General features: G+C 41.9%; 59 protein-coding genes (2 of these 59 only partly in view). 37 read left to right on the top strand and 22 right to left on the bottom strand.

Going from position 1 to position 55,838, the window contains the following annotated elements; genetic code table 11:
• Nucleotides 1-521, bottom strand: the 5' portion of a protein-coding gene (locus EVU92_RS05210; RefSeq protein ID WP_130050292.1) for a hypothetical protein. Its footprint begins 478 nt before the window's first position; the window shows 521 of its 999 coding nt (coding positions 1-521); the start codon lies at nucleotides 519-521; its stop codon lies beyond the left edge, outside the window.
• 200 nt (nucleotides 522-721) lie between these two features.
• Between EVU92_RS05210 and fkpA the strand changes: the two genes are divergently transcribed.
• Nucleotides 722-1,477 carry an FKBP-type peptidyl-prolyl cis-trans isomerase gene (gene fkpA, locus EVU92_RS05215; protein WP_130050293.1) on the top strand — a complete coding sequence of 252 codons (756 nt, stop codon included), beginning with the start codon at nucleotides 722-724 and terminating at the stop codon, nucleotides 1,475-1,477.
• A 54-nt stretch (nucleotides 1,478-1,531) separates the two neighbouring features.
• Here fkpA and EVU92_RS05220 read toward each other — a convergent pair whose 3' ends face one another.
• Entirely contained in the window at nucleotides 1,532-2,578 is a 1,047-nt protein-coding gene (locus EVU92_RS05220) for an LD-carboxypeptidase (RefSeq protein ID WP_205987919.1), read from the bottom strand.
• 143 nt (nucleotides 2,579-2,721) lie between these two features.
• Nucleotides 2,722-3,192, bottom strand: a complete 471-nt coding sequence (gene rsd, locus EVU92_RS05225; RefSeq protein WP_130050294.1) for a sigma D regulator — start codon at nucleotides 3,190-3,192, stop codon at nucleotides 2,722-2,724.
• Nucleotides 3,193-3,807: 615 nt separating this feature from the next.
• Between rsd and hemE the strand changes: the two genes are divergently transcribed.
• Nucleotides 3,808-4,872 carry a uroporphyrinogen decarboxylase gene (gene hemE, locus EVU92_RS05230; protein ID WP_130050295.1) on the top strand — a complete coding sequence of 355 codons (1,065 nt, stop codon included), beginning with the start codon at nucleotides 3,808-3,810 and terminating at the stop codon, nucleotides 4,870-4,872.
• A gap of 45 nt (nucleotides 4,873-4,917) precedes the next feature.
• On the opposite strand, the gene sthA is transcribed toward hemE, so the two are convergent.
• Nucleotides 4,918-6,348, bottom strand: a complete 1,431-nt coding sequence (sthA, locus tag EVU92_RS05235) for a Si-specific NAD(P)(+) transhydrogenase (protein ID WP_062564769.1) — start codon at nucleotides 6,346-6,348, stop codon at nucleotides 4,918-4,920.
• A 13-nt stretch (nucleotides 6,349-6,361) separates the two neighbouring features.
• The gene (locus EVU92_RS05240; protein ID WP_130050296.1) at nucleotides 6,362-7,495 is read right to left on the bottom strand and encodes a fatty acid desaturase; all 1,134 of its coding nucleotides are present in this window, start codon (nucleotides 7,493-7,495) and stop codon (nucleotides 6,362-6,364) included.
• A gap of 117 nt (nucleotides 7,496-7,612) precedes the next feature.
• Here EVU92_RS05240 and fabR point away from each other — a divergent pair, with 117 nt between their 5' ends.
• The 6 genes from fabR to EVU92_RS05270 all read left to right on the top strand — a co-directional run bounded on the left by fabR (nucleotide 7,613) and on the right by EVU92_RS05270 (nucleotide 13,994).
• Nucleotides 7,613-8,242, top strand: coding sequence for an HTH-type transcriptional repressor FabR (gene fabR / locus EVU92_RS05245; protein ID WP_130050297.1), 630 nt, complete (start codon nucleotides 7,613-7,615; stop codon nucleotides 8,240-8,242).
• 357 nt (nucleotides 8,243-8,599) lie between these two features.
• On the top strand, nucleotides 8,600-10,147 hold the full coding sequence (gene leuA, locus EVU92_RS05250) for a 2-isopropylmalate synthase (RefSeq protein WP_062564775.1): 1,548 nt from the start codon (nucleotides 8,600-8,602) through the stop codon (nucleotides 10,145-10,147).
• Nucleotides 10,144-11,220 (top strand): 3-isopropylmalate dehydrogenase, encoded by a 1,077-nt coding sequence (gene leuB / locus EVU92_RS05255; protein ID WP_130050298.1) that lies wholly within the window; start codon nucleotides 10,144-10,146, stop codon nucleotides 11,218-11,220. The genes leuA and leuB overlap by 4 nt, the downstream gene beginning before the upstream one ends.
• A 59-nt stretch (nucleotides 11,221-11,279) precedes the next feature.
• On the top strand, nucleotides 11,280-12,680 hold the full coding sequence (leuC, locus tag EVU92_RS05260) for a 3-isopropylmalate dehydratase large subunit (RefSeq protein WP_130050299.1): 1,401 nt from the start codon (nucleotides 11,280-11,282) through the stop codon (nucleotides 12,678-12,680).
• Complete coding sequence (leuD, locus tag EVU92_RS05265) at nucleotides 12,680-13,279, top strand: 3-isopropylmalate dehydratase small subunit (RefSeq protein ID WP_130050300.1); 600 nt, start codon at nucleotides 12,680-12,682, stop codon at nucleotides 13,277-13,279. The genes leuC and leuD overlap by 1 nt, the downstream gene beginning before the upstream one ends.
• 121 nt (nucleotides 13,280-13,400) lie before the next feature.
• The gene (locus EVU92_RS05270; protein WP_130050301.1) at nucleotides 13,401-13,994 is read left to right on the top strand and encodes a hypothetical protein; all 594 of its coding nucleotides are present in this window, start codon (nucleotides 13,401-13,403) and stop codon (nucleotides 13,992-13,994) included.
• Nucleotides 13,995-13,996: 2 nt separating this feature from the next.
• Here EVU92_RS05270 and EVU92_RS05275 read toward each other — a convergent pair whose 3' ends face one another.
• Nucleotides 13,997-14,362 (bottom strand): hypothetical protein, encoded by a 366-nt coding sequence (locus EVU92_RS05275; protein WP_130050302.1) that lies wholly within the window; start codon nucleotides 14,360-14,362, stop codon nucleotides 13,997-13,999.
• 127 nt (nucleotides 14,363-14,489) lie between these two features.
• On the opposite strand from EVU92_RS05275, the gene EVU92_RS05280 reads away from it, so the two are divergent.
• Nucleotides 14,490-14,936 carry a TerB family tellurite resistance protein gene (locus tag EVU92_RS05280; RefSeq protein ID WP_130050303.1) on the top strand — a complete coding sequence of 149 codons (447 nt, stop codon included), beginning with the start codon at nucleotides 14,490-14,492 and terminating at the stop codon, nucleotides 14,934-14,936.
• A gap of 3 nt (nucleotides 14,937-14,939) precedes the next feature.
• Here the strand turns inward: EVU92_RS05280 and EVU92_RS05285 are convergent, their stop codons facing one another.
• Nucleotides 14,940-15,509 (bottom strand): NAD(P)H-dependent oxidoreductase, encoded by a 570-nt coding sequence (locus tag EVU92_RS05285; protein WP_130050304.1) that lies wholly within the window; start codon nucleotides 15,507-15,509, stop codon nucleotides 14,940-14,942.
• A 133-nt stretch (nucleotides 15,510-15,642) separates the two neighbouring features.
• On the opposite strand from EVU92_RS05285, the gene EVU92_RS05290 reads away from it, so the two are divergent.
• Nucleotides 15,643-16,536: a LysR family transcriptional regulator gene (locus EVU92_RS05290; protein ID WP_130050305.1), complete on the top strand. Its 894-nt coding sequence runs from the start codon at nucleotides 15,643-15,645 to the stop codon at nucleotides 16,534-16,536.
• On the opposite strand, the gene norR is transcribed toward EVU92_RS05290, so the two are convergent.
• Entirely contained in the window at nucleotides 16,533-18,095 is a 1,563-nt protein-coding gene (norR, locus tag EVU92_RS05295) for a nitric oxide reductase transcriptional regulator NorR (protein ID WP_130050306.1), read from the bottom strand. The two genes, EVU92_RS05290 and norR, sit on opposite strands and share 4 nt — an antisense overlap.
• 156 nt (nucleotides 18,096-18,251) lie before the next feature.
• Between norR and EVU92_RS05300 the strand changes: the two genes are divergently transcribed.
• Nucleotides 18,252-19,484, top strand: coding sequence for an NnrS family protein (locus tag EVU92_RS05300; RefSeq protein ID WP_130050307.1), 1,233 nt, complete (start codon nucleotides 18,252-18,254; stop codon nucleotides 19,482-19,484).
• Between the two features lie 20 nt (nucleotides 19,485-19,504).
• On the top strand, nucleotides 19,505-20,668 hold the full coding sequence (gene hmpA / locus EVU92_RS05305) for an NO-inducible flavohemoprotein (RefSeq protein ID WP_130050308.1): 1,164 nt from the start codon (nucleotides 19,505-19,507) through the stop codon (nucleotides 20,666-20,668).
• Nucleotides 20,669-20,701: 33 nt separating this feature from the next.
• Here hmpA and EVU92_RS05310 read toward each other — a convergent pair whose 3' ends face one another.
• The 3 genes from EVU92_RS05310 to EVU92_RS05320 all read right to left on the bottom strand — a co-directional run bounded on the left by EVU92_RS05310 (nucleotide 20,702) and on the right by EVU92_RS05320 (nucleotide 23,453).
• On the bottom strand, nucleotides 20,702-21,076 hold the full coding sequence (locus tag EVU92_RS05310; protein ID WP_130050309.1) for a hypothetical protein: 375 nt from the start codon (nucleotides 21,074-21,076) through the stop codon (nucleotides 20,702-20,704).
• Nucleotides 21,069-22,694: a S41 family peptidase gene (locus tag EVU92_RS05315; protein WP_130050310.1), complete on the bottom strand. Its 1,626-nt coding sequence runs from the start codon at nucleotides 22,692-22,694 to the stop codon at nucleotides 21,069-21,071. The genes EVU92_RS05310 and EVU92_RS05315 overlap by 8 nt, the downstream gene beginning before the upstream one ends.
• 99 nt (nucleotides 22,695-22,793) lie before the next feature.
• Nucleotides 22,794-23,453, bottom strand: coding sequence for an endonuclease (locus tag EVU92_RS05320; RefSeq protein ID WP_130052230.1), 660 nt, complete (start codon nucleotides 23,451-23,453; stop codon nucleotides 22,794-22,796).
• A gap of 108 nt (nucleotides 23,454-23,561) precedes the next feature.
• Here EVU92_RS05320 and EVU92_RS05325 point away from each other — a divergent pair, with 108 nt between their 5' ends.
• On the top strand, nucleotides 23,562-23,915 hold the full coding sequence (locus tag EVU92_RS05325) for a VOC family protein (protein WP_130050311.1): 354 nt from the start codon (nucleotides 23,562-23,564) through the stop codon (nucleotides 23,913-23,915).
• Here EVU92_RS05325 and EVU92_RS05330 read toward each other — a convergent pair.
• A complete protein-coding gene (locus EVU92_RS05330; protein ID WP_130050312.1) occupies nucleotides 23,890-24,615 on the bottom strand; it encodes a hypothetical protein in 726 nt (241 codons plus the stop codon). The two genes, EVU92_RS05325 and EVU92_RS05330, sit on opposite strands and share 26 nt — an antisense overlap.
• Nucleotides 24,616-24,773: 158 nt before the next feature.
• Here EVU92_RS05330 and EVU92_RS05335 point away from each other — a divergent pair, with 158 nt between their 5' ends.
• Nucleotides 24,774-25,154 (top strand): hypothetical protein, encoded by a 381-nt coding sequence (locus EVU92_RS05335; protein ID WP_130050313.1) that lies wholly within the window; start codon nucleotides 24,774-24,776, stop codon nucleotides 25,152-25,154.
• A 7-nt stretch (nucleotides 25,155-25,161) separates the two neighbouring features.
• Here the strand turns inward: EVU92_RS05335 and EVU92_RS05340 are convergent, their stop codons facing one another.
• Entirely contained in the window at nucleotides 25,162-25,599 is a 438-nt protein-coding gene (locus EVU92_RS05340) for a PaaI family thioesterase (RefSeq protein WP_130050314.1), read from the bottom strand.
• A gap of 161 nt (nucleotides 25,600-25,760) precedes the next feature.
• On the opposite strand from EVU92_RS05340, the gene lexA reads away from it, so the two are divergent.
• The 5 genes from lexA (at nucleotide 25,761) to EVU92_RS05365 (ending at nucleotide 30,996) form a co-directional block, all read left to right on the top strand.
• Entirely contained in the window at nucleotides 25,761-26,378 is a 618-nt protein-coding gene (gene lexA / locus EVU92_RS05345) for a transcriptional repressor LexA (protein ID WP_130050315.1), read from the top strand.
• A 437-nt stretch (nucleotides 26,379-26,815) separates the two neighbouring features.
• Complete coding sequence (gene coxB / locus EVU92_RS05350; protein ID WP_130050316.1) at nucleotides 26,816-27,958, top strand: cytochrome c oxidase subunit II; 1,143 nt, start codon at nucleotides 26,816-26,818, stop codon at nucleotides 27,956-27,958.
• A complete protein-coding gene (gene ctaD / locus EVU92_RS05355; protein ID WP_130050317.1) occupies nucleotides 27,958-29,553 on the top strand; it encodes a cytochrome c oxidase subunit I in 1,596 nt (531 codons plus the stop codon). Before coxB ends, ctaD begins: the two co-directional genes overlap by 1 nt.
• Nucleotides 29,553-30,083, top strand: coding sequence for a cytochrome c oxidase assembly protein (locus EVU92_RS05360; protein WP_054554454.1), 531 nt, complete (start codon nucleotides 29,553-29,555; stop codon nucleotides 30,081-30,083). Before ctaD ends, EVU92_RS05360 begins: the two co-directional genes overlap by 1 nt.
• A 37-nt stretch (nucleotides 30,084-30,120) precedes the next feature.
• Complete coding sequence (locus tag EVU92_RS05365) at nucleotides 30,121-30,996, top strand: cytochrome c oxidase subunit 3 (RefSeq protein WP_130050318.1); 876 nt, start codon at nucleotides 30,121-30,123, stop codon at nucleotides 30,994-30,996.
• Here EVU92_RS05365 and EVU92_RS21880 read toward each other — a convergent pair.
• Nucleotides 30,896-31,207, bottom strand: a complete 312-nt coding sequence (locus EVU92_RS21880; RefSeq protein ID WP_130050319.1) for a DUF2909 domain-containing protein — start codon at nucleotides 31,205-31,207, stop codon at nucleotides 30,896-30,898. The genes EVU92_RS05365 and EVU92_RS21880 overlap by 101 nt on opposite strands.
• 14 nt (nucleotides 31,208-31,221) lie before the next feature.
• Here EVU92_RS21880 and EVU92_RS05375 point away from each other — a divergent pair, with 14 nt between their 5' ends.
• The 13 genes from EVU92_RS05375 (at nucleotide 31,222) to EVU92_RS05435 (ending at nucleotide 43,279) form a co-directional block, all read left to right on the top strand.
• The gene (locus tag EVU92_RS05375; RefSeq protein WP_130050320.1) at nucleotides 31,222-31,971 is read left to right on the top strand and encodes an SURF1 family protein; all 750 of its coding nucleotides are present in this window, start codon (nucleotides 31,222-31,224) and stop codon (nucleotides 31,969-31,971) included.
• Nucleotides 31,952-32,446 (top strand): transmembrane cytochrome oxidase associated protein, encoded by a 495-nt coding sequence (locus tag EVU92_RS05380; protein ID WP_130050321.1) that lies wholly within the window; start codon nucleotides 31,952-31,954, stop codon nucleotides 32,444-32,446. Before EVU92_RS05375 ends, EVU92_RS05380 begins: the two co-directional genes overlap by 20 nt.
• A 20-nt stretch (nucleotides 32,447-32,466) precedes the next feature.
• Nucleotides 32,467-33,456 (top strand): COX15/CtaA family protein, encoded by a 990-nt coding sequence (locus EVU92_RS05385; protein WP_130050322.1) that lies wholly within the window; start codon nucleotides 32,467-32,469, stop codon nucleotides 33,454-33,456.
• A 9-nt stretch (nucleotides 33,457-33,465) separates the two neighbouring features.
• Nucleotides 33,466-34,374, top strand: coding sequence for a heme o synthase (gene cyoE / locus EVU92_RS05390; protein WP_130050323.1), 909 nt, complete (start codon nucleotides 33,466-33,468; stop codon nucleotides 34,372-34,374).
• On the top strand, nucleotides 34,371-34,988 hold the full coding sequence (locus EVU92_RS05395; RefSeq protein ID WP_233786766.1) for an SCO family protein: 618 nt from the start codon (nucleotides 34,371-34,373) through the stop codon (nucleotides 34,986-34,988). Before cyoE ends, EVU92_RS05395 begins: the two co-directional genes overlap by 4 nt.
• A gap of 169 nt (nucleotides 34,989-35,157) precedes the next feature.
• A complete protein-coding gene (locus tag EVU92_RS05400) occupies nucleotides 35,158-35,430 on the top strand; it encodes an STAS domain-containing protein (protein ID WP_130050325.1) in 273 nt (90 codons plus the stop codon).
• Between the two features lie 9 nt (nucleotides 35,431-35,439).
• Entirely contained in the window at nucleotides 35,440-35,802 is a 363-nt protein-coding gene (locus tag EVU92_RS05405; RefSeq protein ID WP_054562870.1) for a response regulator, read from the top strand.
• 15 nt (nucleotides 35,803-35,817) lie between these two features.
• Nucleotides 35,818-37,899 (top strand): chemotaxis protein CheA, encoded by a 2,082-nt coding sequence (locus EVU92_RS05410; RefSeq protein ID WP_130050326.1) that lies wholly within the window; start codon nucleotides 35,818-35,820, stop codon nucleotides 37,897-37,899.
• Nucleotides 37,896-38,381, top strand: coding sequence for a chemotaxis protein CheW (locus EVU92_RS05415; protein ID WP_130050327.1), 486 nt, complete (start codon nucleotides 37,896-37,898; stop codon nucleotides 38,379-38,381). The genes EVU92_RS05410 and EVU92_RS05415 overlap by 4 nt, the downstream gene beginning before the upstream one ends.
• 29 nt (nucleotides 38,382-38,410) lie before the next feature.
• A complete protein-coding gene (locus EVU92_RS05420; protein ID WP_130050328.1) occupies nucleotides 38,411-40,738 on the top strand; it encodes a methyl-accepting chemotaxis protein in 2,328 nt (775 codons plus the stop codon).
• A 65-nt stretch (nucleotides 40,739-40,803) separates the two neighbouring features.
• Complete coding sequence (locus EVU92_RS05425) at nucleotides 40,804-41,622, top strand: protein-glutamate O-methyltransferase CheR (RefSeq protein ID WP_130050329.1); 819 nt, start codon at nucleotides 40,804-40,806, stop codon at nucleotides 41,620-41,622.
• A complete protein-coding gene (cheD, locus tag EVU92_RS05430) occupies nucleotides 41,619-42,236 on the top strand; it encodes a chemoreceptor glutamine deamidase CheD (RefSeq protein WP_130050330.1) in 618 nt (205 codons plus the stop codon). The genes EVU92_RS05425 and cheD overlap by 4 nt, the downstream gene beginning before the upstream one ends.
• A gap of 8 nt (nucleotides 42,237-42,244) precedes the next feature.
• Nucleotides 42,245-43,279 (top strand): chemotaxis response regulator protein-glutamate methylesterase, encoded by a 1,035-nt coding sequence (locus EVU92_RS05435; RefSeq protein ID WP_130050331.1) that lies wholly within the window; start codon nucleotides 42,245-42,247, stop codon nucleotides 43,277-43,279.
• On the opposite strand, the gene EVU92_RS05440 is transcribed toward EVU92_RS05435, so the two are convergent.
• Nucleotides 43,266-44,297, bottom strand: coding sequence for a polysaccharide deacetylase family protein (locus tag EVU92_RS05440; protein ID WP_233786765.1), 1,032 nt, complete (start codon nucleotides 44,295-44,297; stop codon nucleotides 43,266-43,268). The genes EVU92_RS05435 and EVU92_RS05440 overlap by 14 nt on opposite strands.
• Between EVU92_RS05440 and dinF the strand changes: the two genes are divergently transcribed.
• Nucleotides 44,274-45,608 carry an MATE family efflux transporter DinF gene (gene dinF / locus EVU92_RS05445; RefSeq protein WP_130050332.1) on the top strand — a complete coding sequence of 445 codons (1,335 nt, stop codon included), beginning with the start codon at nucleotides 44,274-44,276 and terminating at the stop codon, nucleotides 45,606-45,608. The two genes, EVU92_RS05440 and dinF, sit on opposite strands and share 24 nt — an antisense overlap.
• 1 nt (nucleotide 45,609) lies before the next feature.
• On the opposite strand, the gene EVU92_RS05450 is transcribed toward dinF, so the two are convergent.
• A complete protein-coding gene (locus EVU92_RS05450) occupies nucleotides 45,610-45,879 on the bottom strand; it encodes a hypothetical protein (RefSeq protein ID WP_130050333.1) in 270 nt (89 codons plus the stop codon).
• A 14-nt stretch (nucleotides 45,880-45,893) separates the two neighbouring features.
• A complete protein-coding gene (nfuA, locus tag EVU92_RS05455; RefSeq protein WP_054554437.1) occupies nucleotides 45,894-46,469 on the bottom strand; it encodes a Fe-S biogenesis protein NfuA in 576 nt (191 codons plus the stop codon).
• A 144-nt stretch (nucleotides 46,470-46,613) separates the two neighbouring features.
• Here nfuA and EVU92_RS05460 point away from each other — a divergent pair, with 144 nt between their 5' ends.
• Nucleotides 46,614-49,166: a M14 metallopeptidase family protein gene (locus EVU92_RS05460; protein WP_130050334.1), complete on the top strand. Its 2,553-nt coding sequence runs from the start codon at nucleotides 46,614-46,616 to the stop codon at nucleotides 49,164-49,166.
• Nucleotides 49,167-49,178: 12 nt separating this feature from the next.
• On the opposite strand, the gene EVU92_RS05465 is transcribed toward EVU92_RS05460, so the two are convergent.
• The gene (locus EVU92_RS05465; RefSeq protein WP_130050335.1) at nucleotides 49,179-49,889 is read right to left on the bottom strand and encodes a phosphoribosyltransferase family protein; all 711 of its coding nucleotides are present in this window, start codon (nucleotides 49,887-49,889) and stop codon (nucleotides 49,179-49,181) included.
• Between the two features lie 58 nt (nucleotides 49,890-49,947).
• On the opposite strand from EVU92_RS05465, the gene bioH reads away from it, so the two are divergent.
• The 3 genes from bioH (at nucleotide 49,948) to EVU92_RS05480 (ending at nucleotide 51,967) form a co-directional block, all read left to right on the top strand.
• Nucleotides 49,948-50,685, top strand: a complete 738-nt coding sequence (gene bioH / locus EVU92_RS05470; RefSeq protein WP_130050336.1) for a pimeloyl-ACP methyl ester esterase BioH — start codon at nucleotides 49,948-49,950, stop codon at nucleotides 50,683-50,685.
• A 101-nt stretch (nucleotides 50,686-50,786) separates the two neighbouring features.
• On the top strand, nucleotides 50,787-51,095 hold the full coding sequence (locus EVU92_RS05475) for a hypothetical protein (protein WP_130050337.1): 309 nt from the start codon (nucleotides 50,787-50,789) through the stop codon (nucleotides 51,093-51,095).
• A 5-nt stretch (nucleotides 51,096-51,100) separates the two neighbouring features.
• On the top strand, nucleotides 51,101-51,967 hold the full coding sequence (locus EVU92_RS05480; protein ID WP_130050338.1) for a putative metalloprotease CJM1_0395 family protein: 867 nt from the start codon (nucleotides 51,101-51,103) through the stop codon (nucleotides 51,965-51,967).
• An 85-nt stretch (nucleotides 51,968-52,052) separates the two neighbouring features.
• Here EVU92_RS05480 and EVU92_RS05485 read toward each other — a convergent pair whose 3' ends face one another.
• The 4 genes from EVU92_RS05485 to greB all read right to left on the bottom strand — a co-directional run.
• Complete coding sequence (locus tag EVU92_RS05485; RefSeq protein WP_130050339.1) at nucleotides 52,053-54,368, bottom strand: Tex family protein; 2,316 nt, start codon at nucleotides 54,366-54,368, stop codon at nucleotides 52,053-52,055.
• 136 nt (nucleotides 54,369-54,504) lie between these two features.
• A complete protein-coding gene (locus tag EVU92_RS05490; protein ID WP_130050340.1) occupies nucleotides 54,505-55,086 on the bottom strand; it encodes a hypothetical protein in 582 nt (193 codons plus the stop codon).
• 45 nt (nucleotides 55,087-55,131) lie between these two features.
• Nucleotides 55,132-55,440 carry a hypothetical protein gene (locus EVU92_RS05495; RefSeq protein ID WP_130050341.1) on the bottom strand — a complete coding sequence of 103 codons (309 nt, stop codon included), beginning with the start codon at nucleotides 55,438-55,440 and terminating at the stop codon, nucleotides 55,132-55,134.
• Nucleotides 55,441-55,554: 114 nt separating this feature from the next.
• Nucleotides 55,555-55,838, bottom strand: partial view of a transcription elongation factor GreB gene (gene greB, locus EVU92_RS05500; RefSeq protein ID WP_130050342.1) — the 3' portion only. 199 nt of this gene lie beyond the right edge of the window; 284 of the gene's 483 nt are visible here — the last part of the coding sequence; the start codon falls outside the window, past its right edge — the gene reads right to left on this strand; its stop codon occupies nucleotides 55,555-55,557.

Here is a 55,838-nt window from a genome sequence, read left to right on the forward strand (position 1 = left end):
TGGCCGTTAGGTGATAGGTCAACAACATTAACTTTTTCTTGATGACCAAGGAACTCTATGCGCCTTCCACTCTCTAAGTCGAGGTAAACGACTACACCGTCGGCGCGGCCGTATAATACGCTGCGCCCTTGGTTACTTATCGCGATATCCCTAATGGTTGAGGCGTGAATTTTGTAATAACCTGTGTTGTTTCCCGTAGCAATGTCCCACACTGCGAATGTGGACTTCTCGGCGGTAACAGCATGGCTATTGTCGTAAGAAAGAGCTACGGTGTGAACGAGGCTATCTTGAGCTTGTTGTTGGAACCATTGGTATTTTAACACTTGCTGTTGATTATCCCACAGTGCAACCCCATGGTGTATTGATGAGATTAGGCTGTATTTGCCATCGTGCGAAAGCGCGGAAGCAAATGCTCCTCTAGCCGCATGCTCATAGCGTGCAGTAGATTGCTCATGTTGCTCAGAGCAGCCTGCAACTAAGCAAAGGCTGAGCAGATACAAAAAAGTACGAAATATCGACATATTACGAGTATTTCCCCTTAACTCTTAGTGATTGAGAGGTTAGACTAGGTCTCGTTGAAGGCCTAGGTTGTTAGTCTAATCGCTGATCATGCAATTGCATGACGTTAGTTATTAGACAAGCAGCCTACCATGTAGGTCGTTAATCTTTAACTAGTAATAATACAATAATTGACAACTGCAAAGTGTGTCGGAGATATAAAATGAGAAAGACGATTAAATTGTCATTGATTGCAGCGTCAGTTTTAGCGCTAACAGCTTGTAATCAGGAAGCAAAAAAAGAACAGCAAGTTGAAGTTAAACTAGAGACTGAAGCTCAACAACAAGCATACGGTATTGGTGCGTCGGTTGGTAACTTCCTAAACCAAGATCTTGCAGATAAAAAAGCACTGGGTGTTGAATTAGACGAAGCACTTCTTAAGCGTGGTTTTGAAGACGCACTAGCAGGTAACGCTAAACTTGATGACGAAAAAATTCGTGAAGTATTAACGGCGCTTGATCAAAGCATTCGTACCAAGCAAGAAGAAAAAGCGAAAGTAGAAGCTGAAAAGAGCAAAGCTGAAGGCGAGAAATTCCTAGCTGAAAACGCGAAGAAAGAAGGCGTTACTGTAACTGAGTCTGGCTTACAGTACGAAGTAATCACTGAAGGTGAAGGCGAAAAGCCAGTAGCAACTGACGTTGTTAAAGTACATTATAAAGGTACTTTAATTGACGGTACTGAATTTGATAGCTCTTACTCACGTAACGAACCAACAACGTTCCCACTTAACCGTGTGATCCCTGGTTGGACTGAAGGTTTACAATTAATGCCAGTTGGCTCTAAGTACAAGTTCACGATTCCATCTGATCTTGCATACGGTGAGCGTGATCTTGGTAAGATCCCAGCAAACTCAACGCTTGTTTTCGAAGTAGAATTACTTGAAATCCAAAGCGATGATAAAGCTGTTCCAGCTGAGTAATATTTAACTCACTAGAAAAGGGCCTATAGGCCCTTTTTTTACGCGTGAAGTTTATTAACTAAATGCCGCTTCTTTCATTTTTAATGTGCCATTATTTGCATCAAGCTCAACCAAAGTGCCAACAGGTAAAATAAATTGGCGTTTAATATGGCCAATCATGGCTCCACGATAAGCAGGAATTCCCAGCGGTTTTATATGATCTGCAAAAATATCGTCAAGGGTTAATGAGCCATAACCTCGGCCAGGCCTACAGTCATTACAATCACCAAATACAAAGCCTGCAATCTTATCAAGTGCGCCCATGAGTTTTAGTGTACTCATCATTCTGTCAATTCGATACGGCGCTTCATCGATATCTTCTAAAAATAAAATTGCGCCATTAAAGTCAGGTAAATAGTCCGAACCTGCAAGGGCAGTCAGCACCGTTAAGTTGCCACCTATTAATTGTCCAGTAGCTTTACCTGGAGTAATCGTTTGGGTCAAATATTGTGTGTTAACTAACTCATCATCGGCTTTTGGTAAGTTTTGGAAATACATCAGCTTACGCGCTTCGAACATGTTCTTAAATTGCGCTACGTGAAAAGGGTTCCAGTCACTTGATGCATTTGGGCCATGAAAGCTGATTAATCCAGCTTGAGAGAGTAACGCGTTGTGCAGAGCAGTAATATCCGAATATCCCATCAGTGGTTTTGGATTGTTACGGATCATCGCGTAGTCAAGCAAAGGTAAAATACGGGCGGCCCCTGAACCTCCACGTAAGCACAAAATGGCATCAACTTCTTTATCACTGAATAAGCTATTCAAATCGCCAGCTCGCATTGCATCTGTGCCAGCTAAGTGCCCTCGTCTTGCCAGAATGTTTGGTGCAAGCTTAGCCTTGTAGCCTAATGCTTCTATAACGCCCTTTGCTAGTACGATATCAGCCTGCTGCGCGGTGGCTGCTGATGGACTGCACACACCTATAGTGCCTCCCTTTGCCAGTATTTTTGGCTTTATTAATGTTTGGGTACTGCTATTTTGTGCAGCCATTAAGGGAGTTGATGTTAGACTTGCGCCTGCTGCAAGGATTGAGAGTGACTTTAAAAATGACCGTTTATTCATAGCGAGCCTCATGTTTTTATAGTATGAGTATCGCATTGAAAAAAATATTTCAAATATTTGTTACGAAATGGAATAGATGATTCTTTTGGAGATGGCAAAAAGAAACTTTCAGCAGAGAGTATTTCTCTGCTGTGTAACTGATGTTAGCTGGTGTGATTTGAATATAAGTTGTCGATTAACTCATCTTCTAATTCAAAGCGTAATTCAAGGGCTTCACCTAACGTTGATAAGTCTTTATCAAACTCATCAAGCAGGTCGTCTTGCTCTACTTCTGCGTATTTGTCGTTAAAATCGAGTGCTACATCTGTGGTTTCAGAAATGCGAGGATATAAGGTATTAGCCAACTTTTGGCTATCAGGGCCTTTTTCTTCACACGCTTTGGCAATGTCGTCGTAAATTTCGAAATGGCCAGCAGAAAGGTAATCCATCAGAATTTGGCAAAAGTTTTGAATTTGCAGTTGATCAGGAAGGGCGTGATCTTTCTTTTCATACGGTGAAAAGCCTGCAATACGGCAGAACAACACAAGCAGCTCTTGACGTTCTGTAAGCCATTTGTCGATTACAGAGTGACTACCGCCCCACTTTTGTTGAGCTTTTTCCAAACGCGTCAGCATATTTCATCTCCTCGCTGAGTAGGTTTTCCTTTGTATATATAAAAAGGAAATATGACACAAAGATCAACTAAATTCTTAGTGTCTAATTGCAACAGATTGTAAAAGTCATCCTAAAGGCATATTTTTTAGCATTGAATAGGCTAAGAAGCACCCTTGTTTTTTAGAGTGGACTTTTTTTTCTCTAATTGCAGTGTATGGGAATTGATTCAAAACTACTAGTATTAATTTTGCAATTTTTATCTAAGGAATGGGTGTGTAAGTTACTGATTTAGAAAAGAAAAAACCACCAAAATTGGTGGTTTAATTCTTTTTCTAAGACTTGTTAAACAAGCGTTCTTATTATTATGGGAAGATTGTTGTTCTTATTGTTGTTATAAGATTTTTATTATTGTTTTTGTTAACGCGGGGTAAGTTATACCAAGCTTTTTTGGATGTTGCAAATTTATTAATGAAAAGTTTTAAATTTATTTTGTTTTTGTGCAAAAAACGCACGGTAGGCTAAGTCTGGTCTGAAAAACATGATCTATATCTAGCCTTGATTATCTATCCATAGTGAGACGCGCAATATGGTGATACAATCTGTTCAATTTCATTCAGTTCTAGGATTCTATACGCATGAGCGAATTAAAAAACGATCGTTATTTACGTGCACTACAAAAGCAACCTGTTGATGTCACACCGGTATGGATGATGCGCCAAGCTGGCCGTTATTTACCTGAATACCGTGCTACACGTGCCCAAGCAGGCGACTTTATGAGTTTATGTAAGAACGCTGAACTTGCTTGTGAAGTAACGTTACAGCCATTACGTCGTTATCCGCTTGATGCTGCAATTTTATTTAGTGATATTTTAACTATTCCTGATGCTATGGGCTTAGGTCTTTACTTTGAAACAGGTGAAGGTCCGAAATTTGAACGTCCGATTTCTTCATTAGCAGATGTTAAAAAAATCCCAAATATCGATCCAACTGATGAGCTTGGTTATGTGATGAATGCGGTAAGTACGATTCGCCGCGAATTAAAAGGTGAAGTGCCGTTAATTGGTTTCTCTGGTTCACCTTGGACACTTGCAACTTACATGGTTGAAGGTGGTAGCAGCAAAACATTCGGTAAAATCAAGAAAATGGCTTTTGCAGAGCCGCAAACCCTGCACCTATTACTTGATAAATTAGCTGACTCAGTGATTGACTACTTAAACGCGCAAGTTAAAGCGGGTGCGCAATCGTTAATGGTATTTGACTCATGGGGCGGTGTATTAAGCCCACGTGACTACAATGAGTTTTCATTACAATACATGCACAAGATTGTTGATGGCTTAATTCGTGAATACGATGGCCGTAAAGTGCCAGTGACGTTATTTACTAAAAATGGCGGTCAGTGGATTGAAGCAATTGCAGCAACTGGCTGTGATGCAGTAGGCCTAGACTGGACAATTAACATCGGTGATGCAAAACGTCGTGTTGGCGATAAAGTAGCGCTACAAGGTAACATGGACCCAGCCATGCTGCATGGCACGCCTGAGCGAATTCGCCAAGAAGTTGCGACTATCCTAGAAGACTTTGGTACAGGCTCTGGCCATGTATTTAACCTAGGTCATGGCATTACACCAGATGTAGACCCAGAAAACGCAGGTGTATTTATCAACGCCGTTCATGAATTCAGTGGTAAATACCACAAATAAGCAAAAGCTAGTCATAAAAAAGCCCGCATTAAGCGGGCTTTTTCGTTACTTAAACAAACGATTTAAACCATTTAATGCGGCTACACGATAGGCTTCTGCCATGGTCGGGTAGTTGAACGTGGTATTTACAAAGTAATCAATGTTATTACCGCCGTTCTTTTGTTCCATAATTGCTTGGCCGATGTGAACGATTTCAGAGGCACGCTCACCGAAGCAGTGCACGCCAAGTACTTCTTTGGTATCAACATGGAATAAAATCTTTAAGCTACCTACCTCAGTGCCCGCAATTTGCGCACGCGCTAAATGCTTGAATTGAGCACGACCTACCTCGTAAGGGACTTTTGCTGCTGTTAACTCTTGCTCTGTTTTACCGACTGAGCTCATTTCAGGAATTGTATAAATACCTGCTGGAATATCAATGATCAGCTTCTCATCACAGTTACCACATGCAATTGCATCGGCTGCAATACGGCCTTGGTCAAATGCTGCACTGGCAAGACTTGGGTAACCAATTACATCACCGACAGCATAAATGTTGTCGACTTCTGTTTGGTATGTTTCATTCACTCTAAGCTGGCCACGACCATCCGCTTTTAGGCCAACAGCTTCAAGATTGAGTGTGTCTGTGTTACCAGTACGACCATTGGCAAATAAAATACAGTCAGCTTTTACGCGCTTACCTGATTTTAAGTGCATTACCACACAATCATCGCGAGTTTCTACGCGATCAAACTCTTCATTATGACGAATAACAATACCGCTATTCCAAAAGTGATAGCTTAGAGCATCTGAAATTTCTGCATCCATAAAGGCCAGTAGGCGGTCGCGGGTATTCACCAGGTCAACCTTGGCACCTAAGCCTTTAAAAATAGAGGCGTATTCACAACCAATCACACCGGCACCATAAATCAGCACACGATGAGGGTCATCTTCAAGGCCTAAAATCGTATCGCTGTCGTATATACGTGGGTGTTTAAAGTCTACACCCGGTGGACGGTAAGGGCGCGAGCCAGTAGCAATAACAATCGTTTGTGCAGTAAGAGTTTCAAACGAACCGTCTAGGTGCGTCACTTTGATAGTGTGTTTATCAATAAACTCAGCATCACCTTGATACATATGAATGCGGTTTCGCTCATAAAAGCTGCTACGTAAATTAGATTGCTTTGAAATGACGTTACTTGCGTGGCGCAAAATATCTGGGAAAGTTAAGCGGTTAGGGCGCTCACTAATATTAAAAAGCGGGTTTGCTTTATATTCAATATAACGGCTCACAGAATGACGTAATGCTTTTGACGGGATAGTACCCCAGTGAACACAACCGCCGCCTACTGCTTCTTGACGCTCAATAACAGCGACTTTTTTGTTGCTTTTAGATAGGTTCATGGCGGTACCTTCACCGCCAGGACCTGTACCTATGATGATCGCATCATATTGATAAGATGGAGTATCTTTTTGCTTTACTTGTTGTTTGGCCACAGCCGCTCCTATGTTAACTAAAAGAGGCTTTTAACAACCTCGCATTTAGTGCAAGCCAAGCCTGCTTTTGGTTTTCCCAAGCGGCTTCAAGCTCATGATATTGTGTCATTAATGCTGATTTTTCGCACTGCTTCATCATTTTATTTCGTTTGATTTCTAACACGCGTTTTTGCAGGGCACAGAAGTGTTGCAGTCTTTTCAGCAGTAAATCGTACTCAGATTGTAATAATGTAAGCTTATCTTGCGCTAAAGGCAATTTTGCGAGGCGACCTTGGGTCTTATTCATCAAGGTTTCTGCTTTGGCTTTTTCAATTCGCTCAATAGGTGTGCGCTTTAATTTTGAAGCAAGGCCAATTGCAGCTAAAGAGCGGATCATCCACTTCGTTGGATCATAGTGATACCACTTAATGCCGTTACGGTAGTCGCTTGCAAAAATGTGGTGGAAGTTATGATAGCCTTCACCGTAAGTGAATAGCGCTAAAAAACCATTATCACGCGCCGTGTTCTTTTCTGTATAAGGACGTGAGCCCCAGATGTGTGCAAGTGAGTTGATAAAAAACGTAAAATGCTGGCTTAATACTAAGCGCAGTAAACCAACCAGTAATAACATCCCCCATACATCACCAAGCATTAAACCTAGCAATAAAGGAATACCAAAATTAGTCGCGACGACTAATTTCATATAATGGCGGTGTTGCCACATAACAACTTTATTTTTTTGTAAGTCGCGACAGTTACTATAGTTCCCGTATTGCTCGCCTTGATAATCACGTAACATCCAACCTATGTGGCTATACCAAAAACCATTTGTGGCGGCATATGGGTCTTTAATTGGATCATCGACTTGACCATGATGAATACGGTGATCGCTACTCCAGTGCAACGCACTATTTTGCAGAGCAAAAGCACCGCCTAAAGCAAAAAATACTTCAATAACAGGGTGCACATCATAGGCTTTGTGTGCCCATAAACGGTGATAACCAGCAGTAATAGAAAGTCCGGCGTAGAACATACAGCCAACGAAGGCTATCCACTGTGTACTGGTGTATCCGTAGCTAAAGCCATACCAAGGAACAAGGGTGATCGCGGCCAAAAATGTAAGGCTAAAAAATAGCACATTGGTCCAAATAATCGGTGGTTTTTTCATCTGAATAAATCTCGGCGTACAGTTGTACGCTAAAATAGTGTTTCATTCTCTCCGCGTCAAGTATTAGACTGTCTCATTAACCGAAAAAATTATTAAAAGTTCACTCTGGGAGTTTCCATGTCGGGTGTTAGAGCGCAACAGAAACAAAAAACACGACAAGCACTGATCGAAGCAGCATTCAATCAATTGAGTGCTGATCATAGTTTTTCTAATTTAAGCTTGCGTGAAGTTGCCCGTGAAGCAGGGATTGCACCAACTTCTTTTTACCGTCACTTTAAAGACATGAATGAGCTCGGATTGACCATGGTTGATGAAGCTGGTTTAACACTTCGCCAACTTATGCGCCAAGCTCGCCGTCGTATTGAGAGTGGCGGCAGTGTGATCACCACATCAATCGTTACCTTTATGGAATTTATAGATAACTCGAGCAACCAATTTAGATTGTTATTGCGAGAGCGCTCAGGGACTTCAAAAGCATTTCGTGCCGCGGTTGCTCGTGAGATTAAACATTTCATTTTAGAACTCGCACATTATCTTGAAAGCGAAACACCATGCGATCCAACTCATGCATATATCCAAGCTGAAGCTATGGTGACTTTGGTATTTAACGCCGGTGCCGAGGCCCTCGATATTGAAGGGGCGCAGCGCGAAGAGCTGGTTGAACGCCTGATCTGGCAATTACGTTACATTGCGCGCGGTGCCACTTTATATGTACGTGATAGTAATCAATCTCAAAAGTTAATCTAAGCAATAGAAGCTTTACCGTCCGAAATTTTAAACGTTCAATACATTTAAGTTGGGTTAATTAACCTGTTAATTGCCTTATTGTGGATTTTTATTTCTAAAATTGGGATTTGAAAATCGATTTTGTGGAAAAATTATGCTTGCAAGCTGGTTTTTTGAATGTTAAAAATACAGCCACTGAACACACATTTAGTAAATTAAGATGCAAATTACACATTCAATTACATTAAAACTAAACCTCTTACTGATTAAATCAGTGAGCGGGGCTTAGTGTATTTGCATTTGTAGAACATTAAAAAACCCCGCAACCGCGGGGTTTTTTTTATCTCGCTAATGGGTCATTGGGAACGAGGACAGTTTATGAAAGATAAGGTTTGGATTTTTGACACAACGTTACGTGATGGTGAGCAAGCATTAAAAGCAAGCCTAACCGAAGACGACAAAATTCAACTTGCGCATACCATTAGCCGCTTAAATGTGGATGTAATGGAAGTAGGTTTTCCGGTATCTAGCCCGGCAGATTTTCGCTCTGTACAGCGAATTGCGACTGAAGTGAAAGGGCCAATTATCTGTGGCTTAGCACGTGCAGTAGCAAAAGATATTGAAGCATGTGGTGAAGCACTTCGCCCGGCAGAGCAGGGCCGTATTCATACTTTTATCGCAACCAGCCCATTACATCTTGAGCACAAATTACGTATGAGTTTAGACGATGCAACGGCAATGGCTGTTAAGTCGATTAAACTTGCTCGTAACTACACGGATGACGTTGAATTTTCATGTGAAGATGCTGGCCGCACGCCACACTGGGATTTATGCCGCATCGTTGAGAGTGCCATTGATGCGGGTGCATCAACCATCAACTTACCTGATACCGTAGGCTATGTAACACCTGACGAATATGCAGCGATGATTCATCACTTAATGAACAATGTACCAAACATCGACAAGGCGCGTTTAAGTGTGCATTGCCATAATGATTTAGGTTTAGCGGTTGCTAACTCAATTGCTGCGGTACAAGCCGGTGCGCGTCAAATCGAATGTACTATTAATGGTATTGGTGAACGTGCAGGTAACTGTTCGCTTGAAGAAGTGGCGATGATCATGAAGATGCGTGAAGACCACTTAAAAGTGCATACCGATATTCGCAGTGAAGAAATTTATCGTGCTTCGCGCCAAGTCGCGAAGATTTGTAATATGCCTGTGCAACCAAACAAAGCAATTGTTGGCGAAAATGCCTTTGCACACAGTTCAGGAATTCACCAAGACGGCGTATTAAAAGCGCAAAACACGTACGAAATTATGTCGCCAGAAAGTGTCGGTGTACCTAATAACCAATTAAACATGACTTCGCGTTCAGGTCGTCATGTTATTGAGCATCGTTTAGAAGAGTTAGGCTATCAAAAATCTGATTACGATATGGATAGCTTATACACTAGCTTCTTAGCATTAGCAGACCAAAAAGGCACTGTGTATGACTACGACTTAGAAGCTATGATTTACTTCAATCAAATCAAAGATAAAGACGAGAAGTATCAACTTGAATTTGTTAACTCTACGTCTAACTCACAATCAGTAGCGAGCTCAACAATCGGTATGACAATTGATGGCGAGTCTAAGCAAGAGGCGGCAACAGGTAATGGCCCTGTTGAAGCATCATTCTTAGCAATTGAGCGCTTAACGGGTATGTCGGTCGAAATGATTGAATACAACCTAGAAGCAACAGGCCAAGGCGCCAGCTCGCTTGGGCAAGTGAACATTATTGCTAAATACGATGGTCGCCCTTATCACGGTGCGGGCATTGCAGCGGATGTGGTTGAAGCGTCAGTACGCGCCATGATCCGTGTTTATAACTTAATTTATCGTGCACAAAAAGTGTCTGATTTAAAACAACAGAGGAAAGCAGGATGAGTCAATCGAATTACAGTATCGCAGTATTAGCAGGCGACGGGATTGGTCCAGAAGTTATGGCTGCAGCAGAAACCGTCTTGGATGCTGTAAGCGAAAAATTTGGTTTTACTTTGACTCGTCATCACCACGCGATTGGTGGTGCTGCCATCGATGAGTTTGGTCAGGCACTGCCGCAAAGCACATTGAGCGCATGCGAAAATGCTGATGCGATTTTATTTGGTTCGGTAGGCGGCCCTAAGTGGGAAAACTTACCACCGAACGAGCAACCAGAGCGCGCGTCACTGCTGCCACTGCGTAAGCATTTTGGTTTGTTCTGTAATTTACGCCCAGCACAATTATTACCAGCACTAAGTGCTGCGTCACCGCTCCGTGCAGATATCAGTGCACAAGGCTTTGATATCTTATGTGTGCGTGAGTTAACCGGCGGTATTTATTTCGGTGAAAAAGGCCGTAGTGGCGAAGGTGATCAAGAAGCAGCTTTCGATACCCAAACCTATTCACGTAAAGAAATTGAGCGCATCGCACGCTTTGCATTTGAAGCTGCAAAGCTGCGTAGTAATCACGTTACTTCAGTTGATAAAGCGAATGTATTAGCGACCAGCGTACTTTGGCGTGAAGTGGTCTCTGAAGTGAGCAAAGACTACCCAGAAGTAAGCTTAGACTACATTTATGTTGATAACGCGGCAATGCAGTTAGTGAAACAGCCAAGCCAGTTTGATGTACTACTTTGCGATAACCTATTTGGTGACATTTTGTCTGATGAGTGCGCGATGATCACAGGCTCTATGGGGTTATTACCATCAGCGAGTTTAAATCAGTCTGGCTTTGGTTTGTATGAACCTGCTGGTGGCTCAGCACCAGATATCGCGGGTAAAGGGGTGGCAAACCCAATCGCACAAATTTTAAGTGCTGCGCTTATGCTGCGCTATTCATTAGGCCAAGATGAAGCGGCCCGTACGATTGAAAAAGCGGTAGCAGAGGCGGTTGAAGCCGGTGTCGGTACGCCAGATATCTATCCAAATGCAGGGTACACCACCAGTGATGTTGCTGCGGCAATTGTGGCACGTATTTAATTAAAAAAGTGTTTGCGCTGAGCTCGTCACTCAGCGTAACTAAAATGAGGGAATAGCAAGTGGCCCAAACCTTATACGATAAAATTTGGCAAGCTCATGTAGTCGCCAGTATTAATGATCAAACCGATTTACTTTATATCGACCGTCACCTAGTTCATGAAGTTACTTCGCCGCAAGCCTTTGCTGGTTTACGTGAGAAAAACCGCAAAGTACGTTGCCCAGAAAAGACCTTTGCAACCATGGACCATAACGTTTCAACAAAAAGCCGCTCATTAGATGCAGCCAGTGAAGTGTCGAAAAACCAATTAATGGCACTGGATGCAAACTGTAAAGAGTTTGGTATTCAACTTTATGATTTAAATTCTATTAACCAAGGTATTGTGCATGTAATGGGGCCTGAGCAAGGCATAACTTTACCTGGCACAACCATTGTTTGTGGTGACAGCCATACCTCTACCCATGGTGCATTTGGTGCACTAGCGCACGGTATTGGTACTTCAGAAGTTGAGCATGTACTAGCCACTCAAACGCTACAGCAGAAAAAAGCCAAGTCGTTAAAAATTCAAATTAATGGTCGCCTTCGTCCAACCGTTACTGCAAAAGATTTAATCATGGCAGTGATCGGTAAATTAGGAACTGCTGGTGGTACTGGCTATGTTGCCGAATTTTGTGGTGAAGGAATCGAAGCGCTGTCTATGGAAGCCCGTATGACGCTTTGTAATATGAGTATTGAAATGGGCGCAAAAGCGGGTTTAATCGCACCAGATCAAACAACTTATGATTATTTAAAAGGACGCCCATTTGCACCAAAAGGTGCTGACTTTGATAGTGCTGTTGCCTACTGGCAAACGCTAAAAACAGATGAAGGCGCACAATTTGACCATGTTGTTGAATTGGAAGCTGCTGATATTCAACCGCAAATTACTTGGGGTACCAGCCCTGAGCAAGTCATTGGCGTAGATGAATTCATTCCTGATCCTGAGCAAGAGCCAGATCTAATTAAAGCCGATGCAATTCGCAGCGCACTAAAATATATGGGTTTAAAAGCTGGCGATAAATTGTCTTCAGCAACTGTTGATACCGTATTTATTGGCTCATGTACGAATAGCCGTATTGAAGATTTACGTGCTGCTGCGCAAATTGTAGAAGGTAAGCAAGTTGCAGCGGGTGTTGAAGCACTGATTGTTCCAGGCTCTGGCCTTGTAAAAAAACAAGCTGAAGACGAAGGTCTTGCAGATATCTTCAAAGCAGCTGGCTTTGAATGGCGTGAGCCTGGTTGTTCAATGTGCTTAGCAATGAATGACGACAGATTAGAAGCCGGTAAACGCTGTGCTTCTACATCAAATCGTAACTTTGAAGGACGCCAAGGTCGCGGTGGACGCACTCACTTAGTGAGCCCAGCAATGGCAGCGGCAGCGGCAATTCACGGTCGTTTTGTTGATATCAGAGGAGAAGCCTAATGAGCGTATTTTTTAGTGGCTTAATGGCCCCGTTAGATAAAAACAATGTTGATACTGACCAAATTATTCCAAAGCAGTTTTTAACGTCGACCAGCCGTGATGGTTTTGATGCGGCGCTTTTTTACGATTGGCGTTATTTAGATAACGGCGAGCCAAACCCTGAGTTTATTTTGAACCGCCCTTGTTACCAAGGTGCGCAAATTCTTTTAACTCGCGACAATTTTGGTTGTGGTTCATCGCGTGAGCACGCGCCATGGGCATTAAAGCAATATGGTTTTGAAGTTATCTTAGCGGAAAGTTTTGCCGATATTTTCTTTAATAACTGCGGCAATAACCAAATGCTTGCTATCGCATTACCTGCAGAAACACTTGAGCAATTATTTGTGCTGAGTGAACAGCATGATGATATTCATATCGAAGTTGATTTAGAAAACCAACAACTTCGTAGCGATAAGTTTGACACTATTCACTTTGATATTCGCCATGACATTAAAGAGCGTTTATTAAGTGGCTTAGATTTTATCGGTGTGACTGAAACACTTAACAGCCAAATTGGTGCTTTTGAGAAGCAACTAGCAGCAGAGCGCCCTTGGCAATAACCTGTTTTTCCATGTGAACCTAAACGCGGCCAAGGCCGCGTTTTTTGTTATTTATCGTAATTGTTTTCTTTCTAAGCTTTAAACCATTAGCCTAAGCAAAATTTTATTTAGGGAACACACCATGAAATACTTAGTGGCATCGATGCTCGTGGCAGCATCATCAGTAGCGGCTGCACGACCTGCGCCGTTAGTGTCAATTCCAAGCCATGATGGCTTTTTTGACAACATTGCAGCCCATTGCGGTAAAGCTTACGAAGGTAAAGTGAGCGTTGATAACGTGGCTGGTCCAAGCTCGTTTGCGGGCAAAAAGTTAGTAATGCATGTACGTCGTTGTAACGAGCGTGAGTTACAAGTGCCATTTCATGTGGGTGATGATGCATCTCGTACTTGGATCATCACAAAAACTGGCAGTGGTTTGAGTTTAAAGCATGACCATCGCCATAAAGATGGCAGCGATGATAAATCAACCATGTATGGTGGTCATACCCTTGATGCTGGCTTTGCTAACGCGCAGTCGTTCCCGGCTGATCAATATTCAAAAGAGTTGTTTGTTAGCCAAGGTATTCCCCAATCAATGGGTAACACGTGGCAAATGTATATTTATCCTAAGCAATTTACTTATCGCTTAGTACGTGAAGGACGTGAGTTTCGCGTTGATTTTGACTTAACTAAACCTATCACGCCGCCAAGCGCGCCGTGGGGATATGAAGACTAGTATTATTTAGCTTCGTCTTCACACTGTAAAACAACCGTTAAAGGTGGCTGATAGGCGCGTGGTTTAGTTGGAAAACGTTCATACTCCTGCACCCCATCAGTCACTCTTAGCATAAATGGTTTGTCTCTACATAAGCGGTTTGCATGGCGCAGTAAGAATACGCTTTGATTGCGAAAGTGCTTGTAGTCGTCAGACTGAATTTCGAGGTGGTAGCGGCCGTCGGCTAATGCAGTTTGGTTATAATGGACTTTCTCGTCAAAATCATAGAGTTTTTCTGTTTCGCCTTTTGCAGCTTGCGCATAACTGCACCCCGCTAATATTAAAAAGGCGCTGATTAATAGTGCTTGTGTACTTCTCACTTCACTCATAAACACTTAACTCCATGTGATTAATACCTTGTTTCATCGTGATGTTGAACCTGAATTAGCATCCATAGTCAAACTAAGGTAACGTTATGTCTTACATGTAGTTTAACACCCAAAAAGGGAAAATGTGATGCTCAATAAAATAAAACAGCTGTTTTCAGCTTTGAACGATACCCAATCTAATATTTCTGAGCATGACCTAAAAACCGCCGTTGCTGCGTTATTAATTGAGGTTATGCGAGCAGATGATGAGTTACAAGATGATGAGCAACAGACCCTGAATGAGACCTTAAAGAAGTACTTTTCTCTTACCGATGAAGAGGTTCAAGAGTTAGTTGCAAGTGCGTCTCAGCACCTTGATGATGCGATAGATTATTTTCAGTTTTCAAAACAAATCAATGCCCAATGCAGTGCCGAGCAGCGTATTGATATCATCGAGCTGTTGTGGCGTTTAGCCTACGCAGATGGCAATTTAGATAAGCATGAAGAAATGGTTATTCGCCGCGTTGCAAGCTTACTGTATGTAACCCACGAAGATTTTATCGCTGCTAAGCTAGCAGCGACAAAACTAAGTTAGCAATTATTTATTTAATTTGCTCGCTACGCTCACAAGTTGCTGGGCAAGGCTCGCAACTTGCTCGGCTGTATCAGCATCGCTGATGCGGCCTTGTTCATCTAGTTTTGTGTGGATAGCAGAAACTGCTAATTGATCAGCAAGTATGATACTGCCAATTCCTGATAAAATATCACGTACGTGATTTAAACCTCGTAAGCCGCCTAAACCACCTGGCGAAGCTGCATAAAGCGCCGTGATTTTATTACGAAATGCTGGAACCGCGCCTTGCTCTGTACGGGATGCCCAATCGATTGCGTTTTTAAGTGGTGCTGTAATTGAACCATTATACTCTGGACTAGCTAATAAAATGCCGTCAGCAGCGCGAAGCTTATCTTTTAACAATTGTGCGCCAGCTGGCGTGCCTTGCGCTTCAATATCTTCATCAAATAAAGGCAAGTTTAAATCGCTTAGTTTTATCACTTCTACTTCTGCACCACTTTCGAGGGCGAAGCGTGCAGCTTCATTAATCAGTTTTTGATTAAAGCTGTCTTTACGTAGACTGCCTGCTAGGGCAATAATTTTTGGTGCTGTCATGATGGCTTCCTTTTTTAAGCTTCACTGTTGTTGATACACTCACGGCTGATACGTTCACTGTAGCAAAAAACAGCTTGCAGAAAAGCCCAATAAACGCAAAACTTATGTGCGTATATGCACACAAGGAGCCGCTATGGCGATTCAATTTGATGATTGGCAAGATGTAAAAGTTGCTTACGAGGTGGCAAGGCTCGGTACGTTAACCGCTGCTGCCGAATCACTGGGGGTTCATCACAGCACGGTTCTAAGACGAATTAATAATTTAGAAGACAACCTTGATGCGCGGCTATTCCACCGCCATGCCCGTGGTTATACAGTGACAGAAATTGGCGCTAAGTTATTTGCTACAGCTAAATCGATTAACGTTGAGCTTGATAAACTTCACAACGATATAATTGCTGCTGACAGTCAGTTGCGAGGGAGTTTATTATTAACCACTGTCAGTGGTTTTATTGATGTGCTGAGTGATGTGTGTGAGCAGTTTCAAAATCTGCATCCACAAGTGCAGCTCGAAGTTATTCTTGATCAAAACCGTTTACGCCTTGATCATGGTCAGGCGCACATCGCTGTGCGAGCAGGCCCTCGCCCTGATGAAGGCGACTATATTGCTCAGCATTTAGCTGAGCTTTCGTCGGGGTTTTATGCCTCAAAAAGTTATATTGAAAAGTACGGCATGCCAAAGAATATTCAGCAGTTACAGCAGCATAGTTTTGTTTCTGGAGTGGCTGGCTATAACGGTAAAGTGCCTTATTTTGCATGGGTTGATCAGCATATTGAATCAGCGCAAATTAAGTTACGTGTATCTGAAACCTCGGAAGCCACGCGGGCTATTGTTAGAGGCTTGGGGATCGGTGGTTTACAGCATGAAGTGGCGAGCCAATACCCTGATTTGCTGCCTGTACTTCCTAAAGAGCTGAGCTGGCCAACAGACCTTTGGCTGGTGACACACCATTTGGTACATCGCACAGCCAAAGTACAAGCATTTAGCCAACTTTTAAAAGCCTATTTTAAAGCGTTAAAAGCTTAAACAGATTTTTTAATGCTAATGCCTAGCCGTTTGGCTAGGCGCACAAGGTTGGCTCTATCAACGCTTAAACTGCGCGCTGTGGCAGCCCAGTTTAGGTTGTGTAGTTCAAGTTGCTGCATGATAAGCTGATAGCTAAAAGCATCGGTTGCCTCTTTGAGCGATAAGCCAGTGATTTTTTGTTCGTTAACAGCATCTGGGCTTGGTGTAGCAATCGCAGTTTTATCAATATCACAATGCTGAGGCTCGATTGTGACAATGCTTTGTTGCCATTGATGTTGCTTTGCTTTGAGTGCAGCACGACTAATGACATGTTCAAGCTCTCTCACATTTCCAGGCCAATCATATTGGCGTAGTAGTAATTGTGTATCAATACTGAGTTTAAGTTGTTTAATGCCAAGCTTTTTAGACGTTTGCTCAATAAAAAAACCCGCGAGTAAAATAACATCGTTATCGCGCTCTTTTAATGGTGCAACATGCAATGGGTAGACGCTTAATCGGTGATAAAGGTCTGCACGAAAGCGTCCTGCAGCTACTTCTTGCTTTAAATCTCGGTTGGTTGCCGCAATCACTCTGACATCGACATAGCGGCTTTGGTCTTCCCCCACCGTTTGTACTTCACCGCTTTGTAAAACGCGTAATAGCTTACTTTGCATAGCGAGCGGAAGTTCGCCAATTTCATCTAAAAATAAGGTACCGCCATCGGCGAGTTGAAACTTACCCTGACGAGCAGTATGTGCGCCAGTAAATGCCCCTCTACTGTGACCAAAAAACTCACTCTCTGCCAAATTTTCAGGTAATGATGCGCAGTTTAGGTGGATCAACGGCATATCACGGCGCTTAGAGTTTAAATGGATATTACGCGCAACCAATTCTTTACCAACCCCAGTGTCTCCTTGAATTAATACGCTAAATTCTGAGGCCGCAACCAGCTGGATATCATTTTTAAGGGTTAGCATTGCTTGGCTACTGCCAATAATTTCTACACCTTCTCGCGTGAGTGCCTCGATATTAAGCTGCTGTGCAACTTGGTGGCTATGCTGTGCGTGTTGCCTAAAGTGCTGCAAGGTCAGGGCATGCTCAACATAGCCTGCTGCAAGTTGTTTCAATTGATTGAGCTCGTTAATAGTTAAAGCGTCAAAGGCATGTTCATCTAAGCTATCAAAGGTTAAAACGCCAAGCAGTTCGCTACTAGCTTTTGTGCTAAATAGCGGCACGCCCATGCAGGCATGAACTGGAAAGTCGCCATGCTGGCTTTCTAATAAGCCGTCATAGGGATCAGGGAGACCACAATCTTTGGCGAATTTAAGGGGCTCAGTACCTCGGCATATTTCAAATAAGCGAGGATGCTCCATAATTTTAAAACGCCTTCCTAACGTATCGTCCGAGAGTCCTTGCTGGGCTACGGGCTTTAATACATCGCCTTGTTTTAATAATAAGGCGACTGCATCACATTCAACCCAATCATTAATGCAACTCAATAAATAGCTGAAATTGTGATCAACACTGCTTGCTTTCGTAAGGGCAAGTGCAACATCAAGAATTGATTTTTTGAGTGGCATGTCAATTTGACCTGAATATGTTTTTTTGATGCTTTTGATAGTGTGTCATTTTGACATTTTTATCAAGTATTTAATTTTAATGTATTGATATTTATTGGTTTTTATTTTTGGCTCGAACTGTGCAATAGCTAAGGAAATTAAACGCTGAGAGCCCTAATGAAAGTCATTAACTTAACTGAACCTATGCCAAGTAGTATTAAATTTTATCAAATCAATCAGTGGCCGTTATGGGCATTAGCATTTAGGCCTTTTTTCTTGGCTGCTAGTGTTCTAGCTGTGTTTGCAATGAGTTACTGGTTATTAATTTTGGCGGGAGTTGCGCATTGGTATTTAGCATTGCCGGCAACCCTTTGGCATGCTCATGAAATGTTGTTTGGCTTTGCTGGCATAGTTGCTATGGGATTTTTGCTAACCGCTGCGCAAACATGGACAGGCGTCCCTAGTGTCAGTGGCATTAAGCTTTGTTTGCTCAGTGTTATCTGGCTTGCTGCAAGGCTTAGTTTTTTTATTGATATTGCTGGGGTCGAACAGCTAAACCTTTATATTGTAAGTATATTGCAGCTAGCATGGTGGCTGGCTGGGATTATTATTCTAGCTGACATGCTGATACAAGCGAAAAGTAACCACAACTATTTATTTATCGTTATCACATCTTTGCTTTGTGCGCTAAATATGATTTTTTTGAGCTTAGTTGTGCTTAATAAAATGTCGCTTGCGCTTAGTGTTGTTGATACTGGCGTGCTGATCATGACTCTTCTAGTTGGCGTTCTAGCTGGTCGAGTCGTGCCGTTTTTTACCGCGCGAGGTCTTAACTTGAGTGAGCAAGTTAGAACGCCAAAGCTTGATAAATTAGTTGTGTTTAGCTCATTTTTTGCCATTACATGGTTCTTTATGAGTCAGCTGTTTTTTAGTGCGATGAGCACTGGTTGGATTTTTGCTTGGCTTGCTAGTTTACATGCCACAAGGTGTGTTTTGTGGTGGCAAAGAGGGGTGTTAAAAGTACCTCTGCTTTGGTCATTGCACTTAGCTTATTGGGCTTTATCTGTGGGTTTAGGACTCATTGCATTAAGCTTTTATAGTGCCAGTATTTTATTCAAAGACGCACTTCACCTGATCACTGTCGGCACCATTGGCTTGATGATAATTGCCATGATGGTGCGTGTATCTCATGGCCATACTGGCAGAGCACTGCAAGTCCCTACGTTTATTAGTATGGCATTCGTATTAATTGCTTTCGCTGCCATTGTACGCTCGGTACTTCCTCCTTTTTTAGGTCACCATCTTACATGGCAGTTAAGTGCTTTGTTGTGGGTTGTTGGCTTTAGCTTATTTTTATTTCATTGTGCGCCCATCTTAGTGAATCGTCGTGTTGATGGTCGCCGCGGTTAAACTCTCTAATAGGAAAAACTATGTTATCTGAAAAAACGATCCAGATTGTTAAAAGTACTTTGCCGTTGCTTGCAGAAGCAGGACCTCAAGTTACTGAGTATTTTTATGATCGTATGTTTAGCTACAATCCAGAGCTTAAAAATATTTTTAATATGACTCACCAGCAATCAGGTACTCAACAATTTGCGTTGTTTAATGCCTTGGCTGCCTATGCTGCAAATATTGATAATTTGGCAGTATTGAAAGGTACGCTTGCGCGTATTAACCATAAACACACCAGTTACCATATTTTGCCAGAACATTACCCCATTGTTGGTGGGCATTTGATTGCAACTTTAAAAGAGTTACTGCCTGAGCAATTTACGCCTGAGGTCGAGTATGCTTGGCGTGAAGCCTATTCCCTATTGGCTGATGTATGTATCAACGAGGAGATGGCGTTATATCAAAAAAACAAAAAGGCAACGGGCGGCTGGTTTGGTACCCGCACTTTCACCATTACAGAAAAACGTATGGAATCTGCGCAAATTTGTAGTTTTACATTAACGCCTACTGATGCAAAGCCTGTTGTAGCGTATTTACCGGGTCAATATTTAGGGATTAAAGTAACGCCAGCGAAGAGTGATTTAACTCAAGTTAGGCAATACTCTTTATCGCAGCAAAGTAATGGCCGCAATTATCGCATTAGCGTGAAAAAAGAAGGTTTAGTGTCTAATTATTTACACAGTTTAAGTGAGGGTGATGAAGTAGAAATTTATCCACCCGCAGGCGATTTTGTGCTTCGTGAAATTGATTCCCCTATTGTGCTAATTTCGGCGGGTGTTGGTCAAACTCCATTGATGGCGATGCTTGAAACATTATTGAACAATCAACATAGCAAGCCAATCCATTACTTGCATGCTTGTGATAGTCAAACGCAGTTTGCCTTTGATGAGTATTTACTAAAGCAACAGCAAGCACATGCGTTATTTAATTGTGTTTCTTGGTTTAAGGATGGCAAGGGAGGGGACTTTGCGGGCTTAATGGATGTAAATCACATTGCTGATAACTTACCAATTAGCGAGGCAGACTTTTACCTATGTGGTCCAATCGCATTTATGGCAATGATAAAAGAGCAGCTGCTAAGTTTAGGGGTTGCAAGTGAACGAATTCATTATGAGGTGTTTGGACCTCACCAAACGCTATAATGAAAAAAGGCGCAGCTTTTGCTGCGCCTTTTGTTAGTTTACTTCGCACTCTACATTAGGTAGTGGAATACGTAGCTCTTTTTTAGGGTAGTAAAGTAGGCATTGCTCACCTGATTTTTGTAAAACAAATTTCTCAGAAGGAATTGCATGAGCGCCCATAATAGGGAGGCCATCCGGCCCTTTGTTGGTGCCGTGATCAATCAATAGCTCTGAACTTTTAGTAAATACATTGTCGGCTAGTGTGACGATAGCACCACCTTTGGCGGATTGAATTGCCTGCTGTAACTCCGTAATCACACCTGGATTTACGCGAACAAGCGTAGCATCTTGCGGTTGCTCCGCTTGGGTACTTTTACAGCCCGCTAAGCTTGCCAGTAAAGTGCAGGTTAATAACAGTGTTTTATTCATTATTACCTTCCTTCGCTGGTAGCGGACGGGTTAAATCCATATTATTTTTGTAAAGCGGTTGCTTAATTGTAAGTGGTAGCCCTGTTTCTTGAATTGCTTGTGATGTAAAGCTTGGTTGCTTAGCACTTGAGGACTCCACCACAATTGGGCAGGTATTATTTTCAATGTGATAAAGCGCGGTTGCTAATAAGCTCTCTTCGCTATCACCTAGTTTGTGATCAAAGTCATCTGTAACCTCGCAGCCTTTTATGTCCGCATCAAACTGGGGGGAAGGTGTTGGTTTAAATCCATCGGCGTATTCCCCAAAGCCTTTATAGTTTGCGCCTGAAAATTGGATTGTATAATAAGTGGTTGCGCAGTTATGTGTTGGTGTAAAACCATAGGGTTTCCCGCAGGTGGTGCCACCGATTAAGATTACCTCCGCATCAATGCCTTTTAAACCATTAATAAACGCCTCAGATGCAGAGCAGGTGTTATCGGTACTTAACACATACACTTTTGATAAATTTAGATCTGGCAGACTATTACCCGTTGTTCTGTAGGTAGAGTAATCAATTTCAAGGTCGATAAATGGATATGGATCATCTTGCGGCTGTTTGTCGTTTTGAATCGTTTGATAGTAATAGAAATCATCGGTATTAGCAGGACCCGCAACCATATATGCAAGCTGCGATGAAAGCGCTAATAAACCGCCGCCGTTATATCTAAAATCGATAACCAACTCATCAATATTATCAGCTTTGAACTTATTCACAGCACTTATCAGTTCAGGTTGAGCAATGCTGATAAAGCTATTAAATTGCATATACCCAACTTTTGTACCGTTCTCAGTTGTTAAGGTATCAACATTCTGAACGGGCGTTTGAGCAATATTACCGGCTACTAGAGTAAAGGATTTTTCAGTACCATCATTACTGCGTACAACAAAGTTATGGGCGTCACCAGCCGTAGGCCCAAATAGCGCTTCATTTAAAATATCTACGCCTTGTTGGGTATTAGTGTCAATACTAACGTCGTCAACCATTAAAATAGTATCACCGCGTTGTAACCCTGCATTTGCAGCAGGTGAGTCATCCTCTAAATAGGCAACACGTAGCTCTCGTGGCGGAACATTACTGATAAATACCCAGTTAATTCCATAACCTGAAACAACCCCAGATTGAGCTTCTTTAAAATACTCTTCAGTAGGTCTGCTAAAATGAAAGTTATCTTTAAAAGAACCCGAGTCCGTCGTTTCGAATGTTTTTAACTGGTCGAAATAAGCGGCGACAGAGCTGAAATTATCAGGATTGTTGTCTTCTATTTCGTCGTACCAAAGGTAGGTTTCGTCACTCCATGAACGTAACCACATCTTCTCGGTAAACTCAGAGCCAGCAGTATCTGGGTAAGGCTGATTATTGTTATAAGGATCATTGCCTGTTCGTGGTACGGCGCATTGATCTTTAAATTCACTTGATGGCTCAAAAACACCAGCGGTCCAAGTGGGTTCTGAACTTGTTGGTGGCGGGTTTGTTGTGTTGTTATTGCTCGAAGAGCCACCGCCGCCACCGCAGCCAGATAGAGACGCGCCTGAGACTGCTAAAAATATTGCTAAGGCGAGTTTATTATTGTTAAACATATTTGCTTCCTTTCCGATAGTATTTCTTAAAAATTAGCAATTACTGTATCTGAAAGCAATAAATTGTAGCGCCTCAAATGTAAATGAATGTGCTTTTAGTTATAAAGACTTACGGTTACTAATTTCAGCTACTTTGAGCTTCTGCCATGACTCAAATAGCTTACGTTGTTTGTTAGATATTTTTAAGCCATAGGTTTTTTGCATATAAAAGTAGGTATCGGCTATTTGCTTTCTTGCATAAATCGGTGGCTCAAATACACGTTGCTTAAAATCGATTTTTACTGGGCAAGCTCCATAACTGGCACTAGATGTTGCGACTATTCCGTAGCGAAAATTAGAACGGTCTGCATTGATCTCGCCAATAGCTGGAGCGAGGTTATTTATGTCGGCTTCCATTTGACGAAATTTTTCACTGACCTTAATGCAGTTTTTACGTCCGCCATCCTGCCAGCATTGTAATTGATGACCAAACTCCCACGCAGGTACTATATGCTCCCATTCTATTCTTTTTGCTCGAGCGTTTTCGTTTCCTGAGCGGGTAATGGCGTTTCTTGGAATATAACCACAAGCTTCAGGGTCTGGTACAAGCTTTTTACCTTGGCGCTTTATATCGCAGCCACAATATAAGCTTTTACTATTGCTTGGTAGATTCTTAATTAAGTGCTTTTTTGCACTGTAAAAGCTCGAAAATTGTTTAGCGGATACAGGGGAAGTAAAAATTAAACAAAGGGTTAAATATAGAAATAAACGCATATCCATCACATCAGTGAACTACAGGAGCAGCCATTTTAGAGCTACTATTCTAAAAAGGAAAAGTTTTTCAACTCAGCTATAGTTGTTAGGCCGTTTATTAGAGGAATTACAACTATGTTATTAGGTGCCTTTTCTGTGAGTTTAAATGTGAAAGATATTCATGCTTCAAAGCAGTTTTATGAAAAACTAGGCTTTAAAGAATTTGCCGGCGAAATTGAGCAGCATTGGTTAATTATGAAAAACGGCGAACATTTAATAGGTTTGTTTCAAGGCATGTTTGATAAAACCATGCTGACCTTTAATCCAGGCTGGGATCAAAATGCTGAGGCACTGGTAGAGTTTGCCACTTTTGAGCAATTAGCCGCGCATTTTCAGCAACAAGGGTTAGAAATACAAAAAGCCGGTGACGCGAGTTTTATTATCACCGACCCAGATGGCAACCCTATTTTGATTGACCAGCACGTTTAGCAGGCTTTTTACGTTTTAAACGAATGTTCTGTAGCAATAAAATAATCCCCGTAATACAAAACAGTACGCTGGTGGCCGAAAAGCTAATTAGAAGTGGGTTATTAAAGTTTTCGCGCTCATCATAATCCATGATGTGTAGCATCCAGAAAAAGTCGAAAATGCGCCATAGGGAGCTGCGCACTGTAATGACTTTACCGGTTTGGCTATCTAAATATAAGGTTGTTGTCAGCCAATCATCAAAACTCACTTGCCAAACATTGGCCTTGTGAGCCACTTCTCTTGGTCCTTTGGTTAACAGCTGTGCTTGCGTGATATTTGCGTTAATAAGTAAGTGAGTTCTCGCGTTTTCAATTATTTGTGCTTTATTCGGCGCAGGCATTTTATCACCTGTTCTGCCATCAAAATTAAAGGAGCCGCTCGGTGCCGTGACTTCTATGATTGGCGACTCTAAAAAGTGGCTGTACTTGATACTTTCAATTTGTTCAAATTGTGCCGTTATTTTATCGATAGAAGCAGAGTAGTCTGACACTAAGAAAGGGTTACTTAGACTGCGATTTGCTAGATGTTTTCCATGCACTTTTTCAAGCGGCAATGAACTCATTACAAGCCCACCTAATAGCCAAAAAAAGATCTGCAAAGCAAGTAAATAGCCTAGCCATTTATGCCCTTTACGAGCATATTTGAACATGCGTTTATTCATTACCACCCCGTTATTATTGTTGTATGGGCGCTATTTTAGGTTGTTTAGCTGTATTGCCAATGCGGCAAAATGTCGCATTAACTGTATTCTAGATTTGGTATATATACAAAACTGAGTTAAAGTTTCAGTCGATATCAATAGAGGATAAAAACGAGAGTATGTCGGAAATTCAATTTTTAAATGTAGATCTGGAGCTTGAATCAAAGCACGATATTAGTGCGCTTGTTGCTGATTTGAAGAAAAACGCTATGGTTTTACATTATGACCAAGATGAATACCGTCAACTTGCACGCATTGAAGCAACTGCAGATATCAGCTCTCCAGACAAAGCGATTAACCAGCTTTGCGAATTAATTGAATCTTGCTCGCGCAATGCATTAAAGCAGTGGTTATCTTGTTCAAAACGTACATTTGATTTAGGTTTTGAATCGGGTAACTCGCCAAAGTGCTTTAACCAACCCCTGCATGCAGATACCTTGTTACGTATCTCAGCAATTGGCGCAGGGATTGAAATTACTATTTATCCAGTCGAAAAGTAAACTGAATTTAGCGCTCTACGACTGCTGCGGTCATTCTTGATACGCAGCACAGCTCCCCAGCAGCATTGGTAATTTTGATATCCCAAACAGAGGTGCGCTTACCTAAATGAAGTGGTCTGGCCGTTGCCGTTAATGTCCCTTTTCGAGACGCTTTTATGTGGTTGGCATTAATCTCTTGACCAACAGCATAGAATTTATTGAAATCAATCACAAAGTTGGCTGCATAGCTTGCCACTGTTTCTGCTAACACAACGTTTGCTCCGCCATGAACCATGCCCATAGGGTTATGGTGTTCAGGAATTGCAGGCATGGTGGCCACTAAATAATCATCGCCAATTTCAGTCACCTCAATACCCATCGTTTTCATTAAAGTGCCTTGCCCGGTTACTCCTTGTTCCAAGTCTTTACATTGCTCCAGCGTGATTGGATGGTGCCAAATACTCATTGTGTTTCCTTAACATGCGAATTAAAGCTAATACCTTATGGCATCTTTCATTGCGGTTCAATGTTAGTTTTGTAGCAATATGATGGAGTTAATTTAAATTTGCGATTTTCAAATAACTGTATATACTCACAGTTAAATGTACTGTATGGAAAACCAGTTGTATGCGCCCATTAACTAAACGCCAATCGCAAATCTTAGAACTAATTAAAGTCTTTATTAAAGATACAGGCATGCCGCCAACACGCGCTGAAATAGCTCAAACATTGGGTTTTAAAAGTGCCAACGCCGCTGAAGAACATCTAAAAGCACTGGCAAAAAAAGGCATGATCAAAATGAAGCCTGGAGCGAGTCGTGGTATTCAGTTGATTGAAGAAGATGAACCTGAGCAGTTAGGTTTACCTTTGATTGGCCGTGTTGCAGCTGGTGAGCCAATTTTGGCTCAGGAGCATGTCGAAAGTCATTGCCAAGTTGACCCTACGTTATTTAAACCAGCCGCTGACTTTTTACTACGTGTAAATGGCATGAGTATGAAAGATATTGGTATTATGGACGGTGACTTGCTTGCAGTACATAGAACGCAAGTTGCTGAAAATGGACAAGTTGTTGTAGCTCGAGTTGATGAAGATGTAACTGTTAAGCGGCTAGAAAAAGCAGGTCGGAAAGTACTTTTACACGCTGAAAACGAAGAGTTCTCACCTATTGAGGTTGACCTTGAGCATGAATCTTTCAATATTGAAGGGTTAGCTGTAGGAGTCATTCGTAACGCTGACTGGATGTAGTTGTCCCTTATTTGGTGCGCTAAATTGACTCAATTTGGTGCGCCATTGTGATTTTGCCACTTAATTAGGATTTGTGAATCCTTACTCTTTATTTAAAGCCTTATATGGCGCAGTTTTCCTCTCTTTTTGTATATTCTTCGTAAACCATAACATTAAATAACGCGCTGATTATAGTTGTTATTTCTGCACCAAAATAAACATTTATTATCACTAAAACTTGCTTATTGGTCATTTTTTAACTAATTGGTTAAAGCAATGTATTAACACCTGATTAATAAAAAGACACAAAAATGTGCGAGGTGTTAGACAGGGGGCCAGTATCATAAGTGAGTTAAAATGATACGTAGTCGCTCTGAACAATAAAAAAAACGAATGGGCACCTTGCTGTATCGCCTTTTCGCTTTGCGTCTTGCAATAGCATCTAAAGGAGCCGTCACATGGGTAAACTGCGTTACGCCTTGTGGCTTATATTGGTTGCACTCCCAGAAATTGTATTGGCAAATAGTCAATACAATATGCGAAAAGGGGTGACTGATATAAGTAATAATGTTTATGAGTTACACATGACGATATTTATTATCTGTTGTGTAATCGGCATCATCGTATTTGCGGTGATGTTTTGGGCTTTAATACACCACCGTAAATCTAAAGGGGCCAAGCCTGCCCAATTTCATGAAAGTACAAAAGTTGAAATACTTTGGACTGCCATTCCATTTGTCATCTTAATAGCCATGGCTGTGCCTGCCACAAAAACTCTCATTGCTATGGAAGATGCCTCTAAAGCTGATATCACAATTAAAGTGACAGGCTCGCAATGGAAGTGGCATTACGAATATATGGGTGAAGATATAGCCTATTACTCAATCCTATCTACACCAAAAGATCAAATAGACAATCAGGCAGAAAAAACGGAGCATTATTTGCTTGAGGTAGATAAACCGCTAGTGCTTCCTATCAATAAAAAAGTCCGCTTTTTAATGACCTCAGACGATGTTATTCATTCGTGGTGGGTTCCTGATTTTGCAGTTAAAAAGGACGCAAACCCGGGATTTATCAATGAAGCGTGGACACGTATTAACGAACCAGGTGTTTACCGTGGTCAATGTGCAGAACTATGCGGTAAAGATCATGGTTTTATGCCTGTTGTGGTGAAAGCCTTACCTGAAGATGAATTTGCTAATTGGCTTGCAGATGCTAAGGAAGAAAAGGCTAATGCAGCAGCCGCTGATGCTGCTTTGCTTGATCAAACATTACCTAAAGAAGAGCTTATGGCCTTAGGTGAGCAAGTGTATATGGCAAGTTGTGCTGCATGTCACCAGCCTACTGGTATGGGCTTACCAGGCGTGTTTCCTGCACTTAAAGGCAGCCCCATTGTATTAGGTGATGTAAAAGATCACATAGATATCGTGTTACATGGCCGCCCTGGTACGGCGATGCAAGCGTTTGATAAGCAGCTTTCAATTAAGCAACTTGCTGCGGTTATTACCTATAAGCGAAATGCATGGGGTAATGATACCGGCGATGTGATCCAACCGAGTCAAATTCAAGCCGCGATTGATGCAGCAGCGGAGGCGAAATAATGAGTAACGTTATTAATGAGCAAGCAACTGGGCATGCGCATCACGACCATCATCATCCTGCTAAAGGTTTTAAGCGTTGGCTTTACACCACCAATCATAAAGACATCGGGAGTTTATACCTGATTTTTTCTCTTACCATGTTCTTGATTGGTGGAGCGATGGCTATGGTGATCCGCGCTGAACTATTTCAGCCAGGATTACAGTTAGTTGATCCGCACTTTTTTAACCAAATGACCACGGTACATGGTTTGATCATGGTGTTTGGCGCCGTTATGCCCGCATTTACTGGGCTTGCTAACTGGATGGTGCCTATGATGATTGGTGCACCTGATATGGCACTGCCACGCATGAACAACTGGAGCTTTTGGATATTACCTTTCGCATTTTTAATCCTGTTGGCTTCGTTACTGATGCCAGGTGGTGGTCCTGCGTTTGGCTGGACATTCTACGCACCACTCTCCACCACTTATAGTAACGATAACACTGCACTGTTTGTATTTGCCATACATATCATGGGTATTAGCTCAATTATGGGGGCGATTAACGTTATCGTGACTATCGTCAATCTAAGAGCGCCGGGTATGACTTGGATGAAGCTTCCGCTATTTGTTTGGACTTGGTTAATCACAGCATTCTTATTGATCGCAGTTATGCCTGTTTTAGCTGGGGCTGTCACTATGGTGCTGACAGATAAATACTTTGCAACAAGCTTTTTTGATGCGGCAGGTGGTGGTGATCCTGTGATGTTCCAGCACATTTTCTGGTTCTTCGGTCACCCCGAAGTGTACATCATGATTTTGCCAGCCTTTGGGATTATTTCGACTATTGTGCCGACCTTCTCACGAAAAAAGTTATTTGGCTATGCTTCTATGGTGTATGCAACCTCATCCATTGCGCTGCTGAGCTTCATCGTTTGGGCACATCATATGTTTACCACAGGCATGCCTGTAGCCGGCGAGTTGTTTTTCATGTACGCCACAATGCTCATTTCGGTGCCAACGGGCGTTAAAGTGTTTAACTGGGTAGCCACCATGTGGCGCGGTTCAATTAGCTTTGAAATTCCGATGATGTTTGCCATCGCCTTTATTGTGTTATTCACCTTAGGTGGTTTCTCTGGCTTGATGCTTGCCATTACACCGGCAGATTTCCAGTATCACGATACCTATTTTGTGGTGGCACACTTCCATTATGTGCTCGTGACAGGAGCCGTGTTCTCAATTATGGCGGGAGCCTATTATTGGTTACCGAAATGGACTGGCAACATGTACAACGAAACGCTGGCGAAATGGCATTTCTGGCTATCGCTAATCAGTGTCAACGTGCTGTTCTTCCCTATGCACTTTGTTGGCCTTGCCGGTATGCCGCGTCGTATTCCTGACTATGCTCTGCAATTCGCTGACTTTAACGCCATTATCAGTATTGGTGGTTTTGCATTTGGCTTATCACAACTATTGTTTGTGTTGGTGGTATTTAAATGTGCTAGAGGTGGCGAAAAAGCGCCTGCCAAAGTATGGGATGGAGCTGAAGGTTTAGAGTGGGAAGTAGATTCTCCAGCGCCTTACCACACTTTTGAAACACCGCCGGAGATTAAGTAATGAACCATGCACCTTTGCTAAAAAAACTGCTGATTACATGCTTGCTCATGTTCGCATTTGCTTTTGCAATGGTGCCGCTTTACGACGTGTTTTGCGACGTTACAGGGTTGAATGGTAAGCCATCATTAGAAAAAGCGAGCGCGAGTGAATCAATAAATACACAGCGTCAAGTTGATGTCAGCTTTACCACTCACGCTCAAAGCGGCGCGCCATTTAAGGTGCAGTCTGAGCAATACAGCGTGGCGGTACAACCTGGTGCCATGCGTGAAGTTAAATTCTCAGCAAAAAACACCAGTAATGAAGACAAAGTCATGCAAGCAATTCCATCGGTATCACCGGGAAAAGCGGCAAAGTATTTACATAAAATCGCCTGTTTTTGCTTTGATCAGCAGCCAATGAAAGCCGGTGAAGAAATGGAATTTACCTTGTTGTTTTATGTTGATACTGAGTTACCCGACGATGTTGAGGAACTGACATTGTCGTATACCGTGTTTGATATTAGCGGGCATGTTGTGGCTAAAAACGATTAAAAGCCGCCAAGCTAATTGCTAATTGGGAGCAAACAAAATGAATCAAAACTACGAAAAATACTATGTTCCAGCACAAAGCCCTTGGCCAATAGTGGGCGCCATCGCGATGTTTTTAATTGCTGTCGGTGCTGGTTTAACTGTGATGCAAGTCAGTGGTGAAGGCAGTAATGGCCAGTATGTATTGTATCTTGGCATTGCCATATTAATTTATATGGTTTTTAGTTGGTTTAAAAACGTTATTGAAGAGTCTCATAAAGGGCTTTACTCAGCACAAATGGACCGCTCATTCCGACAAGGTATGAGCTGGTTTATATTCTCTGAGGTCATGTTTTTTATGGCATTTTTTGGCGCTCTTTTTTACGCTCGAATGATTTCAGTGCCTTGGCTTGGTGGCGCAGGCAATAATGCCATGACCAACGAAGTACTCTGGCCAACCTTTGAAGCTGTATGGCCGCTGTTAACCACTCCATCGGGCGAGACAACACAGGCTATGGGCTGGCAAGGTCTCCCCCTGATCAATACGCTTATTCTACTTACCTCTTCGGTCACAATTCACTTTGCTCATGTTGCTATGGAAAACAATAAGCGTGGCGCTCTTAAGGTGTTTTTATCTTTAACCGTGCTATTAGGTGTGATTTTCCTTGGCTTACAAGTTTACGAGTATATGCATGCTTATCGTGATTTAGGGTTAACCCTTGATGCGGGAGTGTACGGAAATACCTTTTTCTTGTTAACAGGCTTCCATGGTATGCACGTGACTTTAGGAACCATCATTTTATTCGTGGTTTTGCTAAGAATTTTTAAAGGTCACTTTACGAGTGAAAAGCATTTTGCCTTTCAAGCAGCCGCTTGGTATTGGCACTTTGTTGATGTGGTGTGGTTGTGCTTATTTGTATTTGTGTACGTGCTGTAGCTTTGTGAAGCGGCGACGGGTTTGTATGTATAAATCCAAGCTTTAACGCGGCAATGATAAGGATCAGCACAATACCTGAAAACAGCACTCGACGACCTAGGTAATGCGACATAGGTTTCGAGTGCTCTTTTGCTGACATCATCACAAACAGCGCTCTAAATAGGTTGAACAGAATATAAAGTAATAACAAAACAATAATGATTTTAATCATATTAGGTAATCCAAATGCAGTTAATTTTATGGCGTAAACAAAAGCTTAGCTCAATTATCGCAATTTGCGTTGTGATACTAGCAGTGCTTATTTGTTTACGACTAAGCGTTTGGCAATACCAACGAGGCGAGCAAAAACAGCAGCAACTAAGCCAGTTGGCCGTTTCGAAAGAACAAGGAATTTTGAGCTGGCAAGCGCTGCAAAGTCTACCTACAGAGCTAAATAAAACGGGTTTGCAAGTTAAGGTCTCTGGCGAGGTAAATAAACAACAGTACTGGCTGCTTGATAATCAAATCTATCAGGGACAAGTGGGCTATGACTTACTTGTAGCTATGACTATTGCAGGTGAAACCGCACCTTTAATTGTTAACTTTGGTTGGCTAAAAGCCCCTACAAACCGGAGCCAATTGCCAACAGTTGTGTGGCCAGAATCAACACGTTTTACGGCCACAGTGCAATTGAAACAAGGCAACTTGCAAGGTTTTACGCTTGCCGATGAGATTGGTGCAGAACAAGGGTGGCCAAAGCGAATTCAAGGTATTGATTTAGCAATTTTGAGTACTCAATTAGCAATGCCCTTACAAGGCTTTATTGGTTATCGCAATGAAGCTGATGGTATCGCAACTCCGCATTATCAGAGTGTCGTGATGGGGCCAGATAAACATTACGCCTATGCCGTACAGTGGTTATTAATTGGCTTAGCTTGTGTGGTTATTGCTTATTTTGCGATGAGAAGGAGAGGTTATGAAAATAAACCCGCTTAGTTTATTCGTTTTATGCTGTTTTGTGCCGCTGGCACTTGCTTATGCAGCATTGAAGCTTGAGTGGTTACCAAGTGGTTCGAGTAATCATGGTGAGCTTTTAAGCGAAGAAGTTAAATTAGCTGATTGGCAACAAGGTGAGCCCAAACAATGGACTATTGCGCTTAATTATCCAAAGGAGTGCAATGAAGTATGTGAAAACCAATTAGCAAGCCTAGATAACCTATACGTCGCTTTAGGTAAAAATCAGCAAAAAGTGGATGTGGCGGTACTGACAAATCAACAGCAGATACCGGCAAACTGGCGTCAATTGGTGGTAAGTCCAGCGCTCAAAGCGGGAGATTTATACTTGGTTGATCACATGGGCTTAGTGGTTTTGCATTACCCCTACAAGGCTGAGCCTGAACAAAACAGACTTATTCAAAAAGGCTTACTTAAAGACTTAAAAAAACTACTTAACTACGCGCGTTCAAGTTAAACCTCATTAAGGGGATAAAGATGTATAAAAATTATAAATATTTAGTCTTAATTACGGTTTTCTTCTCTATCTTGGTTGTTGGGCTTGGTGCTTATACACGGCTGAGTGATGCTGGGCTTGGCTGTCCAGACTGGCCTGGTTGCTATGGGTTTTTAACTGTGCCAAAACATGAAACTGCTCTGTTACATGTTGAACAAAACTACCCTGATATGATGTTTGAGGCAGCAAAAGCTTGGAAAGAGATGATCCATCGCTATTTTGCTGGTGCCCTTGGCCTATTAATTTTAGCTTTGTTTGTTTTTGCATGGTTAAAACGCCAATATCCAAATACGCCGGTTAAATTGCCACTGGCACTATTACTACTGGTGATCTTCCAAGCCGCATTGGGCATGTGGACTGTGACTATGAACTTACAGCCTTTGGTTGTAATGGGACATTTACTTGGCGGTTTTAGTATTTTGTCGTTGGTGTTTTTATTGTATCTACGCTTAAAAACGAAACCCGTAGCGAGTAATGATAGCGGTGCAAAGCCATACTATCGTCTAGCGCTTGTGGGTTTGGTGGTACTAATACTGCAAATTGCGTTGGGTGGCTGGCTTGCTGCAAATTATGCCGCTCCGCATTGTAATGGCTTACCGCTTTGTAGCTACGGACAACCGTTTTCTTTGAAGAGCGTTTTTCAACTGCCGCTCGAGCACAGTACCTATGAATATGGTGTGTTATCGCAGCAAGCGCGTATGTCAATTCACTTACTGCATCGTATTTGGGCGTTGGTTACTTGTGTGGTGTTAGCACTGATCATGTGGCGCATATATTCAAGATGTTACTCTCGAAAAATTAAGCACTGCACAGTCACCGTATTAATCGCTTTGCTGTGCCAAATCTGTTTAGGCCTAGCTGTTGTGCATTGGCACTTCCCATTAAGTGTTGCGCTTGCGCACAATCTAATGGCCGCACTACTACTGCTTAGCATGGTAAGACTATGCTTCCATTTAAAAATAAGAACCTAGGAGGCTGTGATGGCAATATTACTAAGCACAGAAAAATCATTATTTAGCCAAAGCTCAGAGTTACTTAAAGATTACTTAGCTATCAGTAAATTTAAAGTAGTTGCCATGCTTGTACTAACTGCTTGGGTTGGTTTGGCATTGGCTCCCGATGTTGGGCGTGGAGTGTTTGTACAGCTTGCAAGTTTGCTTGGTATTGGTTTGTTATCGGCCGCTGCTGCTGTAATCAATCATGTTGTTGATAGTGAAATCGACAGTAAAATGGCACGTACACGTCATCGCCCTGTGGCAAAAGGGCGCCTAAGCAAACAGCATGCTTTGAGCTTTGCGGCGACCATCGGTGTGCTAGGTTTTGTTATGCTTATGGTGTGGGCAAATACATTAACGGCAATCCTTACTTTGTTTGCACTCGTTGGTTATGCCTTTATTTACACTTCGTTTTTAAAGCGCGCGACACCTCAAAATATTGTTATTGGGGGGTTAGCTGGTGCGATGCCGCCGCTTTTAGGGTGGGTTTCTGAAACGGGCCATATGGCTGCTGCGCCATGGTTATTAGTGATGATTATATTTACTTGGACTCCACCACACTTTTGGGCATTAGCAATTGCGCGTAAAAGTGACTATGAGCGTGCAAAAATTCCTATGCTGCCTGTTACTCACGGTATTGAATTTTGTAAAACCTGTGTTGTTGGTTATAGCATTTTGCTAGCTTTGGTATGTGTACTGCCTTATCTAATTGGTATGTCAGGGTTAATTTACTTGCTAGGGGCAAGCGCTCTAAATGCGGTCTTCATCTATAAGGCATTAAAACTAAAAATTGCCCCAAAAGATGATACCGCAATGGATTTATTTCGTTTTTCAATTGTGCATTTAATGCTACTCTTTATCGCCTTATTTATTGATAAATGGTTAGTTTTATGACACGAATCGTCGCTTTTTTATGTTTCAGTGCGGTATTATTTGTAACCGGTTGTGGCAAAAATAACACCGCTCCTAAAGTTGAAGCGCTCGTTTACGAGCCAGCAAAGCCGATTAGTCCGTTTTTATTAACTGACCAACATGGTAAACCTGCAGATAATAGCCAATTTATGGGGCATTGGAACTTGGTCTTTTTAGGCTACACTAGCTGTCCTGATATCTGCCCAATGACACTGGCGAAATTAACTGCAGTGCAAAAGCAATTAAGCCAAGGTTACAAAGTGCAAGTATGGTTTGTTGCTGTTGATCCAAAGCGTGATACAACCGAAAAACGCAAAGCTTACATTGATTACTTTAACCCTGAATTTCTTGCTGTATCAGGCCCACACAAACAACTTTTCCCCTTTGTTAGAGAGCTTGGCTTAATTTACGCAATTAACGACAGTGATCAGCAAGAGTATGCCGTTGATCATAGTGCTTCTGTGGTGATGGTTGATGGTGATGGTTCTGTGCGTGCCATTTTTAAGCCTGAATTTAAACAAGGAAGTGTGCCCTTGATTAATGCCACAACTTTGACTGATGAGTTCAAAAAAATAGCAGATTATTACGCAAAGTAAATTTTCTTTGCTTGGTGAGTCAATTTCAGCAAAAGAAAAGCTTCCTTTTTTGACATATATGTCTAAGCTACTAAAAAATTTTACTATTTTTTGATTCAAATTATGGCATTTTTATTTAGTCAGTCTAAGCTTTTGTTATGAATTGTTTAAAGCAGGGAAAGAAGAAGTAATGTTAAAGCTCCCTACAGAATTAGCTATTAGTCAGGTCGAAACGCTCCATCAAGATTTGCTACAAGAGTTGTCAGCAAATGATGATATTTGTCTGGATATCAGTGAAGTGACACGTGCTGACACAGCATCAATTCAGCTTTTATGTGCATTACAGAAGCACTTGCTTTCTGTGCAACACAAAATTATTTGGGTTGGCGAGAGCAAACCTTTGCTACAGGCAATTAATAGTTTGGGCTTAAGTCATTACCTTGTGCTTGAGAATGCCAATTAAGAGGTTTTTATGAAAAGAATTTTAGCAGTAGACGATTCTGCATCTATGCGCCAAATGGTTGGTTTTACGCTTAAAAAAGCTGGCTTTGATGTTACAGAGGCAAAAGATGGCAGTGAAGCATTAAACATCGCAAAGCAACAAGGCTTTGATGCAGTTATTTCTGATGTGAATATGCCGGTAATGGATGGTATTACCCTTATTCGTGAATTACGTAGCTTACCTAATTATAAGTTCACACCTTTACTGATGCTGACCACAGAGTCGGGGCTTGATAAAAAGTCTGAAGGAAAAGCTGCTGGAGCAACTGGTTGGATTGTTAAGCCATTTAATCCTGAGCAATTGTTAGCGGTATTGAAAAAAGTGATTCGCTAATAATAGGAGCGGGGCATGAGTATAGATCTAAGCCAATTTTTTGAAGTATTCTTCGAAGAAAGCTTTGAAGGACTCGATGCTATGGAGGCTGAGTTATTAAACTTAGTACCTGGCGAAGAAGACTTAGAGACAATAAATACAATCTTTCGCGCTGCGCATTCGATAAAAGGAGGCAGTGGAACCTTTGGTTTTAGTGCCGTTGCAGATTTTACTCATGTTCTCGAAACCCTGTTAGATCAAATCCGTGAAGGCTCACGTGATCTTACTGCTGAGCATGTAAATTTACTTTTAAAATCAGTTGATTGTTTACGAGCTTTACTTAGAACTTTGCAAGCTGAGCAGCAGCCAGACCTAACTGAAGCTGATGAACTTCGTATTAAGTTTGAAGAAATTCTCGGCATGCGTGCTGCAAGTAAAGAACCTGCTCAAGCGCAAGAAGCTGTCAGCGAAAACAGTTTTAATACCTATCAAATCGATTTCAAACCACACCATCATTTATTTAAAACCGGTAATGAACCACTGTACATGATCAGTGAATTAGCGGAGTTGGGTGAACTTGAAACACAAGCTTTTCAAGATGATGTGCCTGATATCACTAACCTTGCCCCTGAAGATTGTTTCTTATCGTGGCGCTTTTTCTTAACCACAGACAAAGAGCAAAGCTGTATAGAAGAAATTTTTGAATGGGTTGAGGATGACGCTGATATTACCATCACGCTATGCGGTGGTTTGTTTGGTGATGAAGATATTTCGGCAGCTGAAACTGCTACAGAAGATGCAGCACCAGTGAAAGAGGCTGAGCCTGCAGTAGTTAAACCAACTACTGATACCAAAAAGCCTGCGCCAGTTAAAGCAACTACTGCCAATGCAGAATCAACCTCAATCAGGGTTGGTATTGATAAAGTTGACTCACTCATCAACATGGTGGGTGAATTAGTTATTACCCAAGCGATGTTAAGCCAATTGGGTGAGCAAGAAATCACTGAAGCGACGATTGCTTCTCTACAAGAGGGCTTAGCGCAACTGGCACATAATACTCGTGACTTACAAGAAAACGTCATGCGTATTCGTATGTTGCCAATAAGCTTTGTGTTTAGTCGCTTCCCTCGCTTAGTGCGAGATATCTCGCAAAAGCTTGATAAACAAGTTGAGCTAAAGTTACTTGGTGAGCAAACCGAACTAGATAAAACCGTGATGGAGAAGCTTTCTGATCCTATGGTTCACCTAGTGAGAAACTCCCTAGACCATGGCTTAGAAACTGTTGATAAGCGTGTTGCTGCGGGTAAAAACCCTGTTGGTACTGTCACGCTCAATGCGTTTCATCAAGGTGGCAATATTGTTATCGAAATTATGGATGATGGCCAAGGTCTTAACACCACTAAAATTCGTGAAAAGGCAATTAAAAACGGCCTAATTTCAGAAACTGATGAGTTGTCTGATAACGAAGTAAACGAGCTTATTTTCTTACCAGGGTTTTCTACAGCCGATCAAGTAAGCGACCTATCGGGTCGTGGCGTTGGTATGGATGTAGTAAGGCGCAATATCGAAGCGTTGAGCGGTTCTGTGGAAGTGGCTTCAGCACCGGGCGTAGGTTCGACATTTACAATTCGCCTACCGCTAACATTGGCTATCTTAGATGGGCAGTTAGTACGTATTGCTGAGCATACTTATATTATCCCGCTAATTTCGATTATCGAATCATTGCAAATCGATATCAGTAAGGTAAGTCGGGTTGGTAAAGATTTAGATGTGCTGCGCTTACGTGATGAATATATTCCAATCTTAAGGCTTTACAATATTTTTAACCACCAAGGGGCAATTGAAACGCTTGATAAAACCTTACTGGTTGTTGTTGAAAGCGACAATCAAAAAGTAGGTTTATTAGTTGACGACTTATTATCTCAACAACAAGTCGTAATCAAAAGTTTGGAGGCAAACTATCAAAAAGTTGATGGCGTTTCTGGGGCTACAATCTTAGGCGATGGTCGTGTTTCTTTGATTGTTGATATTAGTGGTTTGATTAAATTATCTGGGCTTAGAAAGCCAGGGAGCCAGGAATTGATTATAGAGTCAAAAGCGAATTTGGAGGCGTCATGATTGCACAACACGACGACCTGCATAACAAGCTAACTCTTGAACAAGATCAAGATGTAAAACAATTCCTAACCTTCTTTATGGCCGAAGAAGAGTACGGTGTAGATATTTTAACGGTGCAAGAAATTCGCAGTTGGGAAGAAATTACGGTGATCCCTAACTCACCGGATTTCGTCAAAGGGGTTATTAATCTGCGCGGCACTATAGTGCCAATTATTGATTTAAGGCTTCGTTTTGGTATATCAGCCATAGAGTACGGGCCGTTAACCGTTGTAATCGTTCTAAAAGTACAGCTTGAAAATACATGTAAAATTATGGGCATCGCAGTTGATGCCGTCTCGGATGTCTATAGCATTGCAGAGCATGAAGCGAAGGCAGTGCCACATTTGTCTGACTCAGACAACGCGCAATTTGTTGCGGGTTTAGTCAATGTGGGTGAGAAGATGGTCGCATTACTTGACCTACAAAAAACAATGGACATTTAACTGGGTAGATTAACAAGAAGGTGAAGGGTATGGGATGGTTTAGCAGTCCTAAAAATGTTGAGTCGGAAAATGATTTAGTTATTGCGGCACTGAGAAAGTCGCAAGCGATGATTGAGTTTCAACCATCGGGGCAGATCATTACTGCCAATGCTAATTTCTTAAACACCATGGGGTACCAACTCGAAGAAATTCAAGGGCAACACCACTCTATGTTTGTTGCTGAAGAAGAGTCGCAAAGCCCTGAATATCAACAGTTTTGGCAACGATTACGCAGCGGTGAATTCTTTGTTGATGAATTTAAGCGTGTCGGTAAAAATGGCAAGCAAGTTTGGATTCAAGGCACCTATAACCCGATTATTGATAGCAATGGCAATGTCACTAAAGTCATCAAGCTTGCTACCGATATTACACCACAAAAAGAGCTTGAACGTCAGTCAAAACGTGATGCTGACTTATCAAATGCGCTGCGTGTATGCCAAGCAAATGTGATGATTGCCGATAACGATTTGAAAATTATTTTCGTTAATGAGCAAGTAAAGCAAATGCTGCAAGCTCGTGAGTCAACGTTACAAACTGTGCTACCTAGCTTTTCAGTTGCAAACCTAGTTGGAACCTGCGTTGATGATTTTCATAAACAACCGTCACACCAACGTGAGCTGCTAAAAACATTATCTGAACCATACAAAACGACATTGCGTTTAGCAGGGCTTATTTTTAGCTTGATTGCAACACCTTGGGTGAGCGCATCAGGTAAGCGTTTAGGTACTATTGTTGAGTGGCAAGATATTACTGATAGCGTAAATAAAGCCGAAGCTGAAAAGCGTGCAGCAGAAGAAAACCTGCGAGTACGTCGTGCACTTGACCGTGTGGCAACGAATACCATGATTGCTGATTCTGGCAACAACATTATTTACATGAACGAAGCTGTTCTGAACATGATGAAGATTGCTGAAAGTGATTTAAGGAAAGATTTACCTAATTTCAACAGTAATAATTTGATTGGTCAAAATATTGATGTGTTCCATAAGAACCCAGCACATCAACGCAACATGCTTGCTAAGTTAAGTGATACTTATAGCACTGAAATTCAAGTGGGTGGGCGTACTTTTGGCTTGGTTGCAAACCCTATTTTCACCCCAGAAAACGAACGTATTGGTACGGTAGTGGAGTGGGAAGATAGAACCGCGGAAGTCGCTATTGAAAAAGAAATTGCAGGCCTCGTCGCTGCTGCGGGGAGTGGTGACTTAGAAGCGCGTGTTGAAGAAGCGGGTAAACAAGGTTTCTTCTTACGTCTAGCGCAGGGCTTAAATAGCCTTGTTAGCATTGTTGATGATGCAGTAAAAGACACTGGCAACATGCTGGATGCCATGGCGAACGGTGACTTATCAAAACGTATTGAGCAAGACTACCAAGGTTCGTTCGACAAGCTAAAACGTGATGCAAATGCCACGGCTGATAAGCTTACTGAAGTAATTAATCGCATTAATACCTCAGCAACGCTGGTTGCAAGTGGCGCAGAAGAAATTTCACAAGGTAATGCTGATTTAAGTCAACGTACTGAAGAGCAAGCTTCATCACTTGAAGAAACAGCATCAAGCATGGAAGAGATGACCAGTACGGTTCGTCAAAATGCTGATAATGCAAAAGAAGTAAATGAACTTGCTGAAGAAACACGCACTAAGGCACAAAAAGGTGGTGAAGTGGTAAATCGCGCTGTCACCAGTATGTCAGCAATTAATGAATCAAGTAAGAAGATTGCAGACATTATCAGTGTAATTGATGAAATTGCCTTCCAAACAAACCTACTAGCGTTGAATGCGGCTGTTGAAGCTGCGCGAGCAGGTGAACAAGGCCGTGGTTTCGCGGTTGTTGCTGGTGAGGTGCGTAACTTAGCGCAACGTTCAGCAGCTGCAGCAAAAGAAATCAAAGAATTGATCCGAGACAGTGTTGGGAAAGTTGAAGATGGTACATTACTAGTTAATGAATCAGGTTCAACATTACAAGAAATTGTTACAGCGGTGCAAAGAGTTACAGCGATGATTTCTGATATTGCCCAAGCATCTGAAGAGCAAAGCTCTGGTATTGAGCAGGTTAATAAAGCTATTGCCCAAATGGACGAAATGACTCAGCAAAATGCTGCCTTGGTTGAAGAAGCATCTGCCGCTGGAGAATCAATGGCAGAGCAAGCGAATGATATGCGCCGCTTATTAAACTTCTTCTCGTTATCAAATAATGAGATGGATATAACCAGCCGTGCAAGTTCAGCGCCTGCCGCTAAACAGCCAAGCTCACCAGTACGCTCGGCGCCAAAAGGCAATAACTTTGTTGACCCTAGTGATGAGTGGGAAGAGTTTTAAAACTCTTCCCAACAAAATTCTAACTAGTTAATTGCATCTAATGTTACAGCTGCAGGGTCAAACACATGAAAGAGTTTTTATTAACGGATAGTGATTTTAAAGCTATTTCGTCACAAGTGTACGATGCTTGCGGCATTGTCTTAGCGGAGCATAAACGCGAGATGGTTTACTCGCGTTTAGCAAGACGTATTCGCCAACATAAGCTTAAGAACTTTAAAGAATACTTAGATTTTCTCGAAGAGCACAAAGAGCAAGAGTTCAGTGAGTTTATTAATGCAATAACGACTAACCTGACTTCTTTCTTTCGTGAACCCCATCATTTTAGTTATCTAAAAAATACCATAGTACCAAAACTACTGGTAAGTAATGCTAAGCAAAAACGTGTAAGGGTGTGGTCTGCAGGCTGCTCAACCGGCGAAGAGCCTTACACTATTGCTATGACCTTAAGCAGTTTATTTCCATCTGACTGGGATGTGAAAATCCTAGCCACTGACTTAGATTCAAATGTGCTCGCTAAAGCGCAGGCTGGTACGTACACAGCAGCGAATGTGAATGGTTTAGACAAAAGCCAACTTAAACGCTGGTTTTTAAAAAGCCATGATGAACAGTTATATAAAGTAAAACCCGAACTACAAAAAAATATTTTTTTTAAACGTCTAAACTTATTACAGAGCTGGCCTATGAAAGGGCCGTTTGATGTTATTTTTTGTCGCAATGTTGTTATTTATTTTGATAAGCCGACCAAAGATACCCTATTTAAACGTTATTATGATTTGTTGACCGATTCCGGTCACTTATTCTTAGGGCATTCCGAAACACTGGGTAAGGACCACAAAGAGTTTAAGAATTTAGGCCAAACGATCTATCAAAAAGGTGGTCTATGAGTAGTCATTTTAAACCTGTATTGCCTGGTTTTGAACACGTTAAGCGGTTTTGGGATGGTAAGCGCCACAAAGTCGTTGCTAAGGTATTGCCTGGCGAGTTTTATGTTTCAAAATCAGATGAACTGATCACAACCGTGCTAGGTTCTTGTATTGCAGCCTGTATTTACGATGAAGGTTTAGGCATTGGTGGCATGAATCATTTCATGCTACCAGCAGAAAAAGGCGTTGATCCTAGCAACGCACACAGCCTTAACTGCCGCTATGGCAACTGGGCAATGGAATACTTGATCAATGAAATCCTAAAAAATGGTGCTTCTAGACGCAATCTCAAAGTTAAACTATTTGGTGGTGGAAAGATTATTCGTTCAATGACAGATATTGGTGTTGGCAATATTCGTTTTGCAAATGCCTATGTACTTGAAGAAGGTTTAGATTTAGTATCCCATGATGTTGGCGGGCCTTGGCCTCGTAAGGTGATGTTTGATCCACAAACAGGCAAGGCACAGGTTAAAAAGATGCGTGAATTGCACTCTGATCAACTCGAGAAACGTGAAATTAAATACTTACACGATATTGAGCAACAAGATGCAGAAACGGATATTGAATTATTTTAGGAGAGCATATGATCAAAGTACTCATAGTTGATGATTCTGCTTTGATCCGTGGTTTACTCAAGGAAGTACTCGAGCAAGCGCAAGACATTCAAGTCGTTGGCGCGGCAGAAGACCCTTATCAAGCCCGAGATTTAATTAAGCGCCTTAATCCAGATGTCTTAACCCTTGATATCGAGATGCCAAAAATGGATGGATTAAGCTTTTTAAAAAACTTGATGCGTCTTCGTCCTATGCCGGTTGTTATGATTTCAACGCTTACTCAAAAAGGCTCCCCAATCACTTTGGAAGCCCTCGAAATTGGCGCAGTTGATTTTATTGCCAAGCCAACTATTAATGTCACTGAAAATTTGCAACGTTATGCGCATTTACTACATCAAAAAGTGCGTACAGCAGCTGATGCTAGAGTGCGTGCCTTTAAAGAGTCAAAAGTTGAAGACGATAGCTCTTTAGCAACACTTGAGTTTAAAGCTAATAGCGTGCTTGCAATAGGTGCTTCAACAGGTGGCACAGAAGCGATTAAAGAAGTGCTAGTACGCATGCCAGAAAACTGCCCACCTATTGTTATAACACAGCATATTCCTCCTGTATTTAGTACTTCATTTGCGATGCGCATGGATAGAACCTGTAAAATCAACGTTAAAGAAGCTGAACATGGTGATAAGCTACAAACTGGCTGGGCATATATTGCACCAGGCGATCAGCATTTAAGTGTGGTGAAAAAAGCAGGCGGCTTGTTTTGTCAGCTTGACTCGAGTGAGTTGGTTAATCGACATCGTCCCTCTGTTGATGTGCTATTTAACTCTTTGGAGGTAGCCTGTCCGAAAGCGACAGTGGCTGCGTTACTAACCGGTATGGGTAGTGATGGCGCAAGAGGTTTATTGGCCCTAAATCAAGCAGGGGCTTACACAATAGCTCAGGATGAATTATCGTCTGTGGTATGGGGGATGCCAAAAGCCGCAGTGGAGCTCAATGCGGCTAATGAAGTGGTTCGTCTTGATAAGGTAACGGCACAAATGCTAAAACAAGCTGTTAAGGTAAAATAACCCAAGGTTGTGAGAACCAGTAGTAGTTTCCTTTTTTCGCGATAGATGGGGCCGTACAGTTAAAGCGAGAGCGGCCTTTTTTCAGTTTTTCAGGTGAGGTGATCTTCACCGTATCTTTACTAAGCCACGTTAAATCGGCTTGACCAATACCAGAGACATAACAAGCAAACTGACTTTTATGAAAGTCTTGCATATCAAATTGCATACTTAAACTTGGCGGGTTTTCATGCGTTACGCTATCTGAGTAGGTGAGCTGCTTGATAGTGAATGCTTGCGAGTCTAGTTTAGTGGCAAGCGTATCAAGTTTTGAGTAAAAGCCCGACGCCGGAAAGCGTGGTAATCGGGTAAAGTCAGAATGGATACCTACAGCACCCGAATGTTGACCTATACCAACAAAGCCTAGAGATTTAACTAACTGTTGTAATGAATTGTTAAACTCGCCATAAGGGTAAGCAAGATATTTGTAATCATGACCAATTTCTTCTTTAATGCGTTGCTGAGCAGATAGAATATCTTTTTTAGTGCGAGCTAACCACGCCTCTTCACTCTCGCCTGGCTGTTTGCGATGTAAGTAATTATGGACTTGTGTGTGATTGCTGATTATGGCGCCTTTATTAGATAGCTCTTTTAACTGTTGCCATGTCATAACATAGCTTTTGCCTTCATCAATCAACTCGGGATTAACGAAAATAGTATATGGATAGCCAAATTTTTCTAAGATTGGTGCCGCTTCTTCATAGTTATTTTTATAGCCATCATCGAAGGTAATCGCGACGGTTTTATCTGTCAGAGGCTGGCCGGCTTGTAATGCGGTGATGAGTTCATCTAATGGAATAACTTTAAAGTTATTATCTTGCAAATATTGCATATGTTCTGTGAATGTATCGCTGCTGACACTGGTTACCGCAGGAAGGGTTTCACTGACGTGGTGATACTGTAGAATGACAGCGCCATGGGCACGCAAAGATAAACCTAACAGGACTGCAAATACTAAATGAAACATTTTCTTAAACGTCATAAGGCACACCATAAAAGTTTACTGTTATTAGCCGGTCCGATGATTTTATCAAATATTACCGTGCCAATGTTAGGTTTAGTTGATACCGCTGTAATCGGTCACTTAGGAAGCGCTCACTATTTGGCTGGTATAGCACTCGGTTCAGCAGTTATCTCGTTATTATTTTGGCTAGCAGGTTTTTTACGGATGAGCACCACAGGGTTGGTTGCACAGGCCTATGGTAAAAGCGATCACACCTTACTCGCTGAGCTATTAAAGCGCAGCTTGTTACTAGCAACAGCGGTTGCGCTGTTATTAATAGCGCTGAGTATACCTATTCAATCCTTAATGGCATATTTATCAAATGCCAATGACGCTGTTTTAGAACAAGCAAATAGCTATTTTTCAATTCGTATTTTTAGTGCGCCTGCTGCTTTGTGTAATTTGGTTTTACTTGGTTGGATGTTAGGGGTGCATTATGGCCGCGGGCCATTTTATTTATTACTTATCACCAATATTACTAATATCGTGCTTGATATTTATTTTGTGGTATTTCTTGATTGGGGTGTGGCTGGAGCTGCGTGGGCATCTTTAATTGCTGATTATACTGCCCTTGTTTTTGCACTTATGTTAGTTGCACAACTTGCCAAAAAGCAGGGTGTTAACCTTGCCGTGAAAGCATGGTTAAGTGTTGCTAAGTTACTTGATTTAGTGAATTTAAATCGTGATATATTTATTCGTTCACTGGCGCTACAACTGTGTTTTAGCTTTATGACTTTTTATGGCGCACGTATCGGTGAAACAACTTTAGCGGCCAATGCTGTATTGCTGAACTTTTTAATGTTGGTGAGCTTTGCACTTGATGGTATTGCTTATGCGAGTGAAGCTAAGGTCGGAAAAGCTAAAGGAGAACAAAGCACTAAGCAGATTAAGCTATGGGTTAATTTGAGCCTGTTTTGGGGCGGGTTATTTGCCGTGTTTTATAGTCTTATATTTTTATTTTTTGGCAAGGCAATCATTCGTTTACTTACCGATGTGCCAGAGGTTATCAGCCTCGCGACTGTTTACCTTCCCTGGGTCATTATTTTACCTATTGCGGCGATGGGTTGCTTCTTATTTGATGGCGTATTTGTGGGTTTAACACGTGCCAAAGACATGCGAAATACAATGCTATTTAGTGCTTTGGTGGGCTTCTTTGGACTGTTTTGGCTGGTAAGTAGCTGGCAGAACCATGGTTTGTGGTTTGCTATGACGAGCTTTATGTTGATGCGAGGGTTAACTCTGTGGATTCGCTACCGTAAAATTATCAATAATCAGCAATTATTAGACTAAATCACTTCCATAGATCCGGGTCGTGATCTTTCGGTGAAGATCGTTCTAAGACTTGTGCAAAGCGGTTGGCAAAAATACCTAAGTAGCCCCAGGCTGCAAAGAATATCGCCACAGCTAAAATGATCAGACCAATTAATTGAAATAGTGCGGGCCCATAATAACCTATAGCAATAAAAATCACGGCCAGCACAAATAGTGCTAGGCCGCGAATAAAGCGTTTTAAGCTTAACTTGGGGTCGCTACCTAAGCGAAATACCCATTTTTTAAGCATGCTTTAAATACCAGTTAGTAGTAAGAGTGTTCACCAGATTGGTGATCAGTAATGTCTCTTACACCATTGATTTCGTCAAACTTGGCGATCATTTCTTTTTCGATGCCTTCTTTAAGTGTGACATCAATCATTGAACAGCCGTTACAGCCACCGCCAAATTGTAGTACTGCGATTCCGTCAGCAGTAATTTCTACTAGGCTAACTTGACCGCCGTGATTAGCGAGCTGTGGATTAACTTCAGTTTCAAGCATGTGTTGAACACGCTCTTGCAGTGACGCATCATCGCTAAGTTTACGTGCTTTTGCATTTGGCGCTTTAAGTGTTAACTGAGTTCCCATTTTGTCAGTTACAAAATCGATTTCAGCTTCTTCTAAGAAAGGGGCGCTTTCTGCATCAACAACGGCATCAAAGCCATTGAATGGTAGACGAATATCAGTCGCTTCAACGGCGTCTTCTGGGCAGTAAGAAACACCACACTCAGCCTGCGAAGTACCTGGGTTTACTACAAACACGCGAATGTTCGTTTGTTCAGCTTGGTCTGCTAAAAGTTTAGCAAAATGAGATTGTGCAGATTCAGAAATAGAGATCATAAAACGGACTATACTTGACTAAATTACTCGGATACTGAGTATCATACTCCGCTCATCGTATTGTCGCCAGTGTTGAGCGTAAAAAGTTGCATCTATTTTATCGAATGGTAGCGTTAAAACATCAAATAATTACGGGTGCTATCTATGCGTTTTATAATAACAATATTAACCATGCTAGTGAGCGTCAGCGCATTAGCAAAACCTCTTTCTTATTACTTTGAAGAAGATGTGAAATTTGACCCAACTATTCCTACCCCAGAGCAGGTGCTAGGCTACGAAGTGGGTGAGTGGCATGTACGTCACGATCAGCTTGTGCAATATATGCAAATTCTTGCTGAAAAAAGTAATCGAATGAACTTCAAAGTAATCGGTCGCACACATGAACAGCGTCCGCTTGTGATGCTAACCATCACAGCACCAGAAAAGCTGGGTCAGGTAGAGCAAATCCGCAAGGCTCACTTAGCTCGCTTAAATGGTGGAACGAGTGACTCAAGCAAACAACCTGCGGTTGTATGGATGGGTTACAGTGTTCATGGGAATGAGTCATCAGGTAGTAATGCATCGCTACTCGTTGCTTACTACCTTGCCGCTGCACAAGGCCCAGAAATAGATGCCTTACTAAACAACACGGTTATTTTACTAGACCCATCATTGAACCCAGATGGTTTAGCACGTTTTGCAAATTGGGCGAATAGTAACCGTGGTATGAAGTTATCATCAGATCCACAAACTCGCGAGCACATTGAAAGTTGGCCGAGTAGCCGTACTAACCACTATTTATTTGACTTAAATCGTGACTGGTTGTTACTACAGCACCCTGAATCACGTGCACGCATTGCGCAGTTTCATCAATGGAAGCCCAATATCCTAACAGACTTCCATGAGATGGGCCCAAACAGCACATACTTTTTCCAGCCTGGGATCCCAACTCGTAAGCACCCAATCACTCCTGAAGAAAATGTCACGCTAACTAAAGCAATTGCAAACTATCATGCAAAGACACTTGATGAGCATAATGCTCTTTACTTCACAGAAGAAAGCTTCGATGACTTTTACTATGGTAAAGGCTCAACTTACCCAGATGTAAATGGCGGTGTAGGTATTTTATTTGAACAAGCGAGCTCACGTGGTCACTTACAAGAAACCATCAACGGCCCATTAAGCTTCCCGTTTACGATTAAAAATCAGTTATTAACGAGCCTATCGACGTTCCAAGCCGCGCTTGATAACCGTACAGACTTACTTGATTATCAAGCCAAATTTTACAACAAAGCTGTTGACCTTGCTGGTGATGAAGACTTTAAAGGGTATGTGGTGAAAGGCGGCGCTGATCAAAGTCGCATGAAGTACTTCCTTGATTTATTAAAACAACATCAAATCAATGCGTACATGTTAGAAGAGCCGCTAAAAGTGAACGGTCAAAGCTTTTCTGAGCAGAGCTATTATGTGCCTTTAGCACAGCCGCAATTTCGTTTAATTAAAGCGATTTTTAGTGAGCAACAGCGTTTTGTCGATAATACATTTTATGATGTATCTGGCTGGACACTTGCTCATGCCTTTAATTTAGAATTTGCAAAGGTAAGCAGTAATTGGGGCTTAAAGGTTGCCAAAATGCCTTGGCAGCAAAGTGTTAAATCAAGCTTTGCCGCTTTACCACAAAGCTATGCTTATGCATTCAAATGGGATGATTACCTAGCGCCAAAAATGCTTAATAGTTTACTCGAACAAGGTGTGAAAGCACGGGTGGCATTAAGCCCACTTACAGCAAAAACGCCTTCAGGTGAAATAGCTTTTGAGCCAGGTAGTATTCTTGTTCCTGCAGGTCTGCAAACTGATAGCAACTGGGTTAGCTATTTAAACCAAGCGCAGAATGAGTTTGGCATTGAAATAACACCAATTAGCTCAGGCTTAACGGTTAAAGGTGCTGATTTAGGTTCTCGTGCAATGGCGGTTGTGAAAGCGCCTAAAGTATTACTAGTGGGAGGTCAGGGAACCAGCCAGTATGAACTTGGTGAAGTATGGTATTACTTAGATCGTTTCGTTGGCACAGCGCCAAGCATTATCGAAATGGAGCGCTTAAATCGCATCGACCTTGAAAACTACAGTCATATTATTCTAGCGCACGGAAATTTCAATCGTCTTGATGATGCGACTAAAGTGGCTATTAAATCGTGGGTTCGTAAAGGCGGTGTTATTTGGGGACATAAAGGCGGTGCTAAATTCTTAGCTGATCAGCAACTACTAAAGGCTAATTACTTATCTCGTCGTGATGTAGCCAGTGCATTTGATACAACAGGGCTTACCTATGCCGATAAAGATGACTTAGCTGGTCGTCAGCGTATTGCGGGTGCTATTTTTAATACTTCAGTGGATTTATCTCACCCACTTACGTATTCGCTGAATCGCAATACATTACCTGTGTTTAAGAATAGTACTTGGCTACTTGAGAAATCAGACGCACCTTTTGTGAACGTGCTTACTTACACAGATAAACCGCTTTTAGCTGGCTTTACTGATGACGTAAACGTAGAACAAGTAGCTGGTGCGGCAGGCTTAATTGCGCACTCTTATGGTAAAGGGAGTGTGATAGGCATGACCGATAACCCAGTGTTCCGTGGTTATTGGTATGGTACCAGCCGATTACTGAGCAATGCATTATTCTTTGGTAATGCCTTTCATGCCTCAGGTGATAAATAATCACAATTAATCTTAGCGCAGGTTGTCTAATCCAGTTAAGCAAGTGAGCATAGCCCACACTTGCTTAGCCCCTGCATTTTTTATGGCTTCTGTCGCAGCATTTATGGTTGCGCCAGAGGTCATCACATCATCAATAATTGCCACGGTTTTTCCTGTTAAATCTTGCTGACAAACAAACGCATTTTGTAGATTTTTAACTCTTTTCGTTTTACTTAACTGTGATTGCGCTTTGGTTGCTTTTTGCTTGTAAAGAGCTGAGCTAACAGTACATTGCTGCTTTTTTAAAACAGGCAGCCAAGTTTGGCTTACCTGATTAAAACCGCGTGCTAAAAAGCGCTGATTATGCAGTGGTAGCACAATAAAAAGATCGGGCCAATTTATATTAACCTGACGAGCTAATTGCAGCTGCCTCTCTATTACTTGTTGTAGTGCCACACGAAAATACTGCTGATCGTTAAATTTCAATTGCTTGAGCCAAAGTTTCAAAGGCGCTTGATACCAAGCACAGGCAATTAAATAATCAAAATTACTATCAGGAAATGCATCACATATATCAGGTCTGTGTAACAGGTTTGGGTGGCGTGTAAGATCGAACAAATTGAGGTCATTTAAACAATACTGACACAAGGCTTGATTAGCCTGTATGTGACTTTGGCAGCTAATACAAAAGTTAGGGAACAGTGCGTCTAGTCCTAGTTTTAAGGTATGAGAGAAGTGAGACATTGCATTCATTCCTTTAAACGCTATTATGAGCGCTAAGTGTGGTTGGGAAATACAAAATATGCAAAATGATATGGTGCTATTACATGGCTGGGGAATGAACCAGGGGGTTTGGCAAGTGATCAAGCCTGAGCTTGAGTTTTTCCATGATGGTGAAGTCCGTTGCTTTGACTTACCTGGATTTGGTAATGCGCAGTCAATTCCAACACCTTACTCTTTGCATGATGCAGCTCAGCAATTAAGCGCCCAGCTCAATAATAACTCTATTCTTGTTGGCTGGTCTTTAGGTGGTCTTTTTGCTTTGTATATTGCTGCACATTGGCCAGACAAGGTAGCAAAGGTTGTGTTGGTTTCTTCAACGCCATTTTTTGCGCAAACCGACGAATGGCCGGGTATCAAGCCTGAAGTATTAAACGCCTTTAAAGATCAGCTGGTTAGCCACAGAGAAAAAACGATAGAACGGTTTTTGGCGATACAAGCGATGGGCAGTGAATCAGCTCGGGACGATATTAAGCAGCTAAAAGCACTTTTAAACCAGTATCCAGCGCCACAAGAGCAGGCTTTAAGTGCTGGCTTAGACATTTTACAGCAGGATGATTTGCGTGAGCTATTCGCTAACCTTAGCGTACCTGTGCGTGGTATTTTCGGCCGTTTAGATTCATTAGTACCTTATCGTGCGATTGAAAAAATGCATGCTTTACAGCCTCAGTTTGAATATGAGGTTTTAGATAAAGCCTCACATGCGCCATTTATTTCTCATAAAGCAGCATTTATATCAGCACTGAAATCAATGTGTTAAGCAAAACTCGCTGAGAGGCCAGAAAAATAGCGGGATTTAGCTTTATTTTGCTCGTTTTATGAGCGATACTTAACAAGTAGATCTCACTGTTGGAGGGTGTTATGCCAATCAGTTCTGTTTTTAATAATGCGGTAGAAGGTTATAACCGTGCTAGTCAAGGTATCGAAAAGGCGAGCGCAGAGATTAGCCGTGCCTCAATTGATCAGCAAGATGATGCCCAATTAGCTCAACAACGGCAATTACAAGCGGCGAGTCCAAATGAAGCTGTTACTCCGCCAGCTTCACAACCTGCCCCAATCGATGAGTCGCTTGTCAATTTGAAAGTTGAAGAGTTTAATGCAAAAGCCAATATCAACACGATTCAAACTGCTGATGAAGTGCTCGGTACACTAATAGATATTAAAGTTTAGTACTTATGAATATCGTCACTCCGTTTCCTTCGATTAATATCAACACGGCGAATGTGCACACTGAAAGTGCTCGCCGTGATAATCAGTTACGTGAAGTGATCCCACCTCCTGCTGCTACCAAGCCGAGTAACGCGGAAAACAAAACCCTTAATGATGGCGACAAAACCAAGCAGCCTGGTTCTGAGGCCGGTACTTATGATGCTAAAGGGCGTCTTGCTGAAGACAAAGTAATTGAAGAGCGTCAGCAAGGTCGCGAACAAGGCGAGTCTGAGCAAACAGAGCAAGAACAACAGGAAGCTAAACAAGAACAACAAAAAGAGCAAAAGGTTGCAGAGCAAGAACAGCAAGATGCTGAACAAATTAAAGAGTTAAAAGCCCGCGATACCGAGGTGCGTATTCATGAGCAAGCGCATGCGACAGTTGGTGGTCAATATGCAGGCTCGCCAAGCTATGAGTATCAACGCGGCCCCGACGGTACAAACTATGCCGTAGGCGGCGAAGTGCAAATTGATGTTGCTGAAATAAAAGGCGACCCAAAAGCCACAATCGAAAAAATGCAGACAGTGCGTGCAGCAGCGCTTGCACCACAAGAACCATCGAGTGCTGATCGTTCTATCGCGGCCGATGCCACACAAAAACTTATGGCAGCACAAGCTGAGCTTGCCAGTCAATCAGCAGATAGCGATGCTGATTCAGGCAAATCGACCTTCAAAATAAACAGTGAGTATGCCGAAGATAGCGCTATTCAAAGCAGTGAAACTAAAACAGCCAAGCGTGATGTAGAAGTAGACGAGCGTGCCACACGTATTGCTAACTTTTATCAAGCAGCTACCTCGCCCACCAATCAAAATCAGTTTTCTGCTTTTATTTAACATCCTTAAATAAAAACCGCGTAAGTTTAAACTCACGCGGTTTTTTATTATCGATTGATACCAGTTTGATTAATCTATTTGGGGATTACTTTTTCACTTTTGCATTGGCAAATGCATCTGCAAACGCATTGCCCATCGCAACATTACCAAATTCGCGTTTTTGCTTTGGTGCGCTTTTCGCTTTAGCTGCAGGCTTAGGTTTGCTCGCTGGTGCGGCTTTATTGCTGGTATCAACATCATCGTCTAAACGCATAGTAAAGCTAATACGTTTACGTGCAGCATCTACTTCAACTACTTTTACTTTTACAATATCACCAGCTTTAACCACTTCACGTGGGTCGGAAATAAACTTATTGGTAATAGCAGAAATATGCACTAAACCGTCTTGGTGTACGCCCACATCAACGAAGGCACCGAAGTTAGCAACGTTAGACACCACACCCTCTAAAATCATACCAGGTTTAAGGTCGTTAATGGTTTCAACACCGGCTTTAAATTCCGCTGTTTTAAACTCAGGGCGCGGGTCACGACCCGGTTTATCAAGTTCTTTGATAATGTCGGTAACGGTAGGTAAACCAAACTTTTCGTCTGTGTAATCGTTAGCAACGAGCTTGTTTAGGATGTCAGAGTTACCAATTAGGCTGTTTACATCTAAGCTGTTTTTCTCGCAGATACGCTTAACAACAGGGTAGGCTTCAGGGTGAACTGACGAGTTATCGAGAGGATCTGAACCTGTACTGATACGTAAGAAACCGGCAGCTTGTTCAAAGGCTTTTGGACCTAAGCGTTCAACTTTTTTCAGTTCAGAACGTTTACTAAATGAGCCATTCGCATCGCGGTAGCTAACAATATTTTGTGCTAACGTTTTGTTTAAGCCTGATACGCGAGTAAGTAATGGCACTGATGCCATGTTTAAGTCTACACCTACAGAGTTTACACAGTCTTCGACTACTGAAGTTAGCGTTTGCCCTAGTTGGCTTTGCGATACATCGTGTTGATACTGACCTACACCGATTGATTTAGGCTCGATTTTTACCAGCTCGGCAAGTGGGTCTTGTAAGCGGCGCGCAATAGACACCGCACCACGTAGTGAAACATCAAGGTTAGGGAACTCATTGGCTGCAAATTCAGACGCTGAATAAACAGATGCGCCTGCTTCACTGACCATTACTTTATTTAGTTTTAGTTCACTGTTTGCTTTAATCAGTTCTGCTACTAACTTGTCAGATTCACGTGAAGCCGTACCATTACCAATAGCAATTAGCTCAACTTTATGCTGGCGACATAATTGTTCTAAAGTACGAAGCGATTTATCCCAATGATTTTGTGGAGCGTGCGGGAAAATCGTTTGTGTTGTTAACAGCTTGCCAGTGCTGTCTACAACGGCAATTTTACAACCTGTGCGTAAACCAGGATCGAGACCTAACGTGGTGCGTGGGCCTGCAGGAGCGGCCATTAATAAGTCTTTTAAGTTCTTAGCAAAAACGTCAATTGCGCCGGTTTCTGCTTTTTCGCGCATTGCACCTAAAAATTCATTCTCTAGATGTAGGCTTAACTTAATTTTCCATGCCCATTGCACTACGCTCATTAGCCAACTGCTTGCAGCAGAGTTGCTAACATCTAAGCGGTAATGATCAGCAATCATTTGCGCGCATACTTGCGCTGGATTTTCTGCGCTTGGCTCAGGGTTGATACTCAGTTGTAATACGCCTTCATTACGAGCACGAAGCATAGCAAGTGCACGGTGTGATGGTACTTTCTTAAGCGGTTCTTGATGCTCAAAGTAGTCGCGGTACTTCACGCCTTCATTTTCATGGCCTGCGATTACAGCACTTTCAATTTGACCTTGTTGTGCAATATGACTACGAAATTTAGCAAGTAATTTGGCGTCTTCAGCAAAGCGCTCCATTAGAATAAATTTAGCGCCATCAAGCACTGCTTTTGTATCAGCAAAGCCTGCTTCAGCATTAATGTAACTACTAGCTTGTTCTTCTGGGTCAAGGCTTGAGTTATTAAATAGCGCATCGGCAAGCGGTTCAATGCCTGCTTCAATAGCTATTTGTCCTTTCGTTCTGCGTTTAGGTTTGAAAGGCAGATATAAGTCTTCGAGCTCAGTTTTACTGTCAGCGTTATTAATGTCATCACTTAGCTCGGCAGTTAGCTTACCTTGCTCTTCGATAGTGGCAAGGATAAAGCTGCGGCGCTCTTCTAATTCACGTAAATACGATAAACGCTGCTCAAGTAAACGTAATTGCGTGTCATCTAAGCCACCAGTTACTTCTTTACGATAACGGGCGATAAAAGGGACTGTGGCACCTTCATCAAGTAGTTTGATTGCAGCAACAACTTGTGATTGCTGGGCATTTAGCTCGGTCGCTAAGCGTGCAGAGATATTGCTCATGCATAAACCTTTTTTAAAAATAGAAAATCAGTAAAACTGAAGATTAATTGCCTGAATAATATCACAATAAGAAGGCCTTAAAAGCACTGCTTTTAAGGCCTGCAAAAATAGTCTTACACAACGCAGATTTTAATGCTTAGTGTGGGTGATCCACATGTTGTAATACTTCGCTAAAGCTATTAGCAATTGGGTTGATATTAACTGGGATATGTAGTTTTTTAGCAATTTCACGAGCTGAGATCAAACCACAAATTTCTTGTTTAGCACTGGTTACTAATAGGAACATCATACCTTGGTGCTCCATTGTTTGTAGAGCATCACCAATACATGCATAGCTGATGCTTTGCAGGCTTACCCCCGCTAAATTGCCAAGAGGAGTCATCACATCATGCAAGGTGATTTCGTCACGGTGTAAGTTCAAGCGCTGTGCAAGAATCATAATTTTTGAGCTTTGTAAGTCAGCGCTAGATGTAAGGCCAAGCAGTTTGTCCTCGCTATCTACAACTAAAATAAAATCTGAGCAACAGCTATTAGTTTGCTTTAACGCATCGACAATTGTGGTGCCGTAATGTGCACGTAAAGGGTCTTTTTTAGTAAAGCTATTAAGTACTTTTAAAGCTGGAGAAGTGAGATCTAGTGTTGGCTCAACTTCATTCACTGCATTAGATAATGCGCCATTAGAGATATCTTGAAGACGTAATTCTTTGAAATTATTCATTTTGGTCACCATACATTTTAATAAAACTGAAATTGAAAATTTAAGTTAATTAAAAGCAGGCGGCCCTCGCTGGTGCGCGCTATAAACAGACACCTTATTAGAAGAGTGAACATACGAAACCATACGTGCATCTGGCAGTGGTTGGGCTACATTAGCGACGAACGCAGGAGTATGTTTATCGAGGTCGGTATCTAAGTTGGCAGGCTCTGCACTATCGCACGCAATAAAGTGAGCGGTTGGCGTAACACTGTCTGAATGGCTTTCTATATCACTGGCGTAAGATATCAAACTCACACTTATTAATAGTGCGAATACAATGGCATTACTCATGATGCGTTGTATTGCGTTTGACATACTTACTACCTTCTAAAACTCAAGTAATGATTTATCTTGAGTACCTTTAGTTATAGATCACATTTTCAGACTAAACAATCAATAATTAACGCTTTCTGAATTTTCTGGGAAAAATTATTTCGCATCAGGATAAGTTATCTCGTTGATATACCATTCTTTTGCGCCTTCAGGCGTCATCACCGAAAAATCATCATCAACCTGTTTACCAAGTAGCGCTCGAGCCATAGGTGCATCAATAGAAATGTAATCTTTGCGCTCGTAAATTTCGTCGGGACCGACAATGCGGAAACGCTTTGTATCGCCTTGTTCATTCTCAATTTCGACCCAAGCGCCAAAAAACACTTTACCCGCTTGCTGCGGGTTATAGTCAACGATTTTAAGATCTGGCATACGTTTAC

The organism is Pseudoalteromonas sp. MEBiC 03485, assembly GCF_004195145.1.
Lineage (GTDB): Bacteria > Pseudomonadota > Gammaproteobacteria > Enterobacterales > Alteromonadaceae > Pseudoalteromonas > Pseudoalteromonas apostichopi.

What these genes read in the sequence shown, in the direction of transcription:
- fkpA (WP_130050293.1), top strand. Translation starts at nt 722, where the DNA reads ATGAGAAAGACGATTAAATTGTCATTGATTGCAGCGTCAGTTTTAGCG.
- EVU92_RS05220 (WP_205987919.1), bottom strand. Translation starts at nt 2,578, where the DNA reads ATGAATAAACGGTCATTTTTAAAGTCACTCTCAATCCTTGCAGCAGGC.
- rsd (WP_130050294.1), bottom strand. Translation starts at nt 3,192, where the DNA reads ATGCTGACGCGTTTGGAAAAAGCTCAACAAAAGTGGGGCGGTAGTCAC.
- hemE (WP_130050295.1), top strand. Translation starts at nt 3,808, where the DNA reads ATGAGCGAATTAAAAAACGATCGTTATTTACGTGCACTACAAAAGCAA.
- EVU92_RS05240 (WP_130050296.1), bottom strand. Translation starts at nt 7,495, where the DNA reads ATGAAAAAACCACCGATTATTTGGACCAATGTGCTATTTTTTAGCCTT.
- fabR (WP_130050297.1), top strand. Translation starts at nt 7,613, where the DNA reads ATGTCGGGTGTTAGAGCGCAACAGAAACAAAAAACACGACAAGCACTG.
- leuA (WP_062564775.1), top strand. Translation starts at nt 8,600, where the DNA reads ATGAAAGATAAGGTTTGGATTTTTGACACAACGTTACGTGATGGTGAG.
- leuB (WP_130050298.1), top strand. Translation starts at nt 10,144, where the DNA reads ATGAGTCAATCGAATTACAGTATCGCAGTATTAGCAGGCGACGGGATT.
- leuD (WP_130050300.1), top strand. Translation starts at nt 12,680, where the DNA reads ATGAGCGTATTTTTTAGTGGCTTAATGGCCCCGTTAGATAAAAACAAT.
- EVU92_RS05270 (WP_130050301.1), top strand. Translation starts at nt 13,401, where the DNA reads ATGAAATACTTAGTGGCATCGATGCTCGTGGCAGCATCATCAGTAGCG.
- EVU92_RS05275 (WP_130050302.1), bottom strand. Translation starts at nt 14,362, where the DNA reads ATGAGTGAAGTGAGAAGTACACAAGCACTATTAATCAGCGCCTTTTTA.
- EVU92_RS05280 (WP_130050303.1), top strand. Translation starts at nt 14,490, where the DNA reads ATGCTCAATAAAATAAAACAGCTGTTTTCAGCTTTGAACGATACCCAA.
- EVU92_RS05285 (WP_130050304.1), bottom strand. Translation starts at nt 15,509, where the DNA reads ATGACAGCACCAAAAATTATTGCCCTAGCAGGCAGTCTACGTAAAGAC.
- EVU92_RS05290 (WP_130050305.1), top strand. Translation starts at nt 15,643, where the DNA reads ATGGCGATTCAATTTGATGATTGGCAAGATGTAAAAGTTGCTTACGAG.
- norR (WP_130050306.1), bottom strand. Translation starts at nt 18,095, where the DNA reads ATGCCACTCAAAAAATCAATTCTTGATGTTGCACTTGCCCTTACGAAA.
- EVU92_RS05300 (WP_130050307.1), top strand. Translation starts at nt 18,252, where the DNA reads ATGAAAGTCATTAACTTAACTGAACCTATGCCAAGTAGTATTAAATTT.
- hmpA (WP_130050308.1), top strand. Translation starts at nt 19,505, where the DNA reads ATGTTATCTGAAAAAACGATCCAGATTGTTAAAAGTACTTTGCCGTTG.
- EVU92_RS05310 (WP_130050309.1), bottom strand. Translation starts at nt 21,076, where the DNA reads ATGAATAAAACACTGTTATTAACCTGCACTTTACTGGCAAGCTTAGCG.
- EVU92_RS05315 (WP_130050310.1), bottom strand. Translation starts at nt 22,694, where the DNA reads ATGTTTAACAATAATAAACTCGCCTTAGCAATATTTTTAGCAGTCTCA.
- EVU92_RS05320 (WP_130052230.1), bottom strand. Translation starts at nt 23,453, where the DNA reads ATGGATATGCGTTTATTTCTATATTTAACCCTTTGTTTAATTTTTACT.
- EVU92_RS05325 (WP_130050311.1), top strand. Translation starts at nt 23,562, where the DNA reads ATGTTATTAGGTGCCTTTTCTGTGAGTTTAAATGTGAAAGATATTCAT.
- EVU92_RS05330 (WP_130050312.1), bottom strand. Translation starts at nt 24,615, where the DNA reads ATGAATAAACGCATGTTCAAATATGCTCGTAAAGGGCATAAATGGCTA.
- EVU92_RS05335 (WP_130050313.1), top strand. Translation starts at nt 24,774, where the DNA reads ATGTCGGAAATTCAATTTTTAAATGTAGATCTGGAGCTTGAATCAAAG.
- EVU92_RS05340 (WP_130050314.1), bottom strand. Translation starts at nt 25,599, where the DNA reads ATGAGTATTTGGCACCATCCAATCACGCTGGAGCAATGTAAAGACTTG.
- lexA (WP_130050315.1), top strand. Translation starts at nt 25,761, where the DNA reads ATGCGCCCATTAACTAAACGCCAATCGCAAATCTTAGAACTAATTAAA.
- coxB (WP_130050316.1), top strand. Translation starts at nt 26,816, where the DNA reads ATGGGTAAACTGCGTTACGCCTTGTGGCTTATATTGGTTGCACTCCCA.
- ctaD (WP_130050317.1), top strand. Translation starts at nt 27,958, where the DNA reads ATGAGTAACGTTATTAATGAGCAAGCAACTGGGCATGCGCATCACGAC.
- EVU92_RS05360 (WP_054554454.1), top strand. Translation starts at nt 29,553, where the DNA reads ATGAACCATGCACCTTTGCTAAAAAAACTGCTGATTACATGCTTGCTC.
- EVU92_RS05365 (WP_130050318.1), top strand. Translation starts at nt 30,121, where the DNA reads ATGAATCAAAACTACGAAAAATACTATGTTCCAGCACAAAGCCCTTGG.
- EVU92_RS21880 (WP_130050319.1), bottom strand. Translation starts at nt 31,207, where the DNA reads ATGATTAAAATCATTATTGTTTTGTTATTACTTTATATTCTGTTCAAC.
- EVU92_RS05375 (WP_130050320.1), top strand. Translation starts at nt 31,222, where the DNA reads ATGCAGTTAATTTTATGGCGTAAACAAAAGCTTAGCTCAATTATCGCA.
- EVU92_RS05380 (WP_130050321.1), top strand. Translation starts at nt 31,952, where the DNA reads ATGAAAATAAACCCGCTTAGTTTATTCGTTTTATGCTGTTTTGTGCCG.
- EVU92_RS05385 (WP_130050322.1), top strand. Translation starts at nt 32,467, where the DNA reads ATGTATAAAAATTATAAATATTTAGTCTTAATTACGGTTTTCTTCTCT.
- cyoE (WP_130050323.1), top strand. Translation starts at nt 33,466, where the DNA reads ATGGCAATATTACTAAGCACAGAAAAATCATTATTTAGCCAAAGCTCA.
- EVU92_RS05395 (WP_233786766.1), top strand. Translation starts at nt 34,371, where the DNA reads ATGACACGAATCGTCGCTTTTTTATGTTTCAGTGCGGTATTATTTGTA.
- EVU92_RS05400 (WP_130050325.1), top strand. Translation starts at nt 35,158, where the DNA reads ATGTTAAAGCTCCCTACAGAATTAGCTATTAGTCAGGTCGAAACGCTC.
- EVU92_RS05405 (WP_054562870.1), top strand. Translation starts at nt 35,440, where the DNA reads ATGAAAAGAATTTTAGCAGTAGACGATTCTGCATCTATGCGCCAAATG.
- EVU92_RS05410 (WP_130050326.1), top strand. Translation starts at nt 35,818, where the DNA reads ATGAGTATAGATCTAAGCCAATTTTTTGAAGTATTCTTCGAAGAAAGC.
- EVU92_RS05415 (WP_130050327.1), top strand. Translation starts at nt 37,896, where the DNA reads ATGATTGCACAACACGACGACCTGCATAACAAGCTAACTCTTGAACAA.
- EVU92_RS05420 (WP_130050328.1), top strand. Translation starts at nt 38,411, where the DNA reads ATGGGATGGTTTAGCAGTCCTAAAAATGTTGAGTCGGAAAATGATTTA.
- EVU92_RS05425 (WP_130050329.1), top strand. Translation starts at nt 40,804, where the DNA reads ATGAAAGAGTTTTTATTAACGGATAGTGATTTTAAAGCTATTTCGTCA.
- cheD (WP_130050330.1), top strand. Translation starts at nt 41,619, where the DNA reads ATGAGTAGTCATTTTAAACCTGTATTGCCTGGTTTTGAACACGTTAAG.
- EVU92_RS05435 (WP_130050331.1), top strand. Translation starts at nt 42,245, where the DNA reads ATGATCAAAGTACTCATAGTTGATGATTCTGCTTTGATCCGTGGTTTA.
- dinF (WP_130050332.1), top strand. Translation starts at nt 44,274, where the DNA reads ATGAAACATTTTCTTAAACGTCATAAGGCACACCATAAAAGTTTACTG.
- EVU92_RS05440 (WP_233786765.1), bottom strand. Translation starts at nt 44,297, where the DNA reads ATGACGTTTAAGAAAATGTTTCATTTAGTATTTGCAGTCCTGTTAGGT.
- EVU92_RS05450 (WP_130050333.1), bottom strand. Translation starts at nt 45,879, where the DNA reads ATGCTTAAAAAATGGGTATTTCGCTTAGGTAGCGACCCCAAGTTAAGC.
- nfuA (WP_054554437.1), bottom strand. Translation starts at nt 46,469, where the DNA reads ATGATCTCTATTTCTGAATCTGCACAATCTCATTTTGCTAAACTTTTA.
- EVU92_RS05460 (WP_130050334.1), top strand. Translation starts at nt 46,614, where the DNA reads ATGCGTTTTATAATAACAATATTAACCATGCTAGTGAGCGTCAGCGCA.
- EVU92_RS05465 (WP_130050335.1), bottom strand. Translation starts at nt 49,889, where the DNA reads ATGTCTCACTTCTCTCATACCTTAAAACTAGGACTAGACGCACTGTTC.
- bioH (WP_130050336.1), top strand. Translation starts at nt 49,948, where the DNA reads ATGCAAAATGATATGGTGCTATTACATGGCTGGGGAATGAACCAGGGG.
- EVU92_RS05475 (WP_130050337.1), top strand. Translation starts at nt 50,787, where the DNA reads ATGCCAATCAGTTCTGTTTTTAATAATGCGGTAGAAGGTTATAACCGT.
- EVU92_RS05480 (WP_130050338.1), top strand. Translation starts at nt 51,101, where the DNA reads ATGAATATCGTCACTCCGTTTCCTTCGATTAATATCAACACGGCGAAT.
- EVU92_RS05485 (WP_130050339.1), bottom strand. Translation starts at nt 54,368, where the DNA reads ATGAGCAATATCTCTGCACGCTTAGCGACCGAGCTAAATGCCCAGCAA.
- EVU92_RS05490 (WP_130050340.1), bottom strand. Translation starts at nt 55,086, where the DNA reads ATGAATAATTTCAAAGAATTACGTCTTCAAGATATCTCTAATGGCGCA.
- EVU92_RS05495 (WP_130050341.1), bottom strand. Translation starts at nt 55,440, where the DNA reads ATGTCAAACGCAATACAACGCATCATGAGTAATGCCATTGTATTCGCA.